55 protein-coding genes and 1 pseudogene (2 of these 56 cut by a window edge) are annotated in these 57,671 nt (G+C 44.4%); 14 read left to right on the top strand and 42 right to left on the bottom strand.

Annotated features, from left to right (window positions below; genetic code table 11):
• The 7 genes from E5331_RS09075 to E5331_RS09105 form a co-directional block, all read right to left on the bottom strand.
• Positions 1-62, bottom strand: the start of a protein-coding gene (locus E5331_RS09075; RefSeq protein WP_275441155.1) for an aldo/keto reductase. The gene continues 781 nt to the left of window position 1, outside the view; 62 of the gene's 843 nt are visible here — the first part of the coding sequence; the start codon lies at positions 60-62; its stop codon lies beyond the left edge, outside the window.
• A 14-nt stretch (positions 63-76) separates the two neighbouring features.
• A complete protein-coding gene (locus E5331_RS09080) occupies positions 77-640 on the bottom strand; it encodes a sugar O-acetyltransferase (RefSeq protein ID WP_135985537.1) in 564 nt (187 codons plus the stop codon).
• On the bottom strand, positions 637-1,230 hold the full coding sequence (locus E5331_RS09085; RefSeq protein WP_135985539.1) for a C-GCAxxG-C-C family protein: 594 nt from the start codon (positions 1,228-1,230) through the stop codon (positions 637-639). Before E5331_RS09085 ends, E5331_RS09080 begins: the two co-directional genes overlap by 4 nt.
• A 39-nt stretch (positions 1,231-1,269) precedes the next feature.
• Positions 1,270-1,860, bottom strand: a complete 591-nt coding sequence (locus tag E5331_RS09090; RefSeq protein ID WP_135985540.1) for a sugar O-acetyltransferase — start codon at positions 1,858-1,860, stop codon at positions 1,270-1,272.
• Positions 1,850-2,686: a helix-turn-helix domain-containing protein gene (locus tag E5331_RS09095; RefSeq protein WP_135985542.1), complete on the bottom strand. Its 837-nt coding sequence runs from the start codon at positions 2,684-2,686 to the stop codon at positions 1,850-1,852. The genes E5331_RS09090 and E5331_RS09095 overlap by 11 nt, the downstream gene beginning before the upstream one ends.
• A gap of 4 nt (positions 2,687-2,690) precedes the next feature.
• A complete protein-coding gene (locus E5331_RS09100) occupies positions 2,691-3,107 on the bottom strand; it encodes a rhodanese-like domain-containing protein (protein WP_135985544.1) in 417 nt (138 codons plus the stop codon).
• A 346-nt stretch (positions 3,108-3,453) separates the two neighbouring features.
• Complete coding sequence (locus E5331_RS09105; protein WP_135985546.1) at positions 3,454-3,792, bottom strand: hypothetical protein; 339 nt, start codon at positions 3,790-3,792, stop codon at positions 3,454-3,456.
• Positions 3,793-4,620: 828 nt separating this feature from the next.
• On the opposite strand from E5331_RS09105, the gene E5331_RS09110 reads away from it, so the two are divergent.
• Positions 4,621-5,079: an MFS transporter gene (locus E5331_RS09110; RefSeq protein WP_123482050.1), complete on the top strand. Its 459-nt coding sequence runs from the start codon at positions 4,621-4,623 to the stop codon at positions 5,077-5,079.
• A 10-nt stretch (positions 5,080-5,089) separates the two neighbouring features.
• Here E5331_RS09110 and E5331_RS09115 read toward each other — a convergent pair whose 3' ends face one another.
• The 7 genes from E5331_RS09115 to E5331_RS09145 form a co-directional block, all read right to left on the bottom strand.
• Positions 5,090-5,371, bottom strand: a complete 282-nt coding sequence (locus tag E5331_RS09115; protein WP_135985548.1) for an MFS transporter — start codon at positions 5,369-5,371, stop codon at positions 5,090-5,092.
• Positions 5,372-5,497: 126 nt separating this feature from the next.
• Positions 5,498-6,511, bottom strand: coding sequence for a carboxylesterase family protein (locus tag E5331_RS09120; RefSeq protein ID WP_123482048.1), 1,014 nt, complete (start codon positions 6,509-6,511; stop codon positions 5,498-5,500).
• Between the two features lie 192 nt (positions 6,512-6,703).
• Complete coding sequence (locus E5331_RS09125; RefSeq protein WP_123482047.1) at positions 6,704-7,072, bottom strand: NADPH-dependent FMN reductase family protein; 369 nt, start codon at positions 7,070-7,072, stop codon at positions 6,704-6,706.
• Positions 7,069-7,872 carry a flavodoxin gene (locus E5331_RS09130; protein WP_123482046.1) on the bottom strand — a complete coding sequence of 268 codons (804 nt, stop codon included), beginning with the start codon at positions 7,870-7,872 and terminating at the stop codon, positions 7,069-7,071. The genes E5331_RS09125 and E5331_RS09130 overlap by 4 nt, the downstream gene beginning before the upstream one ends.
• Positions 7,873-7,884: 12 nt before the next feature.
• The gene (locus E5331_RS09135) at positions 7,885-8,697 is read right to left on the bottom strand and encodes a carboxymuconolactone decarboxylase family protein (protein ID WP_123482045.1); all 813 of its coding nucleotides are present in this window, start codon (positions 8,695-8,697) and stop codon (positions 7,885-7,887) included.
• Positions 8,698-8,980: 283 nt separating this feature from the next.
• Entirely contained in the window at positions 8,981-9,409 is a 429-nt protein-coding gene (locus E5331_RS09140; RefSeq protein WP_370463974.1) for an acyltransferase, read from the bottom strand.
• Positions 9,410-9,512: 103 nt separating this feature from the next.
• Complete coding sequence (locus E5331_RS09145) at positions 9,513-10,337, bottom strand: AraC family transcriptional regulator (protein WP_136013251.1); 825 nt, start codon at positions 10,335-10,337, stop codon at positions 9,513-9,515.
• 153 nt (positions 10,338-10,490) lie between these two features.
• Between E5331_RS09145 and E5331_RS09150 the strand changes: the two are divergent.
• Both E5331_RS09150 and E5331_RS20680 read left to right on the top strand, forming a co-directional pair.
• A pseudogene (locus tag E5331_RS09150) lies at positions 10,491-11,005 on the top strand (carboxymuconolactone decarboxylase family protein); the annotation flags it as partial.
• A 2-nt stretch (positions 11,006-11,007) separates the two neighbouring features.
• Positions 11,008-11,133, top strand: a complete 126-nt coding sequence (locus tag E5331_RS20680; protein ID WP_275441151.1) for a hypothetical protein — start codon at positions 11,008-11,010, stop codon at positions 11,131-11,133.
• Between the two features lie 26 nt (positions 11,134-11,159).
• On the opposite strand, the gene E5331_RS09155 is transcribed toward E5331_RS20680, so the two are convergent.
• The 6 genes from E5331_RS09155 to E5331_RS09185 form a co-directional block, all read right to left on the bottom strand.
• Positions 11,160-12,050 carry a GLPGLI family protein gene (locus E5331_RS09155; protein WP_123482043.1) on the bottom strand — a complete coding sequence of 297 codons (891 nt, stop codon included), beginning with the start codon at positions 12,048-12,050 and terminating at the stop codon, positions 11,160-11,162.
• A 13-nt stretch (positions 12,051-12,063) separates the two neighbouring features.
• Entirely contained in the window at positions 12,064-14,358 is a 2,295-nt protein-coding gene (locus E5331_RS09160; RefSeq protein ID WP_135985550.1) for a TonB-dependent receptor, read from the bottom strand.
• 68 nt (positions 14,359-14,426) lie between these two features.
• Complete coding sequence (locus tag E5331_RS09165; RefSeq protein WP_168355192.1) at positions 14,427-15,635, bottom strand: M56 family metallopeptidase; 1,209 nt, start codon at positions 15,633-15,635, stop codon at positions 14,427-14,429.
• Positions 15,632-16,018: a BlaI/MecI/CopY family transcriptional regulator gene (locus E5331_RS09175; RefSeq protein WP_123482039.1), complete on the bottom strand. Its 387-nt coding sequence runs from the start codon at positions 16,016-16,018 to the stop codon at positions 15,632-15,634. The genes E5331_RS09165 and E5331_RS09175 overlap by 4 nt, the downstream gene beginning before the upstream one ends.
• A 227-nt stretch (positions 16,019-16,245) precedes the next feature.
• Positions 16,246-17,310: an alpha/beta hydrolase gene (locus tag E5331_RS09180; RefSeq protein ID WP_123482038.1), complete on the bottom strand. Its 1,065-nt coding sequence runs from the start codon at positions 17,308-17,310 to the stop codon at positions 16,246-16,248.
• Positions 17,311-17,343: 33 nt separating this feature from the next.
• Entirely contained in the window at positions 17,344-18,177 is an 834-nt protein-coding gene (locus tag E5331_RS09185) for a helix-turn-helix domain-containing protein (RefSeq protein ID WP_123482037.1), read from the bottom strand.
• Between the two features lie 233 nt (positions 18,178-18,410).
• Here E5331_RS09185 and E5331_RS09190 point away from each other — a divergent pair, with 233 nt between their 5' ends.
• From E5331_RS09190 to E5331_RS09200, 3 genes are all read left to right on the top strand, one after another.
• Positions 18,411-18,599, top strand: a complete 189-nt coding sequence (locus tag E5331_RS09190) for a hypothetical protein (RefSeq protein WP_135985553.1) — start codon at positions 18,411-18,413, stop codon at positions 18,597-18,599.
• A gap of 105 nt (positions 18,600-18,704) precedes the next feature.
• Positions 18,705-19,703, top strand: coding sequence for an ATP-dependent nuclease (locus E5331_RS09195; protein ID WP_123482036.1), 999 nt, complete (start codon positions 18,705-18,707; stop codon positions 19,701-19,703).
• Positions 19,700-20,239, top strand: coding sequence for a hypothetical protein (locus E5331_RS09200; RefSeq protein ID WP_123482035.1), 540 nt, complete (start codon positions 19,700-19,702; stop codon positions 20,237-20,239). The genes E5331_RS09195 and E5331_RS09200 overlap by 4 nt, the downstream gene beginning before the upstream one ends.
• Before the next feature lie 30 nt (positions 20,240-20,269).
• Here E5331_RS09200 and E5331_RS09205 read toward each other — a convergent pair whose 3' ends face one another.
• Positions 20,270-21,865 (bottom strand): family 43 glycosylhydrolase, encoded by a 1,596-nt coding sequence (locus E5331_RS09205; protein ID WP_123482034.1) that lies wholly within the window; start codon positions 21,863-21,865, stop codon positions 20,270-20,272.
• Between the two features lie 244 nt (positions 21,866-22,109).
• Here E5331_RS09205 and E5331_RS09210 point away from each other — a divergent pair, with 244 nt between their 5' ends.
• A complete protein-coding gene (locus E5331_RS09210) occupies positions 22,110-23,504 on the top strand; it encodes an MATE family efflux transporter (RefSeq protein WP_123482033.1) in 1,395 nt (464 codons plus the stop codon).
• Positions 23,505-23,600: 96 nt separating this feature from the next.
• Here the strand turns inward: E5331_RS09210 and E5331_RS09215 are convergent, their stop codons facing one another.
• From E5331_RS09215 to E5331_RS09225, 3 genes are all read right to left on the bottom strand, one after another.
• Positions 23,601-24,188: a hypothetical protein gene (locus tag E5331_RS09215; RefSeq protein ID WP_123482032.1), complete on the bottom strand. Its 588-nt coding sequence runs from the start codon at positions 24,186-24,188 to the stop codon at positions 23,601-23,603.
• Positions 24,189-24,194: 6 nt separating this feature from the next.
• On the bottom strand, positions 24,195-24,983 hold the full coding sequence (locus E5331_RS09220) for a glycerophosphodiester phosphodiesterase family protein (RefSeq protein WP_123482031.1): 789 nt from the start codon (positions 24,981-24,983) through the stop codon (positions 24,195-24,197).
• Positions 24,984-25,188: 205 nt separating this feature from the next.
• Positions 25,189-26,214 carry a hypothetical protein gene (locus E5331_RS09225; RefSeq protein ID WP_123482030.1) on the bottom strand — a complete coding sequence of 342 codons (1,026 nt, stop codon included), beginning with the start codon at positions 26,212-26,214 and terminating at the stop codon, positions 25,189-25,191.
• A gap of 471 nt (positions 26,215-26,685) precedes the next feature.
• On the opposite strand from E5331_RS09225, the gene E5331_RS09230 reads away from it, so the two are divergent.
• Genes E5331_RS09230 through E5331_RS09240 form a run of 3 tightly spaced genes read left to right on the top strand, consistent with a single transcriptional unit; the run spans position 26,686 to position 28,242 of the window.
• Positions 26,686-26,889: a helix-turn-helix domain-containing protein gene (locus E5331_RS09230; protein ID WP_123482029.1), complete on the top strand. Its 204-nt coding sequence runs from the start codon at positions 26,686-26,688 to the stop codon at positions 26,887-26,889.
• Positions 26,890-26,894: 5 nt separating this feature from the next.
• Complete coding sequence (locus E5331_RS09235) at positions 26,895-27,221, top strand: HipA N-terminal domain-containing protein (RefSeq protein WP_123482028.1); 327 nt, start codon at positions 26,895-26,897, stop codon at positions 27,219-27,221.
• Between the two features lie 4 nt (positions 27,222-27,225).
• Positions 27,226-28,242 carry a HipA domain-containing protein gene (locus tag E5331_RS09240; protein ID WP_123482066.1) on the top strand — a complete coding sequence of 339 codons (1,017 nt, stop codon included), beginning with the start codon at positions 27,226-27,228 and terminating at the stop codon, positions 28,240-28,242.
• Positions 28,243-28,274: 32 nt separating this feature from the next.
• On the opposite strand, the gene E5331_RS09245 is transcribed toward E5331_RS09240, so the two are convergent.
• From E5331_RS09245 to E5331_RS09270, 6 genes are all read right to left on the bottom strand, one after another.
• Positions 28,275-29,402, bottom strand: a complete 1,128-nt coding sequence (locus E5331_RS09245; RefSeq protein ID WP_123482027.1) for a vWA domain-containing protein — start codon at positions 29,400-29,402, stop codon at positions 28,275-28,277.
• Between the two features lie 39 nt (positions 29,403-29,441).
• Entirely contained in the window at positions 29,442-31,676 is a 2,235-nt protein-coding gene (locus E5331_RS09250; RefSeq protein ID WP_135985555.1) for a DUF5682 family protein, read from the bottom strand.
• Between the two features lie 77 nt (positions 31,677-31,753).
• Positions 31,754-32,833, bottom strand: a complete 1,080-nt coding sequence (locus tag E5331_RS09255) for an ATP-binding protein (protein ID WP_135985557.1) — start codon at positions 32,831-32,833, stop codon at positions 31,754-31,756.
• On the bottom strand, positions 32,827-34,308 hold the full coding sequence (locus E5331_RS09260; RefSeq protein ID WP_123482024.1) for a DUF5691 domain-containing protein: 1,482 nt from the start codon (positions 34,306-34,308) through the stop codon (positions 32,827-32,829). The genes E5331_RS09255 and E5331_RS09260 overlap by 7 nt, the downstream gene beginning before the upstream one ends.
• Complete coding sequence (locus E5331_RS09265) at positions 34,295-35,623, bottom strand: SWIM zinc finger family protein (RefSeq protein ID WP_123482023.1); 1,329 nt, start codon at positions 35,621-35,623, stop codon at positions 34,295-34,297. The genes E5331_RS09260 and E5331_RS09265 overlap by 14 nt, the downstream gene beginning before the upstream one ends.
• Before the next feature lie 277 nt (positions 35,624-35,900).
• On the bottom strand, positions 35,901-36,701 hold the full coding sequence (locus tag E5331_RS09270; protein WP_135985559.1) for an immunoglobulin-like domain-containing protein: 801 nt from the start codon (positions 36,699-36,701) through the stop codon (positions 35,901-35,903).
• Positions 36,702-37,177: 476 nt separating this feature from the next.
• Here E5331_RS09270 and E5331_RS09275 point away from each other — a divergent pair, with 476 nt between their 5' ends.
• Positions 37,178-37,648: a macro domain-containing protein gene (locus tag E5331_RS09275; RefSeq protein ID WP_123482021.1), complete on the top strand. Its 471-nt coding sequence runs from the start codon at positions 37,178-37,180 to the stop codon at positions 37,646-37,648.
• Between the two features lie 113 nt (positions 37,649-37,761).
• On the opposite strand, the gene E5331_RS09280 is transcribed toward E5331_RS09275, so the two are convergent.
• From E5331_RS09280 to E5331_RS09305, 6 genes are all read right to left on the bottom strand, one after another.
• Positions 37,762-38,445: an outer membrane beta-barrel protein gene (locus E5331_RS09280; protein ID WP_123482020.1), complete on the bottom strand. Its 684-nt coding sequence runs from the start codon at positions 38,443-38,445 to the stop codon at positions 37,762-37,764.
• Positions 38,446-38,774: 329 nt separating this feature from the next.
• Positions 38,775-39,791, bottom strand: coding sequence for a porin (locus tag E5331_RS09285; RefSeq protein WP_275441153.1), 1,017 nt, complete (start codon positions 39,789-39,791; stop codon positions 38,775-38,777).
• Entirely contained in the window at positions 39,769-42,078 is a 2,310-nt protein-coding gene (locus E5331_RS09290) for an inorganic phosphate transporter (protein WP_123482019.1), read from the bottom strand. The genes E5331_RS09285 and E5331_RS09290 overlap by 23 nt, the downstream gene beginning before the upstream one ends.
• A gap of 93 nt (positions 42,079-42,171) precedes the next feature.
• The gene (locus tag E5331_RS09295; protein WP_123482018.1) at positions 42,172-43,596 is read right to left on the bottom strand and encodes a sensor histidine kinase; all 1,425 of its coding nucleotides are present in this window, start codon (positions 43,594-43,596) and stop codon (positions 42,172-42,174) included.
• Entirely contained in the window at positions 43,583-44,275 is a 693-nt protein-coding gene (locus E5331_RS09300) for a winged helix-turn-helix domain-containing protein (protein ID WP_123482017.1), read from the bottom strand. The genes E5331_RS09295 and E5331_RS09300 overlap by 14 nt, the downstream gene beginning before the upstream one ends.
• Before the next feature lie 196 nt (positions 44,276-44,471).
• Complete coding sequence (locus tag E5331_RS09305) at positions 44,472-45,974, bottom strand: catalase (RefSeq protein WP_123482016.1); 1,503 nt, start codon at positions 45,972-45,974, stop codon at positions 44,472-44,474.
• A 241-nt stretch (positions 45,975-46,215) separates the two neighbouring features.
• On the opposite strand from E5331_RS09305, the gene E5331_RS09310 reads away from it, so the two are divergent.
• Complete coding sequence (locus E5331_RS09310) at positions 46,216-49,296, top strand: glycosyl hydrolase 115 family protein (RefSeq protein ID WP_123482015.1); 3,081 nt, start codon at positions 46,216-46,218, stop codon at positions 49,294-49,296.
• Between the two features lie 102 nt (positions 49,297-49,398).
• On the opposite strand, the gene E5331_RS09315 is transcribed toward E5331_RS09310, so the two are convergent.
• The 3 genes from E5331_RS09315 to E5331_RS09325 form a co-directional block, all read right to left on the bottom strand.
• Positions 49,399-50,151 (bottom strand): SDR family NAD(P)-dependent oxidoreductase, encoded by a 753-nt coding sequence (locus E5331_RS09315; RefSeq protein ID WP_123482014.1) that lies wholly within the window; start codon positions 50,149-50,151, stop codon positions 49,399-49,401.
• 143 nt (positions 50,152-50,294) lie between these two features.
• Complete coding sequence (locus tag E5331_RS09320) at positions 50,295-50,708, bottom strand: DUF1810 domain-containing protein (RefSeq protein ID WP_123482013.1); 414 nt, start codon at positions 50,706-50,708, stop codon at positions 50,295-50,297.
• A 269-nt stretch (positions 50,709-50,977) separates the two neighbouring features.
• On the bottom strand, positions 50,978-51,874 hold the full coding sequence (locus tag E5331_RS09325; protein WP_168355193.1) for an Rpn family recombination-promoting nuclease/putative transposase: 897 nt from the start codon (positions 51,872-51,874) through the stop codon (positions 50,978-50,980).
• A 250-nt stretch (positions 51,875-52,124) separates the two neighbouring features.
• Between E5331_RS09325 and E5331_RS09330 the strand changes: the two genes are divergently transcribed.
• Entirely contained in the window at positions 52,125-52,967 is an 843-nt protein-coding gene (locus E5331_RS09330; protein WP_420813765.1) for a transposase, read from the top strand.
• Between the two features lie 133 nt (positions 52,968-53,100).
• On the opposite strand, the gene E5331_RS09335 is transcribed toward E5331_RS09330, so the two are convergent.
• Entirely contained in the window at positions 53,101-53,241 is a 141-nt protein-coding gene (locus E5331_RS09335; RefSeq protein ID WP_123482011.1) for a DUF1810 family protein, read from the bottom strand.
• Positions 53,242-53,580: 339 nt separating this feature from the next.
• Here E5331_RS09335 and E5331_RS09340 point away from each other — a divergent pair, with 339 nt between their 5' ends.
• Positions 53,581-55,314, top strand: coding sequence for an alpha-L-fucosidase (locus tag E5331_RS09340; RefSeq protein WP_123482010.1), 1,734 nt, complete (start codon positions 53,581-53,583; stop codon positions 55,312-55,314).
• A 38-nt stretch (positions 55,315-55,352) separates the two neighbouring features.
• Here E5331_RS09340 and E5331_RS09345 read toward each other — a convergent pair whose 3' ends face one another.
• On the bottom strand, positions 55,353-56,162 hold the full coding sequence (locus tag E5331_RS09345; protein ID WP_275441154.1) for an alpha/beta hydrolase: 810 nt from the start codon (positions 56,160-56,162) through the stop codon (positions 55,353-55,355).
• A 130-nt stretch (positions 56,163-56,292) separates the two neighbouring features.
• Positions 56,293-57,671 carry the 3' portion of a hypothetical protein gene (locus E5331_RS09350; RefSeq protein WP_135985562.1) on the bottom strand. Its footprint extends 262 nt past the window's final position, so only the last 1,379 of its 1,641 coding nucleotides appear in the window; the start codon falls outside the window, past its right edge — the gene reads right to left on this strand; it ends in the stop codon at positions 56,293-56,295.

The raw sequence follows: 57,671 nt of genomic DNA on the forward strand, positions 1-57,671 counted from the left end.
CATGTGCCGAAACCTACAGAGGGAATGAGTACGCCATTGTTGAGTTTGAAAGTCTTGTCCATATTTCCTTTTGTTGTCATTCGTTATTGTCAATGTATTTTATCACACGAGCCGGGTTGCCGACAGCGACGGCATTTGCAGGAATATCGTGAGTTACGACAGAACCAGCACCGATGATGGCGTTGTCGCCAATGGTTACGCCCATCGTTATCGAAACATTGCCGCCAATCCAAACGCAATTGCCAATCTTTACAGGCTTTGCAATCCCGAGTGCGGCGCGGCGTCCTTTGGCTTCCATGGGATGCTCAACCGCAAATATACCGCTTCCCGGGCCAATCCATACATCATCGCCTATATTGACTTCGGCCATATCAAGGATGGAGACATTGTAGTTGGTCAGAAAATTGTCACCGACGTGGATGTTGACTCCGAGGTCGCAGAAAAAACCGGGCTTGATGCTGACATTTTTGCCGCATGAGCCAAAAAGCCGGTGGATGAGTTCCACACGCTTCTCCTCGTCATTGACCGATGTGGCATTAAACCGCTGGCAAAGATCAGCCGCTTTCTGATGTAAGGCTCCTATTTCCTCATCAAAAACTTTGTAATAATCTCCGTTGCGGAGTTTCTCTATTTCTTTCATGACTTTTGTGGCTTGGATTGTACGGCTTCATTCCATGTAATAGAATCAGGTAATGGAAGATCGATATTCTCGCGTTGCAGGAGTTCCACAGCTTTTTCTGCGATACATAGGCAACATCCTGTACATCGGGTGAATTGATATTGTCCTACAATATCTCCACATTTCACCGTCCCGTAAGTATCCTTGAAATGTTTGAACAATTCACCGGCCAAAGCAATTCCCTTGTCATTATCGTCCGGCGTATACAAGCCGAGAGCCATAACACCTGCTGAAAGCGCACCGCAGGTGCCATTTTCATACGTTTTCCCGATACCTCCACGGAAACCTGCGGATAAGGCTTTCAATTGTTTTTCGGTCAGTTCGCTGCCCAAGGCTTGGCATATACCAAGGAATGTGGCCTGCGAACAAGAATATCCATCCTCACGCAACTTTGTGATGATTTCAGTCGCCTTTTTTATCAACTTGTTTTCCATTTTCATATCTATTGTTTTCTCCGATATTTCCCCTTTGTTTTCGGCAGCATTGGCTGCAACCGAACAAAAAGACACCGCAAGCAATCCGGCTACAGGAATAATCAATTTATTTTTCATATTCATTATTTCTCTCTATATACATACGATACTTTTCTGTTATAACCATCGGTCTTTTGTATCTATAGGACGGAGTACACGACACGGGTTGCCGACAGCAATCACTCCGCCGGGGATGTCTTTTGTAACAACACTTCCGGCTCCAATAATAGAATCGTCACCAATGCTGACCCCCGGCATTATTACTGCATTTCCACCCAACCATACACGGCTACCTATGTAAATAGGACTGTCCTTACAGAATCCTCTCTCTCGTTCGTCTGGATCAATTGCGTGATTAACGGTGTAAAGGCTGCAATTAGGCCCTATCAAAGTATTGTGTCCGATATGGATAGTTGTGTTATCCATAAATGTACAATTGAAATTGACAATTACATTGTCTTCGAGTTCGATATTCGAGCCATATTGACAACGGAAAGCGGGTATGATCAATACATTTTTTCCTAAGTTGCCAATAAGCCGGGTGAGAATCTTCTGCCGGATTTCTTGTTGCGTTTCGTTAGTTTGATTGTACTGCATCATCAAATCTCCGGCTTGCTGAAATTTTCTCATCATCTCCTGATCGAAGATGTAAGGTGCTGAAATAACCGAATTGCATAACTTCTTGTGTATTAATATTTTAATTGCCATACAGCAATGCTGACGGAGCAACTCCGAATTCCTTTTTAAATGCCGTCGAGAAATGGCTCAGACTTTTGAAGCCTACCTCAAGATACACATCAGAGGCTTTCTTTCCGAGTTCACAAATCATTTTTCTGGCTTCCTGAAGACGACGGCGCGTTATCCACCGACTTGGCGTTATATCGCCAAAAGCAGCGGTGAAATCTTTTTTGAATGTCGAAAGACTGCGTCCTGTATAATGCGCGAATTCGTCAAGCGACATATCGCACCGAAAGTTCTGCTCCATAAACTGAGACAGGTCAATTTTCCAAGGTTCAGCGAAATCAAAGAGTGTCACACCCAGATCCGGCTGAACCTGAAGGAGAGTGAAGACAGCCTCCTTCAATTTCGCCTCCATCAAATCCTTCGAAGGATATTGCTGTGCTTCAAAATAACCTTCGAGCGACTGAAAAAGTCCGTTAAGGAAAGGATGTTTCTCCAATAATATATATGGTGCGTTTGATACCGCTTTGTTGTTGACGAGAGGTACTGTAAGATGATGCTCAGACAACATCTTCTTAAGGAAAGGATGCTTCAGTTGCAGAAACAGACCCTTGAACGGTGTACCGTCCTTTGCCGGTTTCTTAATCTTACGCATCATGTGGTTGCGACGCACAAAGAATGCGTCACCTTTTTTCAGCTTGTATTTGCGCGTGGGAGATATGAGTTCCATCTCGCCGGAGCAGAGATAGCAAAGCATGTGCTCCGTCACCATCTCTTCACAGTATTTGTCGCGAGGCACCTCACAGCAGAAGAAGGTGTCCATAAAATTGTATATGACTACTCCTGAATCCATAATTTTATTTCTTGCTCTTTCTCCATTCGTTATACTCTCGGAACAACGGAGTTCCGTCAATAAAACCGAGTTGTCTGACCTTTATCTTTGAATCTTTTATTTTCTTGTAGGCATTGGGGGCAACCCACCCAAGTCCACAATTAAGTATCACCACCCTGTCAGATGGGATTTCATTCAGCCGTTCCTCAATCTCTGAATTAGGAATATGATGATTTTCCGCAAATTGCTCGTAACCGTCATACCATTCATTTTCACGAACATCGATTATGAAAACATCGGGCTGTTCTTTCATGATGGAAAGAGCCTTATCCGGCTTAAGACCACCGAGATATTTGCTGTCCTGAGCATTGGCACAGGTGGCACATAGCATTATCGGCATAAGCAGTAACGCTGTGAGGTATTTCAAAATAACATTTTTCATACTGCAAAATTACTGCCAAATTTTACTATTTTGGTTTTCTCAAACGTCTTTTTATACTTTACTCAAACATTATTTATAGATTGCTACATGCACTAGTTTATATGTCTCTATTATCGGCTTCGCCACCATTGTCCCCGATTACAGGAGGTGACTGTAAATGCTATTTTGTACACACAAGAACAGAGTGGTTTACAAAGCGATGTTGCTCAATATTTTCTAAGTAAAATGTATATTAAATTATACCTCGGCATAAAATGCCTTGCTATGATAAGAAAATTCGTGCTCCAAACATTTAACTTATAAACATTTGGAGTACGATGGTGCAATATACATTCTTTGAACCTCATTATGTTCCAATAGTACGGAATGAACGTGTTGTTGTTTGTAGAGGGCGATACATATTAAACTCTGGCTCAGCCACCATTGACTTCTTAGCTTCCGTTGTGGGTGCATCAATGGTATTGGCTTCAGCTTTCTTGTTCTCAATGCCGTCGGCTTGTTCAGGTTTGGGGGCGATTTCGGCTTGGATCTTTCGGTCGAGGGCGGCGAGGTCGGATTTGAGTTGCTTCAGCTCATCCTCCTTGCCCCACTTCTTCGACATGATGCCTTCGAGGATCGGCACATCGTCTTTGAGCTTTACGGTGCGTTCCTCGTATTTGGCGATGATGCCGGGGTTCCATGGCATTGACGATAAGGTCTCTTATTGATGATTATTAACAGGCGGATAAGCTATTATCTCAAAAAATATTTGTAAATTTGCATTAGACAAGATAAGAGAATCTGTGTGCAGACATTCAATCTCCATCTGGACCACGAAAGCAAAACAAAGAATAATGTTGTAAGCTATACAAGGTACAAATATTGGAGATGTAAAAATATTGGCTCATAAACTCTTGATAATCAGGATATAAATTCCGCAAGGTTTCCCCAGGCGGATCACTGAACAGAACGGCCGAACGCCGCAAATCGCTGAAAATAAGACAGTTTCAGCATTTTTTTTTTGTATGCGTCTTACCGCGGAGGCAACCGACACCTTTGTGGAGAGTTTAGTGGCTATCTTCAGAATATTCACAGTCCGGCTGATTATCATGGACTGCAGTATGCCGAGCAGACATTTCAAAGGCTTGACACGACTCTAATAAACTGATTTAAAATCCATTGAGTTTATATCATGAAAATGTCATGTACTATGTAGCGATTCCTACTACTTAATGTAAATGAATCCCCAAAATGGTAAACATCAATTTTATAGTGGCAGATGACCGATAACACTTTTTAATATCTTTATTAAAATGTGTAATTTTGCATCATTAATACTCTTTATATTGAGATGAGAAATATATCTCTATACATAGATTTGGTATTTTGTATCATCGTTTTACCGCTTATGGCTCTGATATTCCCGGTAGAACGGTGGTTTCATAATTTCCAGTGGTACCCGTAGGACGAAAATATATCTCGATCTACAACGACCTGTGCCATCGTTTTGAATAAGACAAGTTATTTTAGAATTATGATACTGACAAAAGAGAAAAGAATTACCGGGATTTTCTTTCCGATAGTGTTAGGGCTTCTTACTGCATTCGGCCCATTCGTCACAGACTTTTACCTTCCTGTTCTTCCTGAAATGTCAGGATTTTTTCATGCTCCTGCCGCGCTTGTGTCGATGAGTCTCACGACCGGTATGCTTGGGTTGGCATTGGGACAGCTTTTCATCGGGCCACTTACAGATAAATATGGCCGTCGCCGGATTCTTATTTTAGCAATGGCTCTTTTTGTGATTGCGACATTAGGATGCGTGTTTTCTCCTGATATCTGGACATTCAATGTACTCCGCTTTTTTCAAGGACTTGGTGGGGCCGGAGGTATAGTGATTTCTAAAAGTATGGCATCAGACACCTCATCGATAGTGCTTGTTGCCGGAGCCGTACTCGCTCTGCCTATGGCATTTATAGCTAAAGATACGCAATGAGAGAGTGTAACTAACGGTTACCGGTCTTTACGGAACGGGTCAGACTGACCGTGCCCCCTATTATGGCAAATACCAATGCTACCACAAACCGTGCCGCAATAGGTGAAACAATCATCGTTGCAAGCGGCCACGGAGTCATGATCAATCCGGTGGTGATTTCCGAAAAGCCATAGTTGTTAAGGAAATAGAACGGGAGCGCAATCATAGCCACATTCTGAGCTATGAAAGAACATACCGATGTCAAAATACTTGAGGAATACAATCTTATCCTGAATAAATCAATCGGCAACATAGGGCATTCTTGATGTAACTGGCGGCGGAGATAGAATATGCCTGTTGTCAGCCCGATGATAATTAAAATTGTGTTCAGCCGCTATAATGGCCGCATACTTACTAATAGAGAACTTATCTGACGACATTATTTTGTTTGCTTAAACAACCATTCTCTTACCGGGGTGAGCTTATAGGCGTAATCAAAAGAATACATGTGTTCGCTACCTTTACCGTCAATCGGCAGAACTGATCCGGATGTGAAGTTGATTATATTTATCGGGGCACCCTTTTCCAGTAATGCTTCAGCAATTGAATCCTGCTCGGATTGTGGCAGACGGGCACTCCATCTTCCAAATTCATATCTTATATTCTCCCGTTCAGCTACCTTTTCAAGAGTTTCGGCGCAGATTAATGATTTTGTGCCTTCTCCTGCGGTTATATAGGTGAACTTATGTTTGACAAGTTCATCAAATTTACTTGTATCCCAGTGCGAATCAACGAAAACCGATGCGGCAAACAGATTGGGATATGTAATGTTGTAATACATTGAAATCATGCCTCCCATTGACTGTCCTGTGGTATATAGCCTGTCGGCATCTACATTATTTCGATTCACGATATCATGAAGCATCCTTATAACGATGTCAACTTCATCGGTATGTTCATATTTGTCGTTTACGGCTACACCTGAAAATTGTGGGACAAGAACATAACAGGGATGCACCTCCTGCCATTCATTTGTCGCCCAGACCAAGGCACCGTATCCCTGCGTTAACGGTGCTTCATAGCTCTCGCCCGGTGTGCTTGCATCTGCGATAAACAGCACAAGGGGATACTTCTTGTTCGCTTCCGGGTTCTTTGGCGAATACAGATTATACTTCATGTTTTTTCCGGTGGAGTCGCTGAACACAAACTGCTTGAACTCCGGAACCTCGGCTTTTATCATTGCCTGCAATAAAGTATCGCCACTTTTATCTATTGCAGGACCACGTCCCGGAGAGCCAAGCTGTGGACCTCCTCCTCGTTGACCTTTTTGCTGCTTGGCATCCACCACATCATTGTTTTCTGCATTTGTATATGCAGAGCGCGTTTGACAAGACGCTATAGCCGGTACCACGACACACGCCAATAATAGAATTGAGAATATTTTATGTTTCATACAATCTGAATTTAGACTTTTCACATAATAATATAAGATTATTTCGGGTGCTAAAGTTTATGAATAATGGGCGAAATACCACTGATTAGTGGCGAAAGGACACTTCCACGCATCATCACAACTATTCAGATTACATGACCTGTTATGATTTTGTCGTCAGGCACTTAGCGGAGGGTATTTTTTGCATGTTTTTTATAATTGATGGTGGGGATTATGCGCTCCGCCTACCCCCGATTGAATATATTGGGCGACTATCTGTGTCGTGCCATATTTGTTTCCATTGCGAATCTGGACACTTGCTCCTGTCGAAGCATCCACATCTGCCGGATAGTCTGTATTTCCCCAGCGGCTAAAATATGCTATCAGGATTTTTCCACTACCGGAAGATTCCGGATTGTCAGGATTATTATCATCTTCGTCTCCATCACCTTCTCCGTCACCTTCATCCGAATTGTCGGGCTGTGATGGAATCTCCTGTTCAGGCTCATTATAGTCTTCTCCACACCCCATAAAAGTAAGTGACGGGAAGAGTAACAGCAGGGCAATACAAAGGCGTCTCATCTTCGGATTTGTATCTTGCGGGTTAGTGAACGAGTGTTGTTTTTCGCTTGAGCTATATATATTCCGGGAGAAAGTGAGGATGTGCTGACTTGATTACCGGATGTTTCCATCACCATATTTCCGGACATATCATAAAGCGACAGCTTATTTATTTCGCCGGCCACTCTTATTCCGTCATGTGTGGCTATAATCTCAAAATCATTGTCGGACGCAATGGAAGCAATGGCCGAGGTTAGCTCATTGTAATGTATGTCGTCAAGCCAATCAGAAATAAGCGATGCAGCATTGGAAGTTTGTGAAGACCGAATCCACAGGTTAGGTTCAAGGAATTTGCCGTCAGGGATGAGCCTCTTGGCGTCAGCCACCACGCCGCTTATGCCGCTGCTGGCACTTGACACTATCACTCCTATGTTCTTTCCCGCCATCTGTGGGCCATAATGGAAAAGGAAAGTCTGGAATGGAGCGGCCATCTGGCTCCACCACAGCGGGCAGGCGATGATTACCATATCGTAGTCGGCCATATTCACTTCTACCGGGTCTATTGCCGGGTATGACGCCGCATCGTTCGGATTATTACGAATTGCATTCAGAAGTTGTGTGCCAAGTGCGTAATTGTTCGCAGCATAGTCAAGACCTTTCTCCGCCGGTTCAATCTCGATCACATCGACATCAATCTGTGACTTCAAGGCTGTCACGATGCGCTCCACGTTGTTGGTGTAGCTGTAATAGGCCACGAGGTTTTTGGCTTGCATGGCAACTGCACTCAGCAATGCCGCCATTACAATCGTCAGTTTTTTCATCGGTATATCTGTTTATTTTAGTTTGTTATATTCCTCATCTGTTACAGGTTCAAGCCATTCGTTAGAGACGTTTTCGCCTACATTGGCATTATATGTGAGATGCTGCATCCAGCTGTTGCGGGCTGCTCCGTGCCAGTGCTTCACGCCTTCAGGAATAACCACCGTAACACCCGGTTTCAACTCCACGGGTTCCTTACCTTCTTCCTGATACCAGCCTCGGCCTGCCACACAGATAAGCACCTGATTGGCATTGTGATGGACGTGCCAGTTGTTGCGGCATCCCGGTTCAAAGGTGACATTCACCGGCGCACCGGATTCTGAAGCCATTGGGGCAAGATAGCTGTTGCCAATGAAATACTTGGCGTAGCCTGTATTTGGCTCACCTATGGGATAAGGCGTTGACATCTGGAATTCCTCGCGGGTCTGAATATCCGTAGGCCACACCTCCTTTGCCATGCGGAAGACCGCCCATGCTTTGGGCCAGCCCACATAAAAGGCTGCATGGGTAATCGCCTCGGACATCTCCTCGCGTGTCACGCCATTAGCTTTTGCGTTCTGAAGATGATAGGTCAGAGATGAGTCAGTGATGCCCGATGCCATCAGCGAGAGTACGGTGATAATCGAGCGGTCGTGAAGCGAAAGCTCATCCTGACGGTTCCACACCTCTCCAAAGAGAATGTCATCGTTTGCGCGGGCAAATTCCGGCGCAAACTCAGCAAGCGCGTCGCGCCCGGCTGTCTGGGTAATATGTTTTCGATTCGGTTGCTGTGCCATAACACTAAGAGTTAATATGCCTGATAGGAAAAGTGTAATTGTTTTTTTCATATTTGTTTGATTGTTTTTTCACGATGCAAAGTTAGTCAGGTTTTGCTGAATTGATTTTGTTGTTTGGCTCAAACTGCTTTGTTGAAAGGCTCATATTGTTTTCAGTTCAATGCCGGGAGTATTTCGTCGGCTACTCTTACCCAATTCATTGGGTTGGCCTTTGTGTTATTTACCATGTCAAGCAAACTCATCGGATTACGGGAAAAGAACTGCTCATATCGCTGCCACCGCTTTCCAAAAACCGCGACGGCTTATTTCCTTGTTCTCAATCATCACTATAGGTTTATTTTTCGTCTATTTTTCTGATTATCTTTGCCGGATTACCAGCTACAATGGTCATGGGCGGAACATCGCGGGTAACCACGCTACCGGCACCGACCACAGCATTCTCTCCGACAGTCACACCCGGAAGAATTGTAGCCCCGGCTCCAATCCATGCCTTGCGGCATATCCTTACAGGTTTACAGGTTATTATATTGCGTTGATTGAGGTCGTGATTGTTGGATATCAGTTGCACATTGGCAGCTACCAGCACCTCATCTTCCAGAGTGATTCCTCCGACCAACATCATCAGGCTTCCCCGCATCACAATCACATTACGGCCAATGTGTACGTTGTGCGGACGCACTGCCGTCAGCAGTGTATTTATGCGACTTCCATCGCCCATATCGGGAAATATCTCATGCACAAGCGCATCGTATTCTTCTGTCATAGGCATGGTGTTGTTCAGCTTGAAAATCAGTTGTGCCTACTGCTTTGCCAATGCTAATTCCTCGGTAGTCTGGTTGGCACAGTCTATTCGTATTTCCTCCATATCAACAAACGGTCACGGCTGTCGGAGCCATTCCATATTTCTCCTTGAATACTTTTGAAAAATGCGATAGATTCTTGAAACCCACCTGATAGCAAACATCGGTGATGTTTGCTGTGCCACGGCATATAAGGTCGTAGGCGGCTTCGAGCCTGCGGTTTATTATCCACTTCAGTGGTGGCAGTTCGCTGACCTTTTTGAAATCCCGCTTGAACGATGCAAGACTGCGACCTGTGTAACTTGCCATTTCCTCCATTGAAAGCTCGTGCATATAGTTTTCGTTCATAAACTCAATCAGGTCAATTTTCCACGGGTCGGTGAAGTCAAATAGCGAAGCATACAGATTTGCATCAGTGTTGAGCAGCACATAAAGCCCCTCTGTCATTTTGAGTTGCAACACGGCATCCGACGGCTTGCTTCCCGACTCAAAATACGGCAGGATTGATTCAAAAAGGCTACGTATATCCGGACGGTTGGCAGGGAGCACCGTCAGACTCTTTTTTGAACGGCGAGCGTCAAGGGGAATGGAATTCTTTGCAAGTGATGAGTAGTACTCCCTCAGAAACTTACGGTTGAATTTCAACACTACTGAATGATATGGCACACCCTCCTTCACTCTCTTCTGAAGCAGCATCCTGTGGTCGCGACGCATAAATGCACATCCTCCCGGACGCAATATTGTTTTCTTACCGTTGTCCGTTATCTCAAGCTCTCCGGACACGAGATATATCAGTGTGTGCTCCGCATTGGCGTGCGAACACTCCCAATTGTCAGTGAAATAACTGGCAATGAATACATTTGAGTAATCAAGCACTTTCAGTTCTTCCATAATTATTACAGTGTAGGATTATGGGTGCAAATTTAGTAAAAAATTTATGGTATGACTTTGTTTTAAGGCTCATTTTATTATTCTGTAAGGCTCAAAACAGCAAAACTTCACACCACACAATTTATTTATATGATATGAAGTGACGGTCGAGGGCGATTTGCGGAACTTAATGATGATGTTCTGTTTGGGGAGGTCTGGAACAGAACCGAACAACTCTCGCTCCGTGACCGCAGCATTGTCACAGTCACTGCTTTGGTCAGCTCCGGTATCCTTGACTCATCACTGGCGCACCATCTTCAGAATGCTAAAAAATATGGCGTTACACGAACAGAAATCGCGGAAATTCTCACGCAGACAGCATTCTATGCAGGTTGGCCAAAGGCTTGGTCCGCGATGAAAATGGCAAAAGATATATGGAGTGATGAATCAAGTGCCACAGACGCGAAAGCTAAATTCGAGAGCGAACTGATATTTCCTATCGGAGAGCCTAACACAGCGTATGCCAAATATTTCAGTGGCAACAGTTATCGCTACCCGTTTCAAAAGAAATCAGACTGACAAATATCACATTTGAACCGGGATGCCGCAATAACTGGCACATCCATCATGCCACAAAAGGTGGTGGACAGCTCCTTGTATGTGTTTCTGAAGCCTATCGTAAGGAAGGAACTTGAAAGTAGAAAAGGCTTTCCGTCAGGAAGCGGAAAACCTTTCCGACATACACCGCCTCACCACTCCTACCACCACTATTTCCGCACGGAAAAGATTTCTTGTGCCTTGGATAGACGAGTGTTAGGCACAGCTGAGGGGAGGATAGTAATTTTATTTTCGACCTATTGGATTATAGTATTGCGACCAATCTTCATTAAGACGGTGAAATCCTTGCTCACTATTATCCATTATCAGTATGCGGGCACCTGTATTGCGGACAAATGATCCCGCATTTTTATACATATCCCGCTCAAATTTTTTCCAGTCCTCTTTCTTCATCTTCTTACGACTCCAATCGTATCTGATGATTGACTGAGGTTTCTGAGTAAGTCCGACAGCCTCAAATATAAAATTATTTTCTGTGTCAACCGCTTTCAACACAAGTCCTTTTACACCGTTAAGTTTCCAAGGTCCATACGGTATAGGGATGTCATTAGTGTAATATACTTTCCAATCTCGACCTTCATAATTGCATATTGCCACATGGCAATGGTAGCCCATTATGGTATCAACGTCTTCCGGCATATATGTCCATTTCGGTATATCCGTACTTTCACTGTATTCTATGACCTGAGAGGTATATGGCAGACGATTCGTGACTGTGGTCAGTGAATCCGAATGATTGATCAGGACGTCAAAACCTATGTAATTCTCAGGGATTGTTGAGAACTGCATGTTTGTCTTTAGTTCTTTGGTGTTCCGGGTATCAAGTGCTCTGAGATCCCGGCTAAAGAAAGCGTTGTAGTGTCTTCCCATCTGCAAGTCCATGATGTCATTGAAGCTTAATGAATCGTCTTTTTCAGAATTGCGATACTTGAGTAGATATGACACATTGAGATAGCAGGTATCTAATGTCTCATACTTATCCGTATCCTCATGAGCGAGGGTAAACGTGGGTGAATCCATCGCATACGACACAGACACTTGTGCCGAAATGTCAAAAATGTCAAGACACCCAGTAAGCATCAAAATAGATGCCAAGAATTTGATTGGTCTTTTCATTGTTGTTTATTATTTATGTGAGTCTTATTCTGATACCAAACATTATTGTGCGCCCCCTCAAGCGGTATTCACTTGAATATCTGACAATACCATTATCGCTAAACCTACGGAACACATTGTTATCCATAAGATTGCTACATTGTAGCGACAATATGACATTACCAAACGTATATTCAATATTGAAGTTCAAGAATGTATTATTTTGATAGGAGGAGGAATAGTTATTGTGATAGAACATTACGGAAGGTGACAGGCTCAATTGTTTGTATGGCCACACTATAAGAGATGTGGAATTTGCGAACGTATGCTTTGTTCCATCGTTGGGCTGTCGGTCGGTATAACTTTTTGAGAGAGTTAGCTCGTTTGAGGTATCAAACGAAAGCCACCGTGTGAATGATGCGTTATATGAAATCCTTGCTCTAAGGTATTTGCTGCGTCCTTCACGCAATCTATCGCCAATATAATATTCGCTGTCATTCAGCCCTATGCTAAACGATTCGCTTATCTTGGAATTCCATCGGAAAAAACCTTTAGATAATGTCTGGTCAAACTGCCATATACGGCTATCCGTGGAAAACGGGAGTCTGATATAACTTATAACCCCATCCGTAATATCATATCCTGAAGCATTACCCTGCCGAGACTGTGCGTATGTAAAGGTCACACTCCCAAACAACATATCCAGCACACTCCTATAGCTTGCGTTAATCGCAGATTTCAAAGACCGGTTCATTACAGCTTCCTCATGCCCGGGATTGGATATCGAGGTACGATAGTCAACAAGATGTTTTTGCGCCATTAGGGATAATGCCGTAGGCATTGACTCTTCGCCTATTGCAGTCAACGAGAAGGAAAATTTGTCAGACAGCTTGTATGTCATATTAGAATACGGACGTATGGATAAGAATGTTTTATCATAGCTCCACAACCCTTCTTCGGAATTGTAATGACAAAATCCGACAGGGACATACACAAGCCATTGAAAACGCTGTCCGTAATGCCACAAGACTTTTGGTGTGACTCTTGCTCCGATTTGCCATGTCGTGATACTTCCCGGAGTAGAGCCGTGCTCAATGTTAAGAGCCGTTACAGCCTGTTGGTAAGCTGCATCAAACTCTCCGTTTAGATTGAACATAAAGTGAGGAATGGCTATGGCGATAATGGAGGCTGCTCCATCTGATAAAAAATTACGCTGTTTTATCCTCTGAGCCATTTCTACAGTCGGGAGATGTAAAAAACCTTCCCTATCACTATAATTCAAATGTAATGACGCATCCGCGACACCTCCATTACGCTTTTTATAGTTTATTTTCAATATGTCATCTATACTGACTGTGTGAGCAGAAAACTTTTGAAGGATAAGGTCATTAATCAGACCGTTCCCTTTTGGGAAAGACGCATGTGCTGATAATGTGTTTTTTAGGTAGGTCTTTTTTCCGTTAAGTTTATATACTGTGTGGGTTCCCACAAAATGTTGATGAATATCAGCCGAATTTGATTCATTTACAATGTATCTTGACAAACTATCGGCAAGATAAGTCGTTTCATCATTCGACTCCCGTTTCTCCTTGTCATATAGATAATTTAAGTTGAATGTCAATGTTTTGTCCTCATTCAGTTTAATCAATTGATTGACGGAAAGACTATGAGATAAATTATCATAAGCATACTTGTCGGATAACGACGGCTTTTCAGGATAGAGTATTCCTGTTCCGTAAGACGAGGTAAATGTTGAGGGAGCATTAATCTCAGGTCGCAGATCCACACCGATATTGTTTGTCTTATATACTGATATGTTTTGCGATTTTTTCCTGAAATTCAGAAGTGTCGCAGCACCATCCCACGATACGTTTGGTTGACTTCCTAATGCTCCGTTTAGAGTGGAAGACCATATTCCTTTGGCACTTTGTTTAAGTCTTATATTCATAGCAGGCGCAGACCCACGTTTTACACCCTGAAGCATCTTGACATCCTGATGATCCTCCATAATCTGCACGATGCCTATGTCATGTGCGTCTATGTTTTTGGTCGCCACGCTATAGTTGGAACCAAGCATATCCAACCCTTCGATATAAAATTCGTTAATCCATTGTCCGTTATATAAAATCTGTCCATCGGCTTTAATCTCGATACCCGGCATTTTACGAAGTAAATCTTCCAATGTCTTGTCATTTTTGCTTATGTAAGACGATGCAGCATAGGATATAGTATCACCGGATTGTCTTATTTTCTTGGCAGTGACAACGACTTCTTGCAGTTCAAGAGTCCTGATCAATGAATCAAGTCGCTCGTCTGCTTGCTGCGCCATACCCGGCACAGCAAACAAGAACAATAACAGGGATAATATGAATAAACGGAGGGACATATTTTAGAAAATTATTGTGCAATACGGAATGTTATAGGTATGGATACTGCGCTTGCGACAGGTTTTCCATCCACGAATCCCGGCACCCATGCCTTGTTTAAAGAGCTTTTAATGGCACGTATAGCCTCGTTGTCAAATTCTTCATAACCGGATGATCTTACTATTTTGAAATCTGACATTGAACCGTTGGCATTTACAGTAAATCCTATTCTTGCAACTCCGCTTGCCCCCTTATCCAGTAAATTCTGAGGATATTTTATTTCCCATACTATTGCTCTCATCATTGCCCCTTCTCCACCGGGATATTCAGGCATTGTTTCAATAGTTTCTTTTAAGGTTATATTTTGTGTCGGCACAATCGGTGTTTGCGCAAAAGGAATTTTAGGGAACAACGCAGCCATAACAATTACCGGAATAAGTATCAGATAATTCAATTTTGATGAATACCTCTTGCGCTTACCCATCATCTTTATCCGGGCATTAAGGCTACCGGAACTGAAAGTATTTGCCAGAAAATAGTTTTGTTTCTCAATAATCCTGTTCAATATTAACAACTCATAGTCATAACGGGAGAAACCTTCTCTCAAGACACCTTCATCCGCTTGATATTCATGAAGAGTACGCAAACTTCGGAACATAAGCCAAGACGCAGGATTCCACCATTGCAAAATAAGCACAATTTGCCCTAATATCAAATCAAAAGAATGACCGTAGAGCACGTGTTTTGACTCATGCGCGAGTATGGCATCATTAGTGGCATCGTTTTCATTGACTACGACATACTTCCAAAAATTAAATGGAGTGTTTTTGAGGTTAGGACTGACTGCCAAAATATAACCCTCACGTTCCTCTTTATTGGTATTTTTAATAATTCGTATTATCTTATACCAACCGATAATAAGAAAAAATGTTACAACAAGACATCCAATCAGATAAATCATCCCTAATATATAGCCCAATTGCACCCTACTTGAAATCGGATTGTTGGAGACTTCAATTTTACCCACCTCTATATTACCGCCCAGTAAAACTATATCCGCAGGTATAAAGGATACGATGGGGACAAATGGAAGAATGGCTGCAAAAGCATATATTGACAGTAGAACGACACGACTTATCTTGAAATTCGTATTGCGTGAGAGTGCGAATTGATAACCCGCCCATAAAATCAGTATAATCAATCCTGCATTTATTGAATAATTTAATAAGAACTGAATCATGATTCATTCTCCTTTCTTTGTCGTTCTATCTCATCAAATAATTTATTCATCTCGTCCTTTGAAATCTTTTCATTGCCGACAAGAGTTGAAACCAGATTCAGGAAAGATCCCCCGAAGAAGCGGTTTACCAGACTCTTTAGAGATTGTGATTGGTAATCGGCAAGCTCACGGATGGGATAATAGCGATTGCAATTGCCAATATATTCATGAGCAAGCCAACCTTTAGACTCCAGTCCCCGCACAAATGTGGCGATAGTACTGAAATTGGGCCTTGGCTCCCCTTCCTTCACCAACCGGTCGATTATCTCCCGGATAAACAAAGGACCGTCATGATTCCATAACACGCTCATTATCTCTTCTTCTCTTTCTGAAAGTTTCTTCATATAAACATAATTTTTAGATTATGCCGCAAAGGTAATACTATTTTTTTAAACATACAATTAAAAAATTAACTATACTATGATTTTTTTGAATATATAATTATTTTTATAACGAAACAAGGTGATCAACAATAGATGTTGACCACCTTATCAAATAAAAAAGATATGAATTCCAAGTAGAAGTGCTAACTTAAGTTAGAATCTACATTTAGGAATTATTTACATTTGCGTTATTTCAAGTTTTTGTCAAGGAAACTGATGACCGTGTCCCATGGGATCATGTTGTGGTCCGCGCCGCCGTCATAGAGGTCGCAATGTGTGGCATCAGGTACAATCACAAGCTGTTTGTTGTCACCCTTCAATAGTTTGAAGGCATCTTCTCCGAAGTAGCGTGAGTGAGCCTTCTCTCCATGCATGATCATTACGGGAGATTCAATCTCGCCTGCGTATGCAAGTATGGGCGTGTTGATCCATGACAGTGCAGAAGTCGTGTTCCATCCGCCGTTGGAGTTGAGAGAATTTACAGAGTATCCGCGATCAGTCTTGTAATAATCCCAATAATCACGAAAGAACTGCGGGGCATCATCCCCGGGACGGTCATCAGGCAGACCTCCGGCAAGGGCATACTTTCCGGAAGTGAAGTCCTTTATCCGTTGCGCGTTCATAGCCTCACGCTTCGACTTGCGTGCCTCCTCCGAATCCTCTGCATCGAAATATCCATTGGCATTTACCCTGTGCATATCATACATTGTCACAGGCATAGTCGCCTTTATGCGGGTGTCGCTTGCAGCCGCATTCAATGCAATACCACCCCACCCACATATCCCGACAATACCAATCCTTGTAGGGTCAACATCATCTCTGGTCATCAGGTAATCCACAGCCGCAGAGAAATCCTCTGTGTTGATATCAGGGGAAGACACATAGCGGGGTTCCCCACTGCTTTCCCCGGTAAACGAAGGGTCAAACGCCATAGTGACAAAACCTTGTGATGCAAGATGGTTTGCCCAATAGCCGGAAGCCTGCTCCTTGACTGCGCCGAAAGGTCCGCAGACAGCTACCGCATGCGTCCTCTCTCCGGCTTTCAGCGACGTGGGGATATACATATCACCCGTCAGCTCTATGCCAAAACGGTTCTTGAAATGCACTTTCTCCCGACGTACATTTTCTGCCGGAGTAAATGTGAGTTTTAACTGTTCCATATTCTCTTCTGTTTTATTGTTTGAATCATTCTGCCTTACTCCGCATGACGTTAGAATCGCCAATGCCATAGCTCCAATTATTAGTTTATTCATATTGCAGGTCGTTGAATTTGGTAAATACCTCTATTATATATTCGCATAATGCTCTGACGGGGTATGTCCGAATTTATGCTTGAAAGCAGAAAGGAAATGCGTCCTGTTTCTGAATCCGCTCGCGATATATACGCTTGAGGGCTTGCCTCGCCCTTCAGAAAGGAGTTGCGCGGCATATTCAAGTCTTCTGTTTATGAGCCATTTTTGAGGCGTTGTGTCGGACACCTTGGAAAAATCCCTCTTGAATGTCGCAAGACTGCGCCCCGTATATGAGGCCATCTCCTCCATTGTCAGATCTTGGGTGAAATTCCCTTCAAGAAACTCAAGGATATCTATCTTCCATGGGTCCTGAAAATCAAAAAGGGTGGCATGGAGTCTTACGTCTGCCAACAAGATAGCCCCAATAGTCTCATCTATCTTTGAGGCAAGCATTCTTTCGCTTGGCATAACGGCTTCATCCGCGTATGGCACGAGAGAATGGAAAAGGCTTTTCAGTTCCATTGTAGACGGCAATATCGTGGCTGCCCCGGCAATCGGGGTCAATCTGCCGCGTCTTATCCGCTCCAACTCATTTACATTCCTGTAGGCATACCCCTTTAATACATTCCTACCGAGTGTAACAGCTATGCTTCTATAGGGTGTATCACCGTCAGATAATTTGGCGATGGATGCGTTGCAGTCTCTCCTTATAAATATCACATCACCGGGACCTGCCGTAATTACCTCCCCATCGCGTTCGACCCTGAGATGACCACTGCGTATCCACATCAGCACATGACGTGGCACCCTATGTTCGCAATAGCAATCATGATCCACTATGCTGAACCATAATGTCTCTTCATAATTATTGATCAGTATAGATTGCATACCAATACCTTTTGATTTTCATATCCGACGAGAGAGAAACGCAATCCTCATCGCCATTTTATACTGCAAAATTACACTCTTTTCATCAAACGGATGTCGTTCTAAGGCTCAAATATTGTCGTCAGGAAGTCATAATTGCAAAATAAAGTGATATAAATCTGGGTTATAGTTTATGTGTTATGGTTTATAATAACGGGAAACAATCCTCCGTTAATTAGCAAACGCTATACTATATGAACCGTACATTTTGCATTATTGCAGCCATAGCTCTGATTATAACAGGGATACGGAATTGGAGAAATTTCTTCGTACTGCGCTCCAAAGGGAATTATCTGTGGGCAAATAGTTCCGGAGACCCCGTATGGGGGACTATTGCCCTAATTCTTGGAATTGCATCACTGATTCTCAATATCATATCTTGACCATCCATCGATAAAGAGGGATGATCATGCGGGAATGAAAGAGTTTGACATTTTCTTTGGAAGGAAATTTGGTCATATTCCGGAAAAACTGTAAATTTGCCCATTATGGAAAAATCTGCACCAATAAATATAAATAGCGTTTCCATAGAGAATTTCAAATCAGTGAAATCCGTAACGCTTTCTGACTGTCGGCGAATAAATGTGCTGATAGGCAGACCAAATGTCGGCAAGAGTAATCTGTTGGAAGCTCTTGCCTTATTTGACGTGCCTTATATGGTAAACTCATCGAATAAATCATTGAAAAGCCTTGTTCGTATTGAGAATATAGCCGACTTATTTCATAATGGCGTATCGGGAGCGGCCATCAGAATAACAGCTGATGAGAATACTCTGATGCTTAGCCGCAGTGCGAACAACGGTTTGACTATTGACATAGCATCACATGGGGATGTATCAAAATACACATTTACTCCATCATTAAATCTTTCCACAAAGAAAGACCCTATAGCATTACCGGAGATTCTTACATATTTTTTTCCGAAGCATTTTATGGCAGAATCATCAAATGCCAATTTCCTTCTTCCGCCTTCAGGAAACAATCTGATGGAAACCGTAGCCAATCTACCTGATTTGAAAACCGGGCTCGCAGAATTATTCCACGGATATGGTTTAAAAATGATGTTTGATTCCGGTTCGCAGCAGATAAAAGCCATGAGAGAGAACGGACTTGATATGTTTCTTATTCCATATAATTCTCTTGCGGATTCATTGCAACGATTGATTTTTTATAAATCTGCTATTGAAAGCAATCATAATAAGGTGCTATGCTTTGAGGAACCGGAAGCTCATACCTTTCCTCCATATATATCCAATGTCATCAATGACATAATTGCCTGTAAAGATAACCAATACTTCATTACGACACATAGTCCATACGTTATGAGTTCGTTGTTGGAGAGTGCCGGCGATGATTTAGCGGTATTTGTAGTTGATATGGAAAATAATGCCACAGTTGCACATCGTCTTTCTGAACAACAACTTCAGGATGCATACGATAACGGCATGGACATGTTCTATAATATTGAAGCATACCTTGGCAAATGAATCAACGGACTGACTATATAATCCCTGAATGTTATGTAGATACCAATCTTGTAGAAACATTGGTATGTACATACGGTTGCAATCATCAGAAAGGTTGTAATCAAGTTGCAAAAGTTATGCAAGAGAAATTTGCCGACAGATTCGCAGTCGGAATAATTGATGCAGATAAGAGAAAACCCGGCTATCTTAAAGAATTTAATGAGATAGCTTCAAGTGATCATCTTAAATTGTTCCGACACTCTAATCGTCAGCATTTCTTAATCCTTGTTCATCCGGCTATTGACGGTTTCATACTTTCATGTGCAAAAGTCGGCAATGTGAATATGGCAGATTACGGATTATCACCTATTCTAAAGGATTTCACTATTCAAACAAAGAATGTATTGTCAAATAAAGACATTCGATTCAAAAGATTGTTTAAGGCAATGGAGCACGTCGCAGAAATAAGAATAATGAAATCCATTATATCTTATCTGGTCAGTGCTACATATAATGCCTCAAACACTGAACTTATAAAAATTTTTCAAGCGCCATAGACTTGAATACATGACGAGATTGATGCCTGATTATTGGAAACGGAGTGTGTAGAAGTCACACAACGACACATCCTTCTTGTCTGACTCAAACCTGAAATATACCGGCATCTTACCTTTCAATCTGTCGGAGTTGCTTACAGTTATGGATTTCATCGTCATAACGTCAGGTTCGTCTGCATGAAGATTGACCTTGCCAAGTTCCACTTGTCGGTCAGACTCATACGGGTCTCCGGCATACACCGTAATCGTACCCTCTCCCCCTTTCGGCGCGAGTTCGAGCCATAAAGTGAGGTCTGACGGAGCATTATCAAAATTGAAATATTTATATCCTACAATCGAACCGTCAACATTGTTGACAACAGGCGTCAGCCGCATGTCGGAACCTTCCGGCAACTTATACGGATCGCCATCCATCCTTGCAGCAGAGATATATGATCCGGAGAAGATATGGTTCGGAAATTTGAGTTCCACACCCTTCGGTCCGGTGAAATGACTCGCTATCGCAGCCGGATAAGTCTTCGAAATCTTCAATCCGTCAGTCTCAAATCCCAATGAATTGTATTCCCCCTCTGATATCAGCACCTTTCCTCCATGTCCTTTCTCGACAGATACCGTGATGGGAGCTACCATTGCTTGACGACTAAATTCATCCGTACCGGTCTGACGATGATAAAATACCCACCACTGACCGTTGATTTCGCAGATACTACCATGGGTATTCCCATGCGGGTCAGCAGTGGCGACGACTGTCCCGTCAGAAAGAGTATGTCTTCCACGTCCATCGATTATAGTTCCGCCGTAAGTGAACGGATCCAACGGATTGTCACTATATGCGTATGCAAGAGTATAATTTGTCTTATGCAGACCAAATTCGCCATCCTCCGTCATACGGCTGAAGATAAATACGTATTTATCCTCGATCTTACGCATTGAAGAGGCTTCAAAGAAACGGAAAACGCCATCCTCCTTATGGCTGTTGACCATATTTTTCACTATTTTCTTACCGGGTTTGACGGTTGCCATTGTCTTCGGGTCAAGTTCCGCAGCATTGGATTCTTCGAATCCCCAATAACCATACACACGACCGTCATCATCAACAAATACGGCAGGATCAAAACCGAGCACACCATCCGTCACCGTAGGATTCTCCTTGCTCCAGTTTGTCACTGTAAACGGGCCATCCGGACGATCCGACTTGGCGACAAGTCCGTTGCGACCGCCAGCCTGAACATTAGGATAAAGATAGTATGTCTTTTTACCATTCGGCTCAACCACAAGAGCCACGTCTGGAGCATACAATATATCCCCCTTCCCCTCCTGATTGAGAAGATTGCCATTTGCATCCCGCACATTCTCAAATATCACGCCATCAAACCGCCAGTCATTGAGATTATCCACCGGTGCAGACCACACCACCTGATTACGTCCGCAATACGTCGATACCTCCGTATCATGCGATCCGTAGATATACACCCTGTACTTCCCCGGATTATCCGGATCCTCCCATACGTATGGTTCCCCGTCAGGAATATATTCCCAAAGAGGCAGATAAGGATTGATGGCATTCATCCCGAAAGAAACCGCCAATAGGCTCACCGGCATTAATAAGTCGCGTAAGATTTTCATAATAAGATAATTTATTACATCAAAAAAACATGAGTATACCAATTAATAATGTGTCATCAGTTCCATGACGCATTATCAGCACAAAGATAACACTTTTGACATAAATATCATAATACATCCCGATTTTTATGCCAATAGATAAAAATGAACTAACTTTGCAATGAATTTCAGAAAAAGAACCATTGAAATTTTTTATCAAAACTACTCATTAACGAACTATTCATAAAAGGAGAATAACCGAATTATGAAAGATAGAAAACTTGATAGAGACAGGATTGATTTCGCGAACGATAAGATTGGTCCGCTATTCAGGGCATTGTTCTTCCCCACACTCATCGGAATGATTTTCAACTCCGCACTTACAGTGATTGACGGAATCTTCGTCGGTCAGGGTGTCGGGGCAAACGGCATAGCAGCCGTAAATATTGTCGCTCCGATATATATGATTGCCACAGGTATCGGACTCATGTTCGGTATCGGTTCGTCGGTAGTGGCAAGCATACGTCTTTCCGAGAATAATGACAAAGCTGCCCGGATCATCATGACACAGGCATTCACAGTAGGATTGGTAATAATAAGCCTTATCTGCTTCGGTGCCTTATTATGCCCGCATCCCTTCCTTAAACTTCTCGGCTGTACACCGATGCTTGAGTCAAATGCCACCGACTACCTGCTGTGGATACTGCCCGGACTATTCTTCCTGTTCATACAATGCGTCGGCATGATGCTGATACGTCTTGACGGTTCCCCAAAATACGCCATGACGGTGCAGATTGTCGGTGCGGTCATCAACATCGCGCTCGACTGGTATATGATATTCCCTCTTGGGCTGGGCGTGAAAGGCGCGGCAATAGCCACGTCAATAGCCTGTATCATCGCCGGACTCATGGTGCTGGCATATTTCGTATGGTTTCCCGACAGACTCCGTTTCTACCGCATAAAGACATCCGTGACAGCCATTCTGCTGACGTTACGCAACACGCTATACATCATGCGTCTCGGCTTCGCCACATTCCTGACAGAGTTTGCAATGAGCATCATGATGCTCACAGGTAACTACATGTTTATATCCATGCTTGGAGAGGATGGTGTGGCAGCATTCGCCATTGCCTGCTACCTCTTCCCCATCGTCTTCTCCATCAGTAATGCCGTTGCCCAATCCGCACAACCGATAATCAGCTATAATTACGGTGCACATCTCACAGGGCGCGTGAACCGCACACTGAAGGTGTCATTATTCACGGCAGTATTATGTGGAATAATTGTGATGGTAGGGTTATGGGGCGGAAAAGACTGGATCGTAAGGATGTTTCTCTCACCGGAAGAGCCTGCCTATTCAATGGCTACGTCAGGTCTTCCGCTATTCTCCATCTGCGCAATATTCTTCGCCGTCAACATCGCTTTCATCGGTTACTACCAAAGCATTGAGAAAGCATTATTATCCACCATCTACACCATGTTGCGGGGCATAATATTCCTTGTGCCCAGTTTCATACTGCTCCCTCAGCTGACAGGCGTAGCCGGTCTGTGGCTTGCAATCCCATGCGCCGAAGTGCTCACCAGCATCATGATAATAACCCGCTATACCATCTCACAAAAAGCAAACGACCTGTCAACATCTCGTTTAAACCAACAATAATCCCCTCCATCAGACATGGCTGGGGAAGATACAAGTTGTGAATCACATCAGTCTTTTCAATTGAAGTTGAGACAACTTCAATTGAAAAGACTTTGCTTAAAAATCAATTCCGATGCGGAATGTAAAGAAAGCATCCGCGTAATGTTTTCTTCCTAAATCAACGATTTCAAAATGAGGGTTATCTGGATACGTTCCTTGCACTAAATCAAGCCTGTACACATCTGATGTACGTCCCCTCAAAGTCAAACCGATGCCTAAATTAAGCCCTACTTTACGTCCCCAATCAAATCGATGTCCGATTGTGGGAGAGAAATAAACCCCTCCTCCATCAGTTAGGTTATATCCGATTCTTAAATCTCCAAAAGGTCTGAATTTACCGAAACTGTGGTCATAACGAAAATCAAAGAATACGGGCAAAGTACATTCAAGCGAAGGCGCACCAAAAGCAAACAAAAGACCTGCCCCGACAAATACATTTTTATTTATTTGATAGCCGTGAGCAGTTGAGCATCCAAATATCCATTGAAAATCATTCTTATCCTCACCTACGGAATGATCAAAATATGGCATTGACCCTAAAGAATTATCCCATTCAAAAAATCCACGATAACCACGTTGTGGTTCACGCGCATATCCGGAGCATAATGACACCAATACCAGTTTTATGGCTAAAGCCCTCTTCATTTTCACTTATTGTTTCGATATTTCGGATTGAAGGAGTTCCGGAGCGTTAGTGGTGATGAAGTCGGCACCTTGACCGATGCACCAACGCATGTCTTCTGCACTATTTACGGTCCAGACATTCACTTTAAGTCCCAGACGATGTGCCTCCTTAAACCATTCCGGATGTTTGCGCATCGTGCCGATATAGTAGTCAAGTCCGGCGGCTCCGGCTTCCTTCAGTTGCTGCGGAGTCATGTCGCCCGACAGATAATATACCGGAGTGCCTTTCGGTGCATACTTTATGAAATTGTGTAGTCCCTCTTTCGAGAATGTGATGTATTCCACTCTATCATTAAGTCCACGGGCATCCACCATAGCCACAATATCCTTCACCACAAGCTCCTCTCTCCTCTTATCATCATGCTCCTTCATCTCAAGGATGATACGGGTATTGAGTTTCCCTGCCCGGTCAAGATAAGAGTGTAATGTCGGGATACGCTCACCATTAGACAATCCTTGCGGCATAACCTCGGAAGCTGCCGACGTCTGTATGCGGACCCCATTGATATTAGGGTCATGATTCACAACCAACACGCCATCGCCCGTCATCCACACATCAAACTCCGAACCATAGCAGCCGATGGAGTCTGCCTTTACAAGAGCACGTATCGAGTTCTGTGCAGACCCGGCAGTCTGCCAATAACCACGATGGGCTATCACCTTGGTTCTCTCCTGCGCATTGACCGCAACCGCCCCAGGCAACAGATTCAACACCGATAAAAAAACTACTGACAGACAATATTTTCTCAGATTCATGACTTTTGATATTTACAGTATATGTTTTAAACAAGCTTAATATCAAAGTAAAATATTAAAGTTAACGTCTTGATTATATGTACATTGACATATTTCATAACTTATAACTTAGATTCTCTACTTGCTTATAACCACAAAGTTATACAAAAAAACGGATTATACAAGACAATATGACTAATAAAAATCAGGAATTACAGTGTATAACTCATTCGTTCTCTACAAAGACACTTTCTTTAATTATATTAAATGCATCCTTGTCTGATATATAGTGACCGCTATTGTCTATGTTAAGATTTTTTGAGTTTAAAAAAGAGAATGCTATGCGTAATCTTGCGTTTTCTTCAAGAAATATATTCTCAATGATTTTCAATTCTTCATGAGAAAATACTGAGTGCAGGTTGCTGTTTTTAGGCAAAAAGTAACTTTTGCCAGCTAAAAAATCATCTAATGCATCAATATGATTGTTGCTCAGGTTGCCGACTACATTTCTTAATTTATCCGACTGTATACTTGAGATACATAATCTATTTGAAATTAATTTAAACAATAGATTACATAGCTTATCGTTGGCTGAATTACTCATCAGGTTAAATATGAAATTATTCTTTAAAACATTGTTTGCTTCTTTAGTGCTATGAATATCATATATACCACTTCCTGATGAATAAAACTTTGATTTAACAGCATTGATATAACATTGAGAATAATTTTCAACGGATCCAAATTCTGAATTAATGAAGTCCTCTAAACTCATCAATTCTCCTTTGTTCTCTATTAAAAAATTCCCATTCTTTAATAATCCTATATATTTTATAGTTCGTGGAGTGACTTTGTGCGTTGGTAATGGATTGAAAACAAATAAGCTATCCTCCTTGCAGATCAATTCATATTGAAACGTGCTTAATTTTGGAGAAACTGAATCAAATTTATAAATCCCATTATCAAGCAAATCATTATACCATAAAAATATATTATTGTCCTCTTTTCGATCCAGGAATAAGGATTCTGAATACTTATCGAACTTAAAGTGAGATATAATTTGCTTTGGAAAATCATCCGGGGTATAGTTGATAATGGGAATCAATTTAAAATCCTGTTCTATGTTTGATACTTCAATTATACTGCCTTTGGAAGGAATACTACAACACAATATACCAATAACGAATCCCACTATATTGAATATAAACAATGTTGGTTTTGTTAAATGATTAACATTAAAATACTTTTTCATCACATTCAATATTTTTAATTTTAGTAGAAAACAAATCGTTAAATTCTCATTGCGCTACTTCTATGGGGATGGCTCCATTACATATTTTTGAAAAAGCGTATATGGTGAACTCTATAGCTTGGTTCTCTCCTGCGCATTGACCGCAACCGCCCCCGGCAACAGATTCAACACCGATAAAAAAACTACTGACAGACAATACTTTTTCAGTTTCATGACTTTTGATATGCTTTATTGATGGTTAAACAACTTCATTAGTTTGATAATCGCAAAATTATACAAAAAATCTGATTTTTCACGCCAAATAAATAAAAAATAGAAAATCACAGTATATTGTGATTTTTGCATCAAATCAGATATTTCATCTGTATTTTATAGTCAAAATCACAATATATTGTGATTTTGACTTGATATTTAATAATTTTATATTATCTTTGCGCATAAATCACGCTATACTGTGATTCTCAAAAAAACATGACATATCAAGAGATCGGAAAAATAATAAAAGACAGAAGAAAATCGTTTGGTATAACCCAACCCACGCTGGCAGCTTTGGCTGGTGTGGGATTGAATACATTAGTAGCCATAGAACGAGGGAATGGTAATCCAAAAATTCTGACTATATTGACAATACTTAATACACTTGGTTTACAAATAAACACCACCCTTAAAGATTAAAAGCGATGAGAAAATGTAAAGTTTACGTAAACGGCATTGAGGCAGGCATTTTAACAGAATTTGACTTTCCTCGAAATTATCAATTCAAATATCACGAGGAGTATCTCAATTCTAAACTCCCCGGTGTGAGCCTTTCCATGCCATTACAAGATAAAGAATACCATTCACCTGTACTGTTCCCTTATTTTTTTAATCTTCTTTCAGAAGGTGAGAATCGTGCCATGCAAGCATCTATTCATCATATTGATAAGGATGATGACTTCGGCATACTTCTTGCAACTGCCAGATACGACACTGTAGGCGCAGTCACAGTAGAACCTATTTATGATTAACGTTATGAACCCACGAGAAATAAACATCTGTCCATCTCTTCTTAGTGAAGGGCATTCCACATATTCTATAGCAGCCTTGAAAGAGTTATTTAATGGAAAAACCGTAAGCCATATTCTAAATTTTGAATCTCCCTCTGGAAATAATAGTCATCTGGCTATAAAAAATGTCGGTCGACTATCACTTTCCGGAGCCCAACCGAAATTTGGACTCGTACTTGGCGACAATGGAGAACTTCGTTATTCTGAAGATAATGAGCAAAGTATGTATATTCTAAAGCCACGCCCTGTTGGCTACCAAATAATCAATCATGATTATTGTGCAGCTAATGAAAATCTCACAATGCAAATAGCATCCCAAATTTATGGGATAGAAACTGCAACAAATGGGATTTGCTTTTTCAAGGATGGACAAATGGCATACATCACTCGTAGGTTTGATGTCTATCCCGGTGGCAAATATGCACAAGAAGATTTTGCTTCATTGATGGGATTAACAAAAGCTAATGGTGGATCCGATTTCAAATACAATAATGGGAGTTATGAAGAATGTGCTGAAATTATTAGAAAATATGTAAAAGCTGCCCCAATAGACATACTTCGATTTTTCAGAATCATACTATTCAATTTCATTACTTTAAATGATGATGCTCATCTTAAGAACTTTAGTCTTATCAGTAACGGTACAGAATATCATCTGTCACCAGCATACGATCTAATAAACACCTCCCTCCAAATATATGAATCAAGAATATTTGCTCTTGACAAAGGTTTATTCAAAGAAGGCATTCACCTTACAGATACAAGGCAAGTGACATCAGATGACTTCGTAGAATTTGGACGAAGGATAGGACTGCCGGCGAAACTCGTAATGCAGGAGATTAAAAGGTTTACCATACCAAACGAGAAAGCAGATGCCATTATAAGACGTTCGTTTCTGTCAGATAATCTTAAACAGTTATATATGTCGGGCTACCACTACCGGCAGTCAATGATTCGTCCAAAAAACATAATATTAAATTAGGAGTCTTACGCTATCAGAGAGTGCCGCCCGTATTATGTTTTGATATTCTGCGACACCCACATGCCGATATCTTGCTTGCTGAGAGCGGCTGCCATGAGATCGGGGAACCGATCAGGGGTGCATGCAAACGTCGGTACGCCCAACTCTGCCAAGAACTCGGCATTACCCTTGTCGTAGGATGGTGCGCCATCATCATTCAATGCCGGCAACACCACAAGCTGAACCCCACTGTTGACTATCGAGACAAACCTCTTGCGCATCTCCTGAACATTGCCCCCCTCATATAGATCCGTCACCAATACCAGCACCGTCTCCTCCGGACGCGTGATCAAGCCTTGACAATAAGTCAACGCCCGCGCAATATCCGTGCCTCCTCCAAGCTGAACTCCAAACAGAAGGTCAACCGGATCCTGCAACTCCTCCGTCAGATCCACCACCGACGTGTCAAACACCACCATCCTCGTACTTACCGACGGGATAGATGCCAAGACCGAACCAAAGATGCCGGAATAAATGACAGACGTACCCATCGAGCCACTCTGGTCAAGACAAAGAATTATATCCTTCAATGCCTTCCGCTTCCTGCCGTAGCCGATGCGCACCTCCGGTATGATCGTCTTATAATCCGGCTGATAATTCTTGAGATTCTTCACAATGGTAGTGTTCCAATCTATCTCATTATATCGGGGATTACGACGACGCGACGAACGGTTGAGCGCACCGCTCACCGCCTGCTGCGTGGGAGCCGACAACTTGCGGAGCAATTCATCAACCACCTGACGCACCACCTGACGTGCCATCTCCTTATTCTTCTCCGGAATCACCCGACTCAACGACATCAATGTAGCCACCAGATGAACGTCAGGCACCACCGTCTGAAGCATCTCCTTCTCTGTCAGTAGAGAAGTGAGATTCAGCCTCTTGACCGCATCCTTCTGAATAATCTGCACGACAGTCTGAGGGAAAAACTCCCTTATGTCGCCAAGCCAACGGCTCACTTTCGGTGCCGACGAACCGAGACCACCCTTCCTGTCGCTGTCGTATATCGCCTCCAGCGAACGGTCGATACGCTGTTCCTCTATATTCAGTGGCACATTAGTGCCGTCTGCCTCCGCGCCACCGAGAATCAATCGCCATCTTTTCAAATATTCCTCTTCCATAGCTCTATCATCTTAACCAATATCACCTTAGACTCCATCTTATAAACCCAACAGTCGGCACACCACCGGCAACACCTTGGCGGCATCCTCCTCATTATGCGGCATCTCTCCCCCATTGACATCACGTGTGCCAGTGGTGCCGCTGCTCATCCTTGCTTTCTCTCCGAGCTTGCGACGTTCCACCGGAGTGAACTCACTGAACGTGCGTCGCAGAATCGGAAGCAATTCCATAAACGTATCCTTATCCTGAGAGCATATCCAGTCATTGACAAGGTTCCAAAGATTCTCATCAAGCAGCAAGACGGTGCCGGAAGCTCGTAGGAAACCCTCAAGCCAATAAGCCATCTCTGCCGGAGTATTCCCCACCGACAAACGATATTCCAACGCATCCGCCACCTCCTCCGAAGAGAGCAGACGCTTATCGTGGAGCATACGGGTGGCATATCCGGCTATGACGGGATGCACATTGGAGCCGCCGCGAAGTTGGGATATGAAACCCGTCCACATCTCATTCAGTTCAGCATCATCAAGAGTGGAGAGCGCGTAGTCGGCAGCTATCAGGCGTTCAAGAAGACTTTCAGCCGCATCCTCATCTATATTCACGCATGCAAGCACGCCACCGGCAAGGATACGGGCGGTCATCGTGTGGAGCATACCCCTTACATTCGAGAAATCGAGATTGCGTACATCTCCATATCTGACAATACCTGCAAGGTCGGGCAAAGCCCTCATCATATCAACTATATCTGCCGAGGCAGCCGAAAGACTGTCAAGACGCCGCGTGATCGACTCCACAAGTTGAGGAAGATCAGCGGGGATTATATTCTTCAAGAGTCGGGTGAGATCCATGATACGCTCCGCCTTCTCCGTCTGACTCAACATATATTTCCGTGCAGCCTCCTCCAAGGTATTTCCCCAGATAGCCGCCTCGATTATACGAATGATCTGCTCCGGATTATGATAAAGCGTCCACGTCTCCTTGAAAGTGCCCTTCCCTTCGCTTATGCCGGGTGTCGCCCAGCTTATACCAAGCAGGTTCAGCCGATGGAAGAGGATGCTGCGCTCAAGATCACCCGGCTTACGAAGATCAAGAGCAAGTTCCTTTATACCAGCCTTAAACGGCACTCTCAGCCTCTTCTGCTGTCGCTCCACATCACTGAGCAGCGGCACCTTCGGGACATTATCGGGCACACTCCCCAGACGGTCGCTGATAATCATCTGCTCTCTTATTATTGAGAGAAGCACATCATCACCGAAACCCATCACCGTAGTGACTGCCTCATTATATTCTGCGAGCGACGGAGATGGTAGACCGCGTAACGCAGCCGTAGCATGAGCAAGCCGGATAGTCTCTATCACGTGCGCCACCGATATATCCATATCCTTCTGACGTAGCAGAGCCGCCACGTTTGCCACCCATCGTGTACCATCGTCATCCGGATTATTCCACAGATAGTCATACCATCCGGGCGACATGATACCCGCGCCATATCCGCTACGCAGAGACAGGCGGTCGTAGGTCCATGGTATCCACGTACACTCCACCTTTACCTTCGGAAGACCCTTCAGCAGTTCATTGTCATCCTTCACCTTCGGCATACGGCTCAAAGCGGGCACGTGCCATGCACCGCACACCACGGCTATCCGCTCGAAATTCTCCTTCTGTGCGGCTCGCAACATCTTCCTCATCCACGCCTCGCGCAGCAGATCGCGCGGAGAAGTAGACTCCGGAAGCGCATCACGCAATGCCGTGACTGCCTCCTGCACCCCCTCGAATACGCCGGCATTGTCATGGCGTATCTCTATCGTGGATTCCCACCACGACTCACCATCCGCATATCCGGCAATCTCCGCAAGATAATCAAAAGGATCTCTCTTGACCGCATCCGTCATACTCCCCTCCGAATTATCCTCCTGAACGGACTGCGCGGAATCATCATTTGCGGAGTCATTATTTAATGCCATGGAGTAGGACAACGGCAGGTCAAACATGCGTATCTCCACGCCATTACGCACGGCGTAACGTATTGTCTGCCATTCGGGGGAAAAGTCTGCAAACGGATAGAACACGGCATTCTGAGGAGCGTCCGGTTGATAAGCGAGAAGTGCAACCGGCGGAACCATTTGCGGATCCACCACATCTTTCAGCAGACCGTCAGCTTCGGGAGGACCCTCAAGCAGAATGAGATCCGGCTTCAATTCCTCAAGATATGACGCCACATTGCGACATGACCCCGGACCGTGATGTCTTATTCCCAATAGATGAGTAGCCATTGATTATGGTTTATAATTTATGGTTTATGGTTTATGGAAACAAACTCCCCCTTTAGGGGCTGGGGGCTGATACCGCTTTATATAAAGTCTCTTGATGCGCGGTATATGTCTTTCCAGCCGTCGCGTTTCTTAACGACAGTCTCCATATACTCCTGCCATACCACCTTATCCTGCACCGGATCCTTTATCACCGCGCCCAATATTCCCGACACAAGATCTTCTGCATGTATCACGCCGTCGCCGAAATAGCCTGCCATAGCCAACCCGTTGTTGACCACAGATATTGCCTCAGCTGTGCTGAGAGTGCCGGAAGGAGATTTAAGTTTCGACTTTCCATCGCACGTCACGCCCTGACGCAGTTCCCTGAAAATTGTCACAACGCGCCGTATCTCCTCCAATGCCGGACGCTCGGAAGGCAGACTCATCACCTTTTCAAAACTCTCCACACGCCTGCGCACTATATCCGTTTCCTCCTCAATGCTGTCGGGCAATGGGAGAATCACAGTGTTGAATCTTCGTTTCAACGCGCTTGAAAGATCGTTCACACCCTTGTCGCGGTTGTTGGCAGTAGCTATCACATTAAATCCCCTGATAGCCTGCACCTCCTTGTTAAGTTCCGGTATCGGAAGAGTCTTCTCCGAGAGAATAGTGATAAGGGTATCCTGCACGTCGGAACCGATACGCGTCAGCTCCTCGATACGCGCAATCTTACCCTCCTGCATCGCTTTCATCACCGGAGTCTGAACCAACGCCCCCTCGCTTGGACCCTCTGCAAGCAAGCGTGCGTAGTTCCAACCATAACGTATAGCCTCCTCACCGATTCCGGCAGTACCCTGCACTATCAATGTAGAGTCACCGCTTACAGCCGCTGCGATATGCTCACTCACCCAGCTTTTCGCCGTGCCGGGAAGCCCATATAGCAATAGCGCGCGGTCTGTGACCAGAGTGGCTACGGCTATCTCCATCAACCGGCGGTTGCCTATATATTTCGGCGACACCTCAAACCCATTCTTTAGCGTGCCTCCCATCAGATAAGTGACCACCGATTGCGGCGACATCTCCCAATTTTCCGGCACCGGATTTGTTTCATTCTTTTTCAACTCATGCAATTCTTCTGCAAACTGTTGTTCGGCATGTTGTCTGAGCAGGTTCATAATATATTGTCGTTTAACAAGGTGTTTATTTGTCCTTTTATTATCATGTATTCATTCAGCATACGGAAAAATTTACTGAGCATCTGCTGTTCATCATATTCCGACGCATATCTCTCCACTTCCCGACGCAGCGACTGAGGCATACGCAAAGCAAGCCGCTCCACCATATCCTTATCAAAATAATAGAATCTTGAGCGAACCACATGCTGCAATATCCTCGTGGAGAATTTGACTCCCCATTCCTCTCCATCCTCATTAAACCATGATGAAGGGATATCGAGCCCCCTTTCGTTAAGGGTGAATTTTATCTCCTCCCTCTGTTGTGGCGACAAGAGTCCCATCAATCTTACGCATCTGTACTCCTCCGGACTGTCCTTCAGGGTCTGGAATGCCCACATCCTGTCCTTAAAGGTCTCTATCGCACTGCATACGTCGAAATATTTGCCGAATGGAGGACGAGCCGCTAATTTTGCAGCCGCTTTCTCCGGGGTGCAGTCATATAATTTCGCCCAGAAACTTAAAGGCACGCGTTCAGCCAACTGGCGCAGCAGATAGTCGCTATCCTTCTCCCCCTTGTTCGGGCTGACCTCCTCCAGACCAAGAGACTTCATCTCCGGGGTGTATGAGATTGTTCCGTAAGACCATCCCATCAGCATCCTCCACTTTATATTCCCCTCAAGCAGACTGCAATATCTCTTTACAAGTTCGGAATCCGGCAACTTCGACAACAGACGCAATGCCGTAGTCCTTACAACCGCACTACGGTCAGACTTCGCAATCTCCTGAAGAAACGGTTCGTCATCCTTACTCAGATTCACTTTCAGACATTGTATCAGTTCATCGCGCCGCGCCGCCGGCTCATTCTTAAGTTCGGAGCCAAGCAACGCCAACCCCTCCGAAGGCACCCGTTCCCTCATGCGGAGAAGCATCATTTTCCTCTCCTCATGCGATGCGGTGTCCCACTCCGTAGGTTCCTTCTCGCCGGAAAGACTCAATCCCATGAGGCGTGCAAGCCATTCCCCTCTTCTGCCCGACAGACGGGAAAGTAATTCCTGTTCCTTACTACGGTTAGGGTTATTGCTGACGCAGGCATGGGAGATCAGTTCGGGCAGATAGAATGGCGGTATAATCCGCCCCAAATTATCCCATCTGCGGTAGGCATATATGAGCAGATAGTTATACTTATTGACCACAAGCGTGCGCAACAATTCACCAGCTGCCTTTGGAAGATAAGGCAACGTCTCTTCCGGCGACTCCTCCACCGCATGCACGCCATCATCAGAGGCAGCCTCCATTCCGGCATTATGATATGCAAAGGCTATGGCAGACATCTGATAGAATGCACTCTCCTTGTCGGCACCACTCTCCCGGATCTTTCGGAAAGCATCATCAAGAGGAGCCGCAAGCGATCCGGGTATGTATTCCTGCGTACCGGTGCCAAGCAAGGCAGTATTTATGATAGGTTCAATTAATTTCATCTTTCCATGAATAAAATTCAGATTCCGACCATATAGATTTCAATTGCCAGACCACATTTCCGGCAAGTATGAAAACGGAGAACGGTTTTCCACCCGTGATTGCAAGGATATCTGTCTTTATTGCATCATCCACCTCTGCGACGACCGCTTTGCCGGCGGCATCCAAAAGATACAAATCCTTCCCTTTCGATGCTATCCGAAGATTATCCACAAGCATAGGAATCTCCTCCACAAACGGATTCTCACGCATGGTTTTCCGATAGAGTGAAGTAGCCTCATCTAAATCATGACAGAACTCCGGGATGAACCGATTGTCTGACGGGGAGTAATCCCTGAGAAGACCACGAATTTGCGCCACGCCCTTATAGTAGCATATCTCTGCGGAATACGTGCTGCCGGGCAACAGATTGAAATCAGGCAATTTCCCGGGAGCTGTGAAATCAAGGTAAACTGCAAAACGTCGGCTCTCCTTGCCATATAGCCAATAAGCCGACATCCTTACGCCATTCTGATCGCTCACCCTACGGTGCACCACCATCCATTCATCCCGGACACCCTCTCCGGCAAGAACCTCCTCCTTTGATTGCGGATAACCTATCTGGGTGCGTATCTCCCATTTCCAATCCTCCGGTTGGGCGTCAATATGACGGTAGCTTTCAGAAAGTAGGTATAGTTTGCTCAACCGGTCGGTAAGGATATATTTCCAACTCTCTTTATAGAAATCTATCTCCTGAATGGCTCTCAACCTGTTTACCAGTCCTGTAGCCTGGGCATCAACCATACGTCGGGCTATATTGTCAAACAAAGAATATGCACGTTCCGGCACGTTAAGCAACCCGTTGCGCAAAAGATCCTTTATCCATATCTGTAAATCGTCGATACCGTCCAACACCTTCTTATGGCGTGACGCTGCACGACGTGCCTGTGCCTCCTCATCTACAGGTTTGTCACTCTTAGCCTTCTGCTCCTTCTTCTCGGCTTTCGCCTCACGTTTGGAAAGCCATTCGCTCACCCAGTCGGGTTCCTCCTCAGAAGAGAACAGTTCCGGATGTGCGGCATAAAGCAACAGTAGCCCAAGACCATGCTTGCAAGGGAACTTACGGCTTGGACAAGAACATCGGAATGCAATCTCATTCATATCGACGACAGTCTGATACGGATTCTTGCCACTACCCTGACAATGCCCCCACACTGCACGCTGGCTAAAATGCAACAGCGGCCATTTCGACTTGACAGCCAATCCCTTCCCTGCCTTTACAGAAGCAGCATCCGGCGCCAGTTGCACGATTTGTTCTTCAGTCAGATTTTGCAACATAAAGATTCCGATTGATTTTACATGGTATAAAAACACTCCATCCCCTCATTTCAGGGAACCACCCTAACCCATACTATCCATCTGCAAATTTACAAAAACATTCCGTAATTCCAAACATTCATATCTCCCGTGGTAAAACACCACTAAGACAGAGTCGCAAAGTTCTTAAATAAAAATCTCCGTGATCTCCGCGTTCTCCGTGGTGGATTTACCGCAAAGAACGCAGAGAACGCAAAGTTTTATATAATTTCTCTGCTTACACCTTTTGGGTTTAGTATCAGTATAACTGAAATTCTGTCATAATCCAGAATTGGTCGTTGTTATCCTCAAATTCAATCTTCTTATAAAGACGATACGTGCCCGGTTTGTTATCATTGAGAGCAGGACGCATTCCCACCTTAAATTCATGGTTACCACCCTTCCTCAAACTGAATCCAATGGAATTATAGACACCTTGAGATGGAAGTTTATACCAAGTTCCATCTTCCCCTTGATATGCCACCGTATAATTTTCACCGAAAGATATAGATCTTGAACCATAATTTTTTAATGAAAAAGAGACAGACTTGGAATCTTTCGGAAATGAATCGGCAATAGGCAACAAGCTGATACTGTCAGGAGAGATATCAGCCCTTACAGGAATATTGATCTTCTCAGGTTTTTCCGGACCCTCAAATCTGATATGTTGGGAGTCACATATTTCTTGCCGGAACTTATTCCTCCACCGTGGAGTATTAATCATCATGTATACATGAACACAATCACTACCTATTCCCCAAGAATAGACATTCTGCCGAATAGGATTGTCTAATGATAATGCATCAAACCGGTTGGCTATATAATCATTCAGGTAATATAAATCCTTGTCAGTAGGAGGCATAATTGCATGTTCATCTTCATTAAGGATTTCTTCAGTAGAAACTGTTTCTGTAGCTTCTGCCTGTTTTGTACTTACTGTATCATAATCTGCAAGAACAGTATCTTTGGTATCCTCAACAGCAATTGTAGAGATTTTTTTTGATTTATTACACCCTTGAAACGTCACCGACAAAACCGATAAAACTACAAAAAGAATCACAATCTTTATAGACTTCTCACACATAACACATTATCAACAACTAAAATATTCACATAATCATATACTTTCTCCAACACACTATCCATCTGCAAATTTACAAAAATATTCCATACAAACAAACTCCAACAATCCATCAAACACATTTCTCCGTACACTCCGCGTTACCCATGGTTTATTTCTTAATTTCACTAAGAAATTTCTTCTTTTCTTGTATTTCTTCGTGCGTCTTTTTTACCAATTTCTAAAGTTATTTCTCAATGCCAAATATTCTCATATTTTCTTGATTATACCAAAATTTCAGGCTAAATTTGTACTTTCGCTACGAAAACGGCTCAAATTTTAAATATAATACAAAATGATAAGGGAGTTTTGGATTGAAAATTATCTGTCATTCCGAGGATCCTATCCGTCAATGTATAATCATTCCTCAATCAGCCGAGTATAACCGTAAAACCAAATAAAATAGACATTATCAGATGATCACATATATTGAAAAAGGAGACATTTTCACCTTAACCGATGTGACAAGTTTTGCACACGGATGTAATTGTGCCGGAGCTATGGGTAAAGGCATAGCATTACAATTCCGTAATAAATATCCCGAAATGTATTTGGAATATAAGGAATTGTGCAAAAACGGGGAATATATTCCCGGAGATGTGTTTGATTACGATTATGGCATAGGACACATATATAACCTTGCCACACAGCTCACATGGAGAACCAAAGCTAAGTTGGAATATATTGAAAAATCGGTAACCAAGATGTTGGACCTGGCATCAGAAGAAGATGTAACCAAGATTGCCCTTCCTGCCATTGGAGCCGGATTGGGTGGTTTGGAATGGAATGATGTGAAAGATGTTTTGGAAAAAGCATCAGCCAATTATCCGAATATCGAATTATATGTAGTGGAATCCTATCAGAGCGGTAACACCATCTCCGAATAATCAGATACCATGCTCTCAGCGTTCTCCGTGGTGGATTTACCGCCAAGAACGCAGAGAACGCAAAGTTTTTATATAAAATCTCTGTGACCTCCGCGTTCTTGGTGGTAGTTATTTCAGAAGTTGTATCCGATGCTAAAGGTCACTCTGTTCTCATGGAATTTGACATCGGAGTCACTTAGCATGTTGAGCATGCCGATGCCACCACTCACTCCAAAATATAAATTTTGATACGTGATGCCTGCACCGGCTCCCCACAGAAGATCCACGCGGTTCATGCCCCCGTTATCCCCATACGCACTTTCCGACTCATCTATCACCATACCCTGAAAACTACCCTTGACATGCCCCTTGGCGGAAAGACCAATCTCCAGTTCCGGACCAGTGAACAACGACAGTTTCACATCATCCGTAAAGTCGAAATGATAACCTGCCATCACCGGAATACGCATACCGAATTTCCTCATACTTGCACTCTGTATGACGATATCCTCCTCAATATCCATTATCGAGAAATCTTTGAATGAATACGTATTATAATAGAATTTCAAACCTGGTTCTATATAGAAGTTCGCAACCACAGGGAAATTGTAGATTCCACCAAACTCAACACCACCACCATTCTTGAATGCACTCACACTGAAGTTTTCCACCGACAGCTTACCGGGACACGTGATTTCACCCCCAAGACGGATACCGAAATAACCCTTATTATTCGGATTGTCAACCACAGGATTTTGCGAAAACATCGGCAATCCCGACAAAAGCAACAATGCAGCTGAAACGTGATACTTTTTCATAATAAGATATGCTATTGACCTTCTGACTCTAAGGCAAATTAGTTTATAATATCGGAAACGTGAGCCAAATATACAATGTATCAATCTTCAAGTCGTAGGAAACCATCAGCGCAATTTTACGTTTAGTGATTTTCATATATACCGGAATCTCAAGACACGCATAACGTTTCTTATCTTTCTGGAACATCCTTCCCGAGAATAATCCAAATCATTGTTATACTATTCAACCGCAAATTTATAAATTTATCACAAAAAAATCAAAGAAACAAAGAAATTTTCTTGCAGAAAAATATTTTCTTAATTTCTTTTGTTTCTTCGTGCGCTTTTTATCAGAACCGACACATCAGTTCTATCACTATTTTGTTTCTGTCAGAGATCCCAGACGTTATTCCGGGTTTGTAGAAATATTGCTCATAGTTTATTCGCAAATCGGCATACATCGACCGGCTCCCCCAATGCAGTGTGGCACCAAGCGTCATACGATGACGCCCATGATCATTTATGACAAGATTCCCCGAATCATCCCGCACACCGTCGCTATGATCCGACATGTAGTCATAACGACCTAATGCCGATATGCCACTAAAGATCCTCTTCAAAGGAAAACGACGTGCAACAAACGCATCCACCGCATTAACTGAGGAGAACTTACCGGAATAATTCTTTCGCAGATATTCCCCTTCTATGTGCCACTTAGTGTCGTCATAAAATGCTCCTATATCCCACATCATAATCCCAACACTGTCCGGCGATATCCGCTGGCATCCGGCAACCACCGTCACATTATCAACAACGGCTGTAGCCTTGACTGAGAAATTATACCGCTTTGTCCAGAAATTCTTCTGATCCGTCAATCCCGAACCGTTGAATATGCCGGCTTCAAGAGTGATTGGTACCCTCTCCCCAAATCCATACATACCAGTCAATCCCACATCCCTTACATTACCCACCTGCTTTGCGATGAACGAACGGTTGGCAAAATACTGCTGATGTGGCGAGCGATGCGCATCTATCGTAAACGGCACCCGCATCTGCCCCGCCGTCAGGGATCCGCGGAACGACCGGGCAGACAGACGACAATAGGCATCAAGCATCCTTATGCGACCCTCATCAGAAAGGTCGATCTCAACCTTATACCCCACCACAGGAAGAATCTTCCCGGTGATGCTCATGCGGGCATTTCTCACCTCAAATCGTCCTGCCGAAATCTGAGGCTCATACTCATACTTCGCCCTTACCGTGCCGTTTATCACCGGGCGATAGTCTACCTCCTCGGCATTCACACTCATACAACTCATTGCCAGCAGAACGGCAAATACTGTATTAAGAAAACGCATACTCTTCATCAGAATCAACAGGTCGGTTAAATATGGTCGGAATACGGATTGGAGTCTCCGGCGACAACATAAGTTTTGCATCTGCCCTCAGCAACTTGCGAAGACTCGACACTATCTCCTGCATCTCCTGAAGCATATTGACGTAGACGTAGAGCACACCCATATCCTGCGACTCACCCTGACGTATCTCGCCATACACTCGTCGGCATAACAATGACAGACGATTCTTCAGATTGTCGCAGCTACTGCGCAGACCGATTACCCGCGAAGGTTCAGGATTTCCCAACAATCCGATGGTAGTGTGGAAAAGACCGGTTGTCTCCTCACACAATGGAATGGCAAGTTCGGCATATCCCTTCGGCAACGGACGGAAATGGTTGTCGACATGCTCATGGCATACTTCCGCGATACGTAGAAGATTATACAGTATCCCCATCTGGCAATTGCTTGCCGTATGGAACCATGTGTTCATCTCAATCGCTACGTCCGGCTCTACATGGCGAAGGCAAAGCGTGGATTTTCTACGGTTGCTCTTCAGCACATCCTTCTGCTTACGCATGCCGACAATAGCCTTGTCAAGCTGACGGGAATTATCGGAGAAGAAGCCGGATATGATGTTTTTCTGCGTTTCCATAGCAAACTCCAGAAACAGTTTCTGATTCTCGGCAAGGTACAGTTTCAGAAGATTCCAAGCCTTGCGCTTGTCGCCGGAAGCAAGGATACTCTGGAAGAGAGTGTTCTCACTTGCCGTCTCCTCCTTGCGTCGGCGAAGATTGCTATGTAACAGAATCACCACTGCGACTACTGCAACAACCACAATCGCTGTGGCACCCCCAACATGCATGATGCTTACGATCAGTGCTGCTCCAATAAAGGCTGCCCCGGCTGTAATGAACCATCCGCCAATGACTGAAATGACGCCTGTGATGCGGAACACTGCCGATTCGCGACCCCAAGCACGATCGGCAAGAGACGTGCCCATCGCCACCATAAACGTGACGTAGGTCGTTGATAGAGGCAGTTTCAGCGATGTGCCCAAGGCGATAAGCATACCTGCGAGCACAAGGTTGATCGAACCCCTCACAAGGTCAAACGCAGCACCATTATAAAGTATCGCACGGTTGGTATCAAGCCTTCTCCCAACCCAACGTCTTACCCCCTCCGGAGTGTGGGATACAATCCAGCCCGATACGGCAAGAGCCCATCCCACGATTCTACGCGCGAGTTTCGACGAACCGAACATCTCCTCGCCACTATCCTGACGCGACAGATTGACTGATGTCTCCACCACTTTCTGAGCTTTCCTTGACGTTGCCAACGCCACCACCATAATGACGCCCGCCCCGATTAGGAAATATACCGGGGTAGATGCTGCCCCTGTCAATGAAGTCATAAGAAATGCGTCGGGACTACCTCCCCCATGTGCTACATAATCCTGCCACGAGGCAAAACCAGTCAGCGGAACACCGATAAAATTCACGAGGTCGTTACCGGCAAATGCCATGGCAAGAGCAAATGTGCCGAAAAGCACTATAATCTTGAATACGTTCACCTTCAGGAAATGCAGACACTGCATCACCAATGTAGAAACCACAAAGCAAACGCCCATCAATATGCCTGTATTATCACTAATCCATCCCTTCACTTCGGGAGTCATGAACGTCAATCCTTTCGCACCTTTAAGTATCAGGAAGTAGACGATAGCTGTCGTGGCTATTCCTCCGAATATACCGATCTTCCATGAGAGACCTTTCTTGTAATCAAACGAGAACCACAATCGGCTGAGATATTGCACCAACGTACCGAAAAAGAAGGCAATCGCCACCGACAAGAATATGCCGAGAATAACCTCAAACGCCTTTTCCGTGTTAAGAAGATGACCGAGCGACAGCTCAGGATTCCCGGCTATCTTGAAAAGGGCGACAGCAAACGTGGCACCAAGCAATTCAAACACCATTGAGACGGTCGTCGATGTGGGCATTCCCAGGGAATTAAAGATATCCAGAAGGATTATATCCGTGACCATCACAGCCGTGAATATGCACATCACGTCGAAGAACGACAGCTGCTCAGGTCTGAATATGCCATTACGGGCAATATCCATCATGCCGTTGCTCATCACCGCGCCCAGGAAAATCCCCACGGCGGCGATAATGATAACTGTCTTGAACGATGCGGCACGGGAGCCGATTGCTGAATTGAGGAAGTTGACCGCATCATTGCTGACCCCCACAGTGAGGTCAAACACAGCGAGTACAAAAAGAAAAATAACAATGCCGATAAAAACATACTCCATAGTATTACAGTTTATTGTTTCTATGGCAAAGTTCTCAAGATTTTATTTCATAAATCTTACCGAAATGTTTCAAAAATGTGAAATTGAAGTTATCTATGTTCCCGGTAAAGTGATCAGGAACCGGAGTCCACCCTCCGGATGATTACTGACCGTGATAGTGCCTCCGTGGAAGAGTATCGTATTCTTCACGATTGAAAGCCCAAGCCCAGTGCCTCCCGAATTTCGGCTACGTCCGCTATCCACACGGTAGAATCGCTCAAACAGACGCGAATGATGCGACTCATCCACTCCTATGCCATTATCCCTAAAATCAATAATCCATTCGCCTGATACGGAGTCATGGGCAGTGATACTTATCAGCGATGCACGTGAATAGGCGTTGGCATTCGATATAAGATTTCTGAATACAGCGGAAAGTAGAGAATAATTTCCAACCGTCTTCATCTCCGACGGGATATCCAGCCTTATGGGTATGCCGGAAGCAGAATATTCCTCCACCACCGCTTTTATCAGAGTTGAAAGATCTATAGGCTCTTTCTCAATCATCGACTGCCCATCTTCAAGACGAGTGATGGTGGAGACATCGGCAAGCAGCTGCTGAAGACGCCGGCAATTATCATAACAACGTCCTACAAATACATCCTTCTTACTTTGCGGCAGATCCGGATGCTCGATGATAGTCTCCAGACACACCTGCATCGCAGCCACCGGAGTCTTCAGTTCATGGTTGATGTTATTAGAGAGTTGCCGTTTGATCAGATTCTTCTCATGTTCAAGTCTAAGCGACTCCTCATGTTGCCTGTCGCGCTCCATCATCGCCTGCTGGAGATTGGCATAAAGCTGCACTATATGACCGGAAATATCCCCGAGCTCATCATGTGGGAAAGGATCGTCGCCATAAATCTGCTCCCCACGTTCCGCCTTTGCAGCAAACTGATTGAGACGCGTTATCGTATGCCCGATCTTACGGGTGGCATAATACCCTATCACGCTCATCACCCCAGCCATGCCAAACATAAACCAAAGGAACGCACTGTCAGCCTTCAGCATTTCGCGAACACTCATCGTATAGGGAGCGGCAGTCCTTACGATTATGGAATCGTTAGACATCGCTGAGTAGAAATATGTGTCGTTGGTGGTAAACGAATGTCTACGTCGGGCAAAACCGATGCCGCTGCGCAATGCATCCCTTATCTCCGGACGGGAAAGATGATTCTCTGTCGGCAAGGTGTCAAGCGTGTTGTCAAACACGACCCTGCCGTCATTATTGATGATAGACACCCTCAATTCCTCAAACGGCTCCTTGCATCCGGCAAGATATTCTTGTGGCGACACACCGTTCATCACTGCATCCGCAATCCCCACGTTATATAATTGCAGACGCTCATTAAGCTGCTCCGCCTTATATTTCTTCTCGCGGTCATACTGAAATATCACAAAGCAACCCATGAACAGTCCCAGGAACGACAGTAGCCATAGAAACAGCCGATGATGATACGTGATTCTACTCGAAGCCATAGCCGTAGCCCGAACGGGTGATTATATGTCTGCCGTATGGATGAAGTTTCGTGCGCAGGCGCGTGATATTGACATCGATTGTGCGGTCGAGCACAATCGCCTCCCTCTTCCACACGCGGTCAAGTATCTCCTCTCGTGTGTATATCCTGCCGGGAGTGGAGATAAGTAGCGATAGTATCTCAAATTCTTTCTTCACGAGTTTCACCTCCTGCCCGTCGACCATACATCGCTTGAATCTCTTATCCACGGTTATCCCCTTATAGGTTATCACATCCTCCTCCGCATCCTTTTTTGGAGTCGCCGGAGAGGCAGTCCGTCGGAGCACTGCCTTTATCCGTGTCAGAACGTTGCGTATCGTGTAAGGCTTATATATGTAATCATCAGCACCCAAATGGAAACCTGTCACCATGTCATCCTCCGTATCTTTTGCTGTGCAGAAAATAATCGGTATGGAGGCGGTGGCGGCATCGCTCTTCAATCTCTTTGCGAATTGAAAACCGTTTGTGCCATCCATCATCACATCAAGCACAATCAATGAGAATGAGGGCAGATCCAAATCCATCGCCTCATCAGCACTATATACCTTCATGGCGTCATACCCCTCCAGCTCCAGATTAAACTGAAGAGTATCCGCGAGAGTTTCATCATCCTCTATAACCAATATTTTCACTGCATCCATAGATCAAATCAACTATTAAGACTGAAGTCTTGACAACTTCATTATGGAGCATAAAATTGTCAAGACTTCAATAAACATGTTTCAAGCAACATCATCCTCCGATGCAAAGTTACCACTTAATAATCTAAATATCCTTATCCGATTAAATCTTTAATAAAAATTTAATAAAATCCACAACGTCTTTGACTCACGTCTTTCAATGGATCTCACGTTTATCCCATGATGGATGTGCCGGATCCTCCGCCACAAGTGCCTCCGCAAGATCTATGCCCAATGCCTCGGCAAGCATCTTGCCATACTCCTCATCCGCATTATGGCAAGCCCTGACATGACGCTGCTTTATAAAGAGGGGCACCCCCTCCATCTGAGTGGCAGTATTGCTACACGTCGCCCTCTTATCCTCCGCGCTCATAAGACGCCATAACTTTCCGGGCTGCGTGTAATAGTCATTGTCATATTCCCTTTCATCATAGTTATACATATCACCATGCAGCTCCAACGGAGGTTCCTTTCTTGAAGGAGTATCTTGCCATTCGCCATAACTGTTCGGCTCGTATGATATGGTTCTGCCGCAATTGCCATCAGTGCGCATCTGTCCGTCGCGATGATACGAATGGAACGGACATCTTGGACTGTTCACTGGTATAAGGTTATGATTGACACCAAGACGATAACGTTGCGCATCACCGTAGGAGAAAAGACGTCCCTGAAGCATCTTGTCGGGAGAGAAACCGATGCCGTCGACGATATTTGCCGGATTAAAGGCAGCCTGCTCAATCTCGGCAAAGAAATTCTCAGGATTACGGTTAAGTTCAAGGATACCCACATCACGAAGCGGGAAATCCTTATGATACCATACCTTTGTCAGATCAAACGGATTTATATGGTATTCCTTCGCCTCATCCTCAGTCATAAGCTGCACCTTCAGTTGCCAACGTGGGAAATCCCCTCTCTCAATGGCTTCAAAAAGATCACGCTGATGCGACTCCCTATCCTTGGCGATGATAGTCTCTGCCTCACTGTCGGTAAGATTCTTTATACCCTGCATGGTGATGAAATGGAATTTCACCCAAGTGCGTTTGTTATCCTTATTTATAAAGCTGTAGGTATGGCTACCGAACCCGTGCATGTGGCGGAACGAGGCAGGTATGCCACGCGGCGACATCGTTATCGTCACCTGATGCAACGCTTCGGGCAAAAGCGTCCAAAAATCCCAATTGGCGGCAGGATTACGCATACCGGTGCGTGGGTCGCGTTTTATGGCATGATTCAAGTCGGGAAACTTCAGAGGGTCACGCAGGAAAAACACAGGAGTATTATTCCCCACCAAATCCCAGTTGCCTGCATCCGTGTAAAATTTCATTGCGAATCCTCGTATGTCGCGTTCGGCGTCGGCTGCTCCACGTTCGCCAGCCACCGTTGAGAAGCGCACGAGACATGGCGTCTGTTTACCCACCTCTGCAAAGATAGAGGCTCGTGTAAACTCTGTAATATCATTTGTGACGGTAAACGTGCCGAATGCACCGGAGCCTTTGGCGTGCATACGTCTTTCCGGTATCACCTCACGATCAAAATGGGCTATTTTTTCAAGATACCACGGATCATTGACAGACATAGGTCCTCGCAGACCAGCAGTCTGTATATTCTGGTTGTCGGCGATTGGGCGACCGTTTTCTGCGGTCAGTCTTTTCTTATCCATACAATCATAATTTATTTTATAATGAAATCAATAACACAAGATGATTTCTAAACAATAAAATATTACCTACGTATTATGGCAAGAGTATTTTTTCAGACTTTTTTATTTTTTTTTGCAATTTGCAGGAGATTTAAAATTTCATTAATTTTGCAATGACTTATGTAATGACCTACTTTTAACGGCAAACTTTATAACGACAATCTCACTATAAACTATAAACAATACTCTATAAATCATACACATGAATCAATTCTCAAGATTGTTGTTTGCAACAACACTATTCGGTGTGTCGGTATGCGGAAACATTTTAGCGGAATCCGTAAATATCACGGCAATACCGTCAAAAGGCGCATTCCCCATTGTCGGGACACGCGGTGAGACAACCTCCTTCGTGGTTGACCCTGCCGATGCGGAAGTGGTAGCCACCGTAGCCGGAGCCGTCAGCGATGACATACGCCTGATAACCGGCAAGACCCCTACACTGACAAATTCATTGAAAGGAGTAAAATATCCTATCATAGCCGGCACTATCGGAAAATCCTCTTTCATCGACAAACTGGCAGCTGAAGGAAAAATCGACACATCCGACATTGCCGGGAAATGGGAGGCATACGGACTTGCAGTAGTGGAGAAACCGGCAAAAGGGGTTGAACGTGCTCTCGTAGTCTACGGCAGCACTCCGAGAGGCACAGCCTACGCTCTGTTTGAGATCTCAAAACTGATGGGGGTATCCCCTTACGTATGGTGGGCTGATGTGACGCCGGAGAAACGTAATGCCATTTATGCCACGCCGGGAAAAACCGTGGTAGGTGAACCGTCGGTGAAATTCCGTGGAATATTCATAAATGACGAGGATTGGGGACTGATGCCATGGGCGGCAAAAAACATTGATGCAAAGTATAACAATATCGGACCGAACACGTATGCCAAGGTGATGGAACTTCTGCTACGCCTACGCGCCAACGTGCTATGGCCCGCGATGCACCTATGTTCGCAAGCATTCTGGGATAATAAGGAGAACATACCTGTCGCAAAAAGATATGACATCGCCCTTGGGTCAAGCCATTGCGAACAGATGTTGCGCGATAATGAATGGGAATGGCGACGATATGAGGATGGATCTGGCACTTACGACAACTGGAACTACGTGACCAACAAGGATAAGATTCAACGATATTGGGAGGAACGTGTCGCGGAGAGTAAGGGGGTATCAGCAATGTACACACTCGGTATGCGCGGTGTGCACGACTGGGGAATCAGCGGCTACCCCTCCACCGAAGATAAGGTGCGTGGATTGACTGAAATCATCGGCTATCAACGTTCGTTGATAAAGAAGCATATCGGAGAACCTAACTCCGTGCCGCAGATTTTCATACCGTATAAGGAGGTGCTTGATGCCTATAATGCCGGGCTACAGGTGCCGGAAGACGTGATTCTCACATGGGTTGATGATAATCATGGCTACATCCGTCAGCTTCCCACCGAGAAGGAACAGCTCCGCAAGGGGGGACACGGAGTGTATTATCATCTGTCGTATTGGGGCACCCCATCCGACTATCTGTGGCTCTCATCCATCTCCCCCTCCCTTATCAGCTATGAGCTTGTGAAGGGGTATGAGAACGGCATACGCGACCTTTGGGTGATAAACGTAGGCGACATCAAGCCGGCTGAAGAGGAATTGGAGTTCTGCATGGATCTGGCGTGGGATATTGACGCATGGCAACCGGAGAACGCCTACAGATACAGTCGTCATTGGGCTGCAAAGACTTTCGGTGAAGACGTGGCTGACGACATCGCCGACATCAAACTTGAATATTACGAGCTTGCCGCTGCAGGCAAACCGGAACACGTATTCGGAGTAGCATACAACGACAGCGAGATGGATCAGCGCATCAGTCGCTACCGTCAGCTCGTGGATAAGGTGGAGACACTGAAATCCCGAATACCGGAGCGATTGGAGGATGCTTTCTATGAACTCGTGGAATATCCGGTGAAGGGTGCGTACCTAATGAACGTCAAGACATTCCGCGCAAAGCAGAGTTTCACGCTTGCCAATGCCGGACAACGCGAAAAGGCTCTTGCTTATTCCGATGAGGCTCACAAGGCATTCGACAGTATCATTGAATTGACCGAGAAGTACAACAAAGGGATTGCCGACGGCAAATGGGACGGTATGATGGACTATAAGCCAAGAAATCTTCAGCAATTCTTCATGCCGGAGACAGCATCCGCTGCTGGAATATCATCTTTGGCTGTGGAGATGCCGACTGAGTCTTACGACCGCATACCGGCGGTACAATATTCTGCCGTATCGGAAGGATTCAAAGAGTTTAAGAATCTTGGAATATCCGGGAGCAGCATTGCAGTATGGCGTATGGATAACCGCAATTACTCCTCCGCAGAGATTTCTGAAGCTCCATACGTGGAATATATCGTGCCGGTAAAGAGTGGTGAGAATATGATAGAGGCACGTTTCCTCCCGACTTTCCCAATACATAGCGGCGATTCGCTTGACGTGGGCATAAGTATAAATGGAGCAGAGCCGGAAGTGCTGTCGCTGAAGACTGTCGCAACGCAAGGGAAATGGCACACCACAGTTATGCAAGGGTTCAACGATGCCACCGTAAGGTATGACGCCAAACAAGACGGCAACGTGAAACTGCGTGTCTCGATGATGAATCCGGGGATAGCTCTAAGTGAGATCTATGTGCGTTACCCTGCCGACAATTCCACAAGCCTTACCGACAAACTACTGATAAATCCGGACTTTGAATATGATTCCACAGGCACTCTCAATACTGACGGAGACACCCAACGTGGCGTGCCTTACGGATGGAACATAGTCGGTAATCTTGCCGGAAACTCTTTCGGAATCAATAACGATGCAAAAAACTACAACGGTAACAATCTCTGCTGGATGAACTCCTTCCCTATGCCGGAGGAGTTTGAACTGTCGCAAACCATCGAATCCGGTAAACTGCCGGAAGGCACCTACCTTGTGCGCTGCCGACTCTGGGTGGAGGAGAACAAAAAAGGCACCTGTCGTCTGTTTGCTAACAATCAGGTGCAATACTTCGGATTTGAGAGCGACTACCCCAATCTGCTGACACCCGGAGAGGATAACACTTTCGCGGGCTACACAGGAAGTAATTCCGACAACTTCCAACTGAAAGAGATGGCAGTGGCAGTACGCATCAAAAATGGGGAAGACCTCAAGATCGGTATCCGCACAAGTAACAAAAAGAAAGACGGCACCTTTGACTCCACCGGTAACAACGGCTGGTTTAAAGTAGACCACTTCCGCCTCGACCGCCTCAACTAACCATAAAAGCATACCTCTCAACATGTGAAAAACAACATAAAAGCAGATTTCCCGGCAACCGCATGTCGGAAAATCTGCTTCCTTTATTATCTGCTTTCTTTATTATTTGTCGGAGAGCTTCATGTTGAGGGGGATGTTTAGGCGTACCCAGAGGGAGGTGGGGATAAGTCGCCAGAGGGAGGTGAGGATACCCCATCGCCAATCGACAGTGGCGACGCGTTTGCCCCGTAGCATGGCTTTCATTATACGCGGCACAGCGTAGTCAAGCGTCATCTCCATCGGATAAGAGTAGCCTTCCTTCAAAAGCGGAGTGTGGATCCAACCCGGACGTATGTCGCAGAATTTTATCGATGCACCCTCGTTGTTGGCAAGCTGATTCAACGCTGTCAGATAAGTCTGCTGGAATTTCTTAGATGAGGAATAGGCAGCAAGCTGAGCGATACCTTTAGTACCTGCCACCGACGTGACAGCCGCAATCTTCCCTTTCACCTTATTATCGCGGAAATAACGGTAAGCCTCCCCTATCATACGGGCAAAACCTATCACGTTTGTCTCAAGCGTCTTCATCTCCTTATCTTCCGAGAGTTCAGTATTATCATACCCCACTCCCGACACATGGAAGTAGACGTCCATACCCCCCATCTCATTGATAAGAGCCGTAAGTCTCTCGGTAGCCTTCTCCCTTGTTATGTCGATCTGAGCCGTGAAAATATTATCCGGATAATCCGATTTAAGAGCATTCAGAGAGGCAACGTTTCTTCCACACGCACCAACTTTCCAACCCTTTTCCGCCATTCTCTGCGCCACCAAGAACCCGATACCGGAAGTGGCACCCATTATAATAATCTTATTCATATATAAATTCCGTTTTTACATTAAACGGATTTTCACAGCTTTCAGTTTAAAGAAAGACCGATTCTGCGGTGACAACACATCAGAACCGGTCCTCTTTCACAAGTCAAAAACACACAATTTTTCACAAAAATTGCAAGAAGCAGTCAAGTTGACAGAATCTCCAGCGTACGACGGCATCTCTTTCCGTCAAAAAACTTATCCAGCACCAGACCAAACACATCGCCGGGCGAGACAAAATCAAACAGCGTCATGCTTGACTTCAGTTTCAGCACATCAATGCCACTCCCCATCAGCACCCTTATATCCTCCTGCGAGTTCAACAACTCATTCGAGATTTCCCTCAGCCGTTTACCAAGAATTTCATGACCAAGATAAGCCACAGCCTCCTCTTTTCCTTCAATCCCATAATAATTGGCATTGGCAGTTCTGCCCAATCCCCTGAGTTGCGGAAACACATACCAAATCCAATGGCTTCTCTTCCCGCCATTACGGATCTCCTGCAACGCGACATCATACGTCCGCTCCTGCGCCATAACAAATCTATCCAAGTTTTCCATAATAAAAATCGCTTAAATGATGATATTACCAATGAAGCCATTACAACTTCATTACATCCGCAAATTTCGCAATAAAAAACCGAATGCCCCAACATCCTGCAATATATCAACAAATCCGACCCTCCTCCACCCCTATTCCCCTGCAACATTGCAACCTCAAAATTGAAAAATCTTAAACTTCATTACAAAAAAGCATCTGATTCTGATGTTTCTTTCCAAGACTCACCAAAATCAGACGCTTAAAAAACATAATACATTTCAATTAAAAATCACATCTTGCAAAACACCTTCCTAACCTTATCAACCGCCATATTAGCAATCACGGCAATCTGTTCTATCGGCAAACCGGCTTTCATCATATTGATAATCATCTCAGTTTCCCTCTCCTCTCGTCCTTCCTCTCGTCCTTCCTCTCGTCCTTCCTCTCGTCCTTCCTCTCGTCCCTCTGCTTTAGCGAAAGAGAGTTGACCGACAATATCTCGATAGGCCTTCAGATCTGCATCATAATCCATCTTATCTTCGTCACTCAGATTCGCGTATGATGCCACCGATGACAACCGGTGGAAAAGTCTATCCTTTTGTGTGAATGGCATTGTTTCCATAGTACTCATGTTGTTAAATATATAAAACCACTGATCTATCTTCTCACTGCAGTCCTCCGGTTTATCCTTACCGAATAACGGAAGCTGTATGAATATGTAACGTTGCTTGTCGCTGATCGGTTGGTGTGTCCGGAGGTCACACAACGCGGCATCTATCCTAAACTCATCCTTAAATTGTTCAAGACAGAAATTCATGAACGAGATGATGTATATCGGCTCAAACTCATACAGCCAGTCCGACCCTACCTCTCCTTGGTCAACTATCGCTTTCGAGGCATAATATACCATTCGGTCAATGTAATAATTCTGGCTACTGTTCTGCATCTCGACAGTAAAGCGTTTCCCATTTGTTGTCTGGCAGTGGATGTCATAGATTACACCCCTCTCCCTCTTACGTCTCCGGCTCTTCTCCTTGTCAAGATACTGAAGGTCGATAATCGTGTCAAATCCCGGCTCATCCTTCAACAGGTTGTTGAGGAAATCAATAAGGAAGTCCTTCGACTCTTCCCTACCGAATATATACTTGAAACCGAAATCGGTCATCGGATTGATATAAGTAGACATTGCAATAGCGTTTTGGTTTGCACAAAAATAGACATTAAAATCCATTTACGCAAACTTTTATCACAGATTTTCAACGGTTTTTCAACACATGAAAATATCCCTGTCACCATCACTCAACTCATCCATCAACATCCACTTTCACCTGTATCGGGTGCATCTCCTATTTAAAGACGACACACCCAATACAAATTCATTCAGTTCTTATTGAAGTCATTTAAACTAATTTAGAAATACTAAATATTCTTGTATAATGTTAAAATACAGCGTAATCACATGGAAAATCGCCATATTATGGGACACGACTCTCATAATAGCAACTTTTATGAATTACACTGTACTTGACAAAGATACAATAACAAATCGAATACTGCCGCATCTTCCCGTGGCAAAACGCGGTTTTGTCTCCAAAGCGTGCATCATCGAGATAATCAATGCCATCCTCTACAAGCTGAAGGTCGGATGCCAGTGGGAACATCTTCCGGTTGAGCATCTTTTCAGTGAAACCGTACTCAAACATGGGGCAGTGTACCATCACTATCGAAAGTGGTGCAAGGGAGGGCATTGGAAAGAGAGGTTCATCAATCTTCTGAGAGAAAACAGGGTTTCCGTTGATTTGTCTTTGACGCATACCAACGGCAGTCATACTCCCTGCACACGTGGAGGAGAATTGGCTGCATATCAAGCCCCTAAGAAACGCAAGACCACAAATGCAATTTACTTCACAGACAGACATGGACTCCCGTTGGCGATCTCCGAGCCGATGGAGGGCAATCATAATGATGTTTTTGAGATTGAGAAATCCATGACAGTGATTTTCTCCACCATCACGAGCGCTGGGATTTCCGTGGACGGTATCTTCAACAACGCCGATGCCGGATTTGACTGTGCCGATTTCCGCCGAGTATACAACGCTCATGGCGTGATTGCCAATGTGGCGGAGAATCCCAAATATGACCATGAGGATGCGGATTCCTGCTTTGAAGAGGAAATGTATAAAGAGAGGTACGTCATCGAGAAATCCAATGCCTGGATGGATTCTTTCAGGACGTTGCTCCTGTGCCACGACACTACAGCTTCGAGCTGGAAAGGTTGAAATTATCTGGCTTTTGCAGTATTGCTTCTTAAAAAATCAAAAAAGTTTAAATGACTTCTATGTGGAACTCCTTCGCGAGTTTTGGGCAAATGTTAAAAATCTATCCGCTTTGGCTACATAAAAATGTCATGTACTATGCACTTCTGCCCGATCCCCTGAGTTGCGGAAACACATACCAAATCCAATGGCTTCTATTCCCGCCATTACGGATCTCCTTCAACGCCACGTCATACACCCGCTCCTGCGCCCTAACAAATCTATCCAAGTTTTCCATAATAAAAATCCCTTAAATGATGATATTACCAATGAAGCCATTACAACTTCATTACATCCGCAAATTTCGCAATAAAAAACCGAATGCCCCAAAATCCTGCAATATATCAATAAATCCGACCCTCCACCACCCCTATTCGCCTGCAACATTGCAACCTCAAAAAGCAAATCAGATGTAACTTCTTATTTAAGCCGATTGTCGCCCATACTCACAATAAAACCACCACATATTCAGTTTATAGGTTATGGTTTAAGTCCACGGAAATCTATGAATTTTTCATTCTATAAAACATATACGACCTAAACCTTTAAACCTTAAACTAATTTACCTTAAAACGATATGACACGATTCTCAATATTTTCAATTTTTGCCGGTATCACACTATCGGTGTCGGCACAACAATCAGCCACAGTGCCACCCTTACCGGAGATACCCCAGCCGATGAGGGAAAACATGATACGAATGGATGACAATAAGACATTTCAGGAAGTGCAGCTTAACATCCCTATACACGAGGGTCCTTTTCAACCATCATGGGAATCCATAGAGGCAAATTATTCCGGAGAACCCAAATGGCTTAGGGAGGCAAAAGTGGGATTCTGGGTGCATTTCGGACCACAATCCGCAGGCGAGAGCGGCGACTGGTATGCACGCAACCTCTACAAGGAGAATTCCACTGCCTACCGCAACCATCTGAACCGTTACGGGCATCCATCTGAAGTAGGCTACAAAGACGTCTTGCACACGTGGAATCCGGAAAAATTCAATCCGGAATATCTGACTAAATTATATAAGAAAGCCGGAGCTCGCTTCCTTATGATACAGGGTGTGCATCACGATAATTACGACCTATGGGATTCTCACTATCATCCCTGGAACTCCGTCAACATCGGACCAAAGCGCGATATGCTCCGAGAATGGGCAGACGCATGCCGCAAACAAGATATGCATTACGGTGTGACGTTTCACCATGAATACACATGGTGGTGGTGGCAGACCGCCTTTCAATGCGACACGCAGGGAGATAAAGCCGGAGTGCCTTACGATGGCAACCTCACTCCGGAAGATGGGAAAGGTAAATGGTGGGAAGGCTACGACCCTCGCCTGCTATACGGCATCAACCTCAGGGAATATGAGACAGTGGCAGAAAATGCCAACACCCCTTGGTCCCCTCCTAAAGCAGGCATCTTCTGGAGGCATCTTGACTATGCCAAATGGTTTGCCACACAATGGGCATTACGCATAATGGACGTCACCGCCAACTATGACCCCGATTTCATATATACTGACGGCACTGTGGAGGGTCCCTTCACAGGGGATGGTACCGGCACAGGCTACAAATGCAATGCCATGCAGACCGTTATGGCAGACTACTATAACCGCCAATTGAAAAACAGAGGGAAAGTAGATGGATTCAGCATAATAAAGTTCCGCCATCCCACAAATGGGGCTGTCAACACTGCTGAATTTGCATTTCCGGACACCATCAACGTTTCGCAACCATGGATAAGAGAAGCTCCGGTGGGTGACTGGTTCTACGCTCCGGGGTTTACTTATGACAGCTCATCCGTGATACGTTTCATCATTGAGGCGATATGTCGTGACGGCAATGCGGCCCTCAATATCCCGCTACGTCCGGACGGATCTTTGGACGAGGAATGTGAAAAGATGCTGCTGGAAGTGGGAGAATGGATGGATATCAATGGGAAAGCCGTCTACGGAAGCCACGCATGGAAAGTGCTTGGAGAGGGAGAAATGGAGGACGGCCATCTCCGGAAACTTCCCGGAGGGGGACTTGGTAAACATCACAAGGAATACCCCTTCTCTCCCAAAGATATACGCTTTACCATAGGGAAGGATGGCGCACTCTACGCATTCCTGATGTCTCTTCCATCTTCCGGCGAGACCATCACGATAAAATCACTCGGTCTGCCGGAAATGAAAGTCAATGAGGTCTCGATGCTTGGCAGCAAAAGACGTATCAAATGGCAACAGACCACCGACGGGTTACAGATAACGACACCCGACAAATTACCTTGCCGCACATCCATCGTATTCCGAATCAAATGCTAAAGAGACAGTTTTTTAACGATATATAAAATATCAACGGGTTACAATACATAATCATTAACTGTATTAATAAAGAAATTTGCAACGATATCAGCAGCCTCCTTCTCATAGCCATTAAAACTATGGTCAACACCCTTGATCAATCTCAAGCTACCATTTTGATATATGTCATTATAGCGTAGGCTATACGTATACGGTACTATGATATCACTCGTGCCATGAAGCATCAGAACCGGACCCTGATACTGCAATGCGGCATCGTATATAGGAAGCGTCTGAGCTGTCACTATATAATCGCGCCCGATTTTTATGCCGCTGGGCAACTCCACATACTCAGGGGGCGTAATGGGATCATACTTTGCCCCTTGAGTATTGCCCCTTATGGCATCTTCACGCAGAACGGCAGCCGGAGCAAGGAGTGCCACCCCCTTTACTGCATCCTTATCCAATTCACCAGCTAACATTGAAGCCACAACACCACCTTGCGAATGCCCTATCAGATAGATATCCGAAACCCATGGTAAATCGCGGACATACTCATAGACTGCCTTTGCATCGGCTATCTCTTTAGGCACCGTCATATCAACAAATTCTCCGTCACTGTCGCCGCAACCGTCAAAGTCAAAACGTATTGCCCCTATTCCACATTCCGACAACTTGTCATAGATGGCTCTAAGAAGAGGACGATGGCGGTTGCTACCAAAACCATGCATAAGAATTGCCACAGTTTTTTTCTCATTAGTGTTAAGCGATGGTACACTTAAATCGGCCATCAGTTTACCATTAGGACCCTGAATAACTATCGTCTGCGTCTGGGCTGAAATCGCGAATGCAGAGATTATTGCTGCCATAAATAAAAAAATTTTTCTCATTATTATTTTGTTTTATATGTAAGAGTTAAGTTGTCCAACCTTCATTGATTACTGTTTATTTTTATTGCCTAAACATCTTTTTTCATCACTTGGTTTGAAAGCAGATGCTTCAGTCAGACTTTTTCCTTATCACAGAATCAGCCGGATCCTCGACGCGGGGATTGCTCATCCACCGACGTATAGCCGACATTTTGGGAATGAGCCTTGTGACAGTCGTCTTATACGTACTCATAATTATCAACAATATCATGACAATCCCTACAAGAATAAGATATCCGTAACATTCTTTCAAAGTCATCATTACACTTTGTCGTGAAACCACCGCCATGGTCTCGCTCCATGACGGCATATCAAATGGCAACACTGTACCGTCTATATTTTCTGATGCCGACATGCTGTTTTTGACCACTGCCCAATTGTAAAGCCGTTGCACGAGGGCAGCACCGGCAGCATTGCCAATTCCACACCGCGAATAACCGATTGCACTAAGTCCGAAGAAAAAGTAAGAAAAAGGTACGCTTTGGGAAAGATATACATTTGAAATTGATCCGATCATAACCTCCGATATACCGACTGCAACCAATGGGATGAAGAATGCTTCCTTGTTGGTGTTGCCGTCAATCAAAAAATACATGGCTACGATATATGACGTCAGTAACGCGAAAGACAATACGAGGTATTGCTTGGTGTTCCAGCACCATTTCACTTTTGTATAAAATGCGAGTATCGCGCCTAAAAGCACACCATACAGAATTGGATAATTAAGGGATATGACGTTCAAAGAATCGTATCCCAAGATGGAATTGACATATATTGACTGTAATAATCTTGGGGCAGATTGGAGTATCGACGCTACAAAGAGCCAGAATATTATTTTCCATACCGCAGTATAAGAAAAAATATGCAGGCTGAGATAAGGCCTTTCATGAAAACGCGACCTACACCACGCTCCGGCAAAAAACAGACAGCAAATCAACGTGCCCAACCATACTTGATTACCTCGCCACCATTCATAATGCTCCCCATAACAGAAAATCCACATCCCTGATATGATAAACCCGCACCAAAGGATAAATCCGATTAAGTCAATCCCTTTAAGCGACATATAAGGGCCCGGTCGATGATCCGGTTTCATCATAAAATATACTATTGCGACATGAATCATCAGTAATAGGATTACAAAAAGATTCATCAACCTCCAATTTCCATAATACGTTAGATATGCAGTGGTCAATCCGGAAAGATATGTTCCCCCAACTACCATAAAATATATTACGGGGAAAAATATCGCATAGTTTCGAGAAGGAGTTACACAAAGCCTGAAATTGCTTGTACATCCAAACATGCCGAGCATCTTGAAAAAACCGGCGATAAAACTTGCCCCACACACTACCCATGGAATTGCTATACTCATTGTGATAGCTGTGCAAAACATCAGACCTATTCCGGACACAAAAAACAACTGACGGGTATACATGGCAAACTTCA

The organism is Lepagella muris, assembly GCF_004793975.1.
Taxonomy (GTDB): Bacteria; Bacteroidota; Bacteroidia; order Bacteroidales; family Muribaculaceae; genus Lepagella; species Lepagella muris.

Coding starts and splice junctions, on each gene's coding strand:
- E5331_RS09080 (WP_135985537.1), bottom strand. CDS start 640: ATGAAAGAAATAGAGAAACTCCGCAACGGAGATTATTACAAAGTTTTT.
- E5331_RS09085 (WP_135985539.1), bottom strand. CDS start 1,230: ATGAAAAATAAATTGATTATTCCTGTAGCCGGATTGCTTGCGGTGTCT.
- E5331_RS09090 (WP_135985540.1), bottom strand. CDS start 1,860: ATGGCAATTAAAATATTAATACACAAGAAGTTATGCAATTCGGTTATT.
- E5331_RS09095 (WP_135985542.1), bottom strand. CDS start 2,686: ATGGATTCAGGAGTAGTCATATACAATTTTATGGACACCTTCTTCTGC.
- E5331_RS09100 (WP_135985544.1), bottom strand. CDS start 3,107: ATGAAAAATGTTATTTTGAAATACCTCACAGCGTTACTGCTTATGCCG.
- E5331_RS09105 (WP_135985546.1), bottom strand. CDS start 3,792: ATGCCATGGAACCCCGGCATCATCGCCAAATACGAGGAACGCACCGTA.
- E5331_RS09110 (WP_123482050.1), top strand. CDS start 4,621: ATGATACTGACAAAAGAGAAAAGAATTACCGGGATTTTCTTTCCGATA.
- E5331_RS09115 (WP_135985548.1), bottom strand. CDS start 5,371: ATGTTGCCGATTGATTTATTCAGGATAAGATTGTATTCCTCAAGTATT.
- E5331_RS09120 (WP_123482048.1), bottom strand. CDS start 6,511: ATGAAACATAAAATATTCTCAATTCTATTATTGGCGTGTGTCGTGGTA.
- E5331_RS09125 (WP_123482047.1), bottom strand. CDS start 7,072: ATGAGACGCCTTTGTATTGCCCTGCTGTTACTCTTCCCGTCACTTACT.
- E5331_RS09130 (WP_123482046.1), bottom strand. CDS start 7,872: ATGAAAAAACTGACGATTGTAATGGCGGCATTGCTGAGTGCAGTTGCC.
- E5331_RS09135 (WP_123482045.1), bottom strand. CDS start 8,697: ATGAAAAAAACAATTACACTTTTCCTATCAGGCATATTAACTCTTAGT.
- E5331_RS09140 (WP_370463974.1), bottom strand. CDS start 9,409: ATGACAGAAGAATACGATGCGCTTGTGCATGAGATATTTCCCGATATG.
- E5331_RS09145 (WP_136013251.1), bottom strand. CDS start 10,337: ATGGAAGAACTGAAAGTGCTTGATTACTCAAATGTATTCATTGCCAGT.
- E5331_RS09155 (WP_123482043.1), bottom strand. CDS start 12,050: ATGAAAAGACCAATCAAATTCTTGGCATCTATTTTGATGCTTACTGGG.
- E5331_RS09160 (WP_135985550.1), bottom strand. CDS start 14,358: ATGGCGCAGCAAGCAGACGAGCGACTTGATTCATTGATCAGGACTCTT.
- E5331_RS09165 (WP_168355192.1), bottom strand. CDS start 15,635: ATGATTCAGTTCTTATTAAATTATTCAATAAATGCAGGATTGATTATA.
- E5331_RS09175 (WP_123482039.1), bottom strand. CDS start 16,018: ATGAAGAAACTTTCAGAAAGAGAAGAAGAGATAATGAGCGTGTTATGG.
- E5331_RS09180 (WP_123482038.1), bottom strand. CDS start 17,310: ATGAATAAACTAATAATTGGAGCTATGGCATTGGCGATTCTAACGTCA.
- E5331_RS09185 (WP_123482037.1), bottom strand. CDS start 18,177: ATGCAATCTATACTGATCAATAATTATGAAGAGACATTATGGTTCAGC.
- E5331_RS09190 (WP_135985553.1), top strand. CDS start 18,411: ATGAACCGTACATTTTGCATTATTGCAGCCATAGCTCTGATTATAACA.
- E5331_RS09195 (WP_123482036.1), top strand. CDS start 18,705: ATGGAAAAATCTGCACCAATAAATATAAATAGCGTTTCCATAGAGAAT.
- E5331_RS09200 (WP_123482035.1), top strand. CDS start 19,700: ATGAATCAACGGACTGACTATATAATCCCTGAATGTTATGTAGATACC.
- E5331_RS09205 (WP_123482034.1), bottom strand. CDS start 21,865: ATGAAAATCTTACGCGACTTATTAATGCCGGTGAGCCTATTGGCGGTT.
- E5331_RS09210 (WP_123482033.1), top strand. CDS start 22,110: ATGAAAGATAGAAAACTTGATAGAGACAGGATTGATTTCGCGAACGAT.
- E5331_RS09215 (WP_123482032.1), bottom strand. CDS start 24,188: ATGAAGAGGGCTTTAGCCATAAAACTGGTATTGGTGTCATTATGCTCC.
- E5331_RS09220 (WP_123482031.1), bottom strand. CDS start 24,983: ATGAATCTGAGAAAATATTGTCTGTCAGTAGTTTTTTTATCGGTGTTG.
- E5331_RS09225 (WP_123482030.1), bottom strand. CDS start 26,214: ATGAAAAAGTATTTTAATGTTAATCATTTAACAAAACCAACATTGTTT.
- E5331_RS09230 (WP_123482029.1), top strand. CDS start 26,686: ATGACATATCAAGAGATCGGAAAAATAATAAAAGACAGAAGAAAATCG.
- E5331_RS09235 (WP_123482028.1), top strand. CDS start 26,895: ATGAGAAAATGTAAAGTTTACGTAAACGGCATTGAGGCAGGCATTTTA.
- E5331_RS09240 (WP_123482066.1), top strand. CDS start 27,226: ATGAACCCACGAGAAATAAACATCTGTCCATCTCTTCTTAGTGAAGGG.
- E5331_RS09245 (WP_123482027.1), bottom strand. CDS start 29,402: ATGGAAGAGGAATATTTGAAAAGATGGCGATTGATTCTCGGTGGCGCG.
- E5331_RS09250 (WP_135985555.1), bottom strand. CDS start 31,676: ATGGCTACTCATCTATTGGGAATAAGACATCACGGTCCGGGGTCATGT.
- E5331_RS09260 (WP_123482024.1), bottom strand. CDS start 34,308: ATGAAATTAATTGAACCTATCATAAATACTGCCTTGCTTGGCACCGGT.
- E5331_RS09265 (WP_123482023.1), bottom strand. CDS start 35,623: ATGTTGCAAAATCTGACTGAAGAACAAATCGTGCAACTGGCGCCGGAT.
- E5331_RS09275 (WP_123482021.1), top strand. CDS start 37,178: ATGATCACATATATTGAAAAAGGAGACATTTTCACCTTAACCGATGTG.
- E5331_RS09280 (WP_123482020.1), bottom strand. CDS start 38,445: ATGAAAAAGTATCACGTTTCAGCTGCATTGTTGCTTTTGTCGGGATTG.
- E5331_RS09285 (WP_275441153.1), bottom strand. CDS start 39,791: ATGAAGAGTATGCGTTTTCTTAATACAGTATTTGCCGTTCTGCTGGCA.
- E5331_RS09290 (WP_123482019.1), bottom strand. CDS start 42,078: ATGGAGTATGTTTTTATCGGCATTGTTATTTTTCTTTTTGTACTCGCT.
- E5331_RS09295 (WP_123482018.1), bottom strand. CDS start 43,596: ATGGCTTCGAGTAGAATCACGTATCATCATCGGCTGTTTCTATGGCTA.
- E5331_RS09300 (WP_123482017.1), bottom strand. CDS start 44,275: ATGGATGCAGTGAAAATATTGGTTATAGAGGATGATGAAACTCTCGCG.
- E5331_RS09305 (WP_123482016.1), bottom strand. CDS start 45,974: ATGGATAAGAAAAGACTGACCGCAGAAAACGGTCGCCCAATCGCCGAC.
- E5331_RS09310 (WP_123482015.1), top strand. CDS start 46,216: ATGAATCAATTCTCAAGATTGTTGTTTGCAACAACACTATTCGGTGTG.
- E5331_RS09315 (WP_123482014.1), bottom strand. CDS start 50,151: ATGAATAAGATTATTATAATGGGTGCCACTTCCGGTATCGGGTTCTTG.
- E5331_RS09320 (WP_123482013.1), bottom strand. CDS start 50,708: ATGGAAAACTTGGATAGATTTGTTATGGCGCAGGAGCGGACGTATGAT.
- E5331_RS09325 (WP_168355193.1), bottom strand. CDS start 51,874: ATGTCTACTTATATCAATCCGATGACCGATTTCGGTTTCAAGTATATA.
- E5331_RS09330 (WP_420813765.1), top strand. CDS start 52,125: ATGTTAAAATACAGCGTAATCACATGGAAAATCGCCATATTATGGGAC.
- E5331_RS09335 (WP_123482011.1), bottom strand. CDS start 53,241: ATGGAAAACTTGGATAGATTTGTTAGGGCGCAGGAGCGGGTGTATGAC.
- E5331_RS09340 (WP_123482010.1), top strand. CDS start 53,581: ATGACACGATTCTCAATATTTTCAATTTTTGCCGGTATCACACTATCG.
- E5331_RS09345 (WP_275441154.1), bottom strand. CDS start 56,162: ATGGCAGCAATAATCTCTGCATTCGCGATTTCAGCCCAGACGCAGACG.